Origin of the sequence: Nocardia sp. NPDC059154 (assembly GCF_042755705.1) — a bacterium.
GTDB lineage: Bacteria > Actinomycetota > Actinomycetes > Mycobacteriales > Mycobacteriaceae > Nocardia.
Map to the genome: position 1 here is coordinate 1 of NZ_JBHZCS010000012.1, position 56301 is coordinate 56301.

54 protein-coding genes are annotated in these 56301 nt (G+C 68.3%); 27 read left to right on the forward strand and 27 right to left on the reverse strand.

Annotation, left to right across the window (positions count from 1 at the left end):
- Window positions 1-199: 199 nt before the first annotated feature.
- The 3 genes from ACFXN1_RS13030 to ACFXN1_RS13040 all read left to right on the forward strand — a co-directional run bounded on the left by ACFXN1_RS13030 (window position 200) and on the right by ACFXN1_RS13040 (window position 2601).
- Entirely contained in the window at window positions 200-1423 is a 1224-nt protein-coding gene (locus ACFXN1_RS13030; RefSeq protein ID WP_379446629.1) for a hypothetical protein, read from the forward strand.
- 84 nt (window positions 1424-1507) lie between these two features.
- The gene (locus tag ACFXN1_RS13035; RefSeq protein ID WP_379463576.1) at window positions 1508-2107 is read left to right on the forward strand and encodes an acid phosphatase; all 600 of its coding nucleotides are present in this window, start codon (window positions 1508-1510) and stop codon (window positions 2105-2107) included.
- Between the two features lie 14 nt (window positions 2108-2121).
- Window positions 2122-2601 (forward strand): GNAT family N-acetyltransferase, encoded by a 480-nt coding sequence (locus tag ACFXN1_RS13040; RefSeq protein WP_379446631.1) that lies wholly within the window; start codon window positions 2122-2124, stop codon window positions 2599-2601.
- 134 nt (window positions 2602-2735) lie between these two features.
- Here ACFXN1_RS13040 and ACFXN1_RS13045 read toward each other — a convergent pair whose 3' ends face one another.
- A complete protein-coding gene (locus ACFXN1_RS13045; RefSeq protein ID WP_379446632.1) occupies window positions 2736-3173 on the reverse strand; it encodes a hypothetical protein in 438 nt (145 codons plus the stop codon).
- Between the two features lie 198 nt (window positions 3174-3371).
- Between ACFXN1_RS13045 and ACFXN1_RS13050 the strand changes: the two genes are divergently transcribed.
- Window positions 3372-4310 (forward strand): diacylglycerol/lipid kinase family protein, encoded by a 939-nt coding sequence (locus ACFXN1_RS13050; protein ID WP_379442040.1) that lies wholly within the window; start codon window positions 3372-3374, stop codon window positions 4308-4310.
- Between the two features lie 255 nt (window positions 4311-4565).
- Window positions 4566-4820, forward strand: coding sequence for a WhiB family transcriptional regulator (locus ACFXN1_RS13055; protein ID WP_011211115.1), 255 nt, complete (start codon window positions 4566-4568; stop codon window positions 4818-4820).
- A gap of 214 nt (window positions 4821-5034) precedes the next feature.
- Here ACFXN1_RS13055 and ACFXN1_RS13060 read toward each other — a convergent pair whose 3' ends face one another.
- Together ACFXN1_RS13060 and ACFXN1_RS13065 are read right to left on the reverse strand one after the other, a co-directional pair.
- On the reverse strand, window positions 5035-6549 hold the full coding sequence (locus ACFXN1_RS13060) for a sensor histidine kinase (protein WP_379379529.1): 1515 nt from the start codon (window positions 6547-6549) through the stop codon (window positions 5035-5037).
- A gap of 88 nt (window positions 6550-6637) precedes the next feature.
- Window positions 6638-6853, reverse strand: a complete 216-nt coding sequence (locus tag ACFXN1_RS13065) for a biotin/lipoyl-binding carrier protein (RefSeq protein WP_379394291.1) — start codon at window positions 6851-6853, stop codon at window positions 6638-6640.
- A gap of 92 nt (window positions 6854-6945) precedes the next feature.
- Here ACFXN1_RS13065 and ACFXN1_RS13070 point away from each other — a divergent pair, with 92 nt between their 5' ends.
- Entirely contained in the window at window positions 6946-7020 is a 75-nt protein-coding gene (locus ACFXN1_RS13070; RefSeq protein WP_153805149.1) for a 50S ribosomal protein bL37, read from the forward strand.
- Window positions 7021-7208: 188 nt separating this feature from the next.
- Here ACFXN1_RS13070 and rsrA read toward each other — a convergent pair whose 3' ends face one another.
- Window positions 7209-7484 carry a mycothiol system anti-sigma-R factor gene (gene rsrA / locus ACFXN1_RS13075; RefSeq protein ID WP_379394379.1) on the reverse strand — a complete coding sequence of 92 codons (276 nt, stop codon included), beginning with the start codon at window positions 7482-7484 and terminating at the stop codon, window positions 7209-7211.
- An 8-nt stretch (window positions 7485-7492) separates the two neighbouring features.
- Window positions 7493-8365, reverse strand: coding sequence for a sigma-70 family RNA polymerase sigma factor (locus ACFXN1_RS13080; protein WP_379379533.1), 873 nt, complete (start codon window positions 8363-8365; stop codon window positions 7493-7495).
- Window positions 8366-8514: 149 nt separating this feature from the next.
- Here ACFXN1_RS13080 and ybaK point away from each other — a divergent pair, with 149 nt between their 5' ends.
- The 4 genes from ybaK (at window position 8515) to ACFXN1_RS13100 (ending at window position 11876) form a co-directional block, all read left to right on the forward strand.
- Complete coding sequence (gene ybaK, locus ACFXN1_RS13085) at window positions 8515-9009, forward strand: Cys-tRNA(Pro) deacylase (RefSeq protein WP_379442039.1); 495 nt, start codon at window positions 8515-8517, stop codon at window positions 9007-9009.
- A 155-nt stretch (window positions 9010-9164) separates the two neighbouring features.
- Window positions 9165-9713 carry a MarR family winged helix-turn-helix transcriptional regulator gene (locus ACFXN1_RS13090; protein WP_379394289.1) on the forward strand — a complete coding sequence of 183 codons (549 nt, stop codon included), beginning with the start codon at window positions 9165-9167 and terminating at the stop codon, window positions 9711-9713.
- Between the two features lie 71 nt (window positions 9714-9784).
- Entirely contained in the window at window positions 9785-11407 is a 1623-nt protein-coding gene (locus tag ACFXN1_RS13095; protein WP_379442043.1) for an MDR family MFS transporter, read from the forward strand.
- 172 nt (window positions 11408-11579) lie between these two features.
- Window positions 11580-11876, forward strand: coding sequence for a hypothetical protein (locus ACFXN1_RS13100; protein WP_379442037.1), 297 nt, complete (start codon window positions 11580-11582; stop codon window positions 11874-11876).
- Window positions 11877-11949: 73 nt separating this feature from the next.
- On the opposite strand, the gene ACFXN1_RS13105 is transcribed toward ACFXN1_RS13100, so the two are convergent.
- Window positions 11950-12717 (reverse strand): SOS response-associated peptidase, encoded by a 768-nt coding sequence (locus ACFXN1_RS13105; RefSeq protein WP_379442036.1) that lies wholly within the window; start codon window positions 12715-12717, stop codon window positions 11950-11952.
- A 131-nt stretch (window positions 12718-12848) separates the two neighbouring features.
- On the opposite strand from ACFXN1_RS13105, the gene ACFXN1_RS13110 reads away from it, so the two are divergent.
- Window positions 12849-14357, forward strand: coding sequence for an aldehyde dehydrogenase family protein (locus ACFXN1_RS13110; protein ID WP_379442034.1), 1509 nt, complete (start codon window positions 12849-12851; stop codon window positions 14355-14357).
- Window positions 14358-14490: 133 nt separating this feature from the next.
- Here ACFXN1_RS13110 and ACFXN1_RS13115 read toward each other — a convergent pair whose 3' ends face one another.
- The gene (locus tag ACFXN1_RS13115; protein ID WP_379394281.1) at window positions 14491-14784 is read right to left on the reverse strand and encodes a hypothetical protein; all 294 of its coding nucleotides are present in this window, start codon (window positions 14782-14784) and stop codon (window positions 14491-14493) included.
- Between the two features lie 118 nt (window positions 14785-14902).
- Between ACFXN1_RS13115 and aroA the strand changes: the two genes are divergently transcribed.
- The 4 genes from aroA to ACFXN1_RS13135 all read left to right on the forward strand — a co-directional run bounded on the left by aroA (window position 14903) and on the right by ACFXN1_RS13135 (window position 18021).
- The gene (gene aroA / locus ACFXN1_RS13120; protein ID WP_379442033.1) at window positions 14903-16186 is read left to right on the forward strand and encodes a 3-phosphoshikimate 1-carboxyvinyltransferase; all 1284 of its coding nucleotides are present in this window, start codon (window positions 14903-14905) and stop codon (window positions 16184-16186) included.
- A complete protein-coding gene (gene rsgA / locus ACFXN1_RS13125) occupies window positions 16147-17190 on the forward strand; it encodes a ribosome small subunit-dependent GTPase A (protein ID WP_379394373.1) in 1044 nt (347 codons plus the stop codon). Before aroA ends, rsgA begins: the two co-directional genes overlap by 40 nt.
- Window positions 17191-17262: 72 nt before the next feature.
- A complete protein-coding gene (locus ACFXN1_RS13130; RefSeq protein ID WP_379442032.1) occupies window positions 17263-17481 on the forward strand; it encodes a hypothetical protein in 219 nt (72 codons plus the stop codon).
- Window positions 17482-17496: 15 nt separating this feature from the next.
- A complete protein-coding gene (locus ACFXN1_RS13135; RefSeq protein WP_379394275.1) occupies window positions 17497-18021 on the forward strand; it encodes a nitroreductase family deazaflavin-dependent oxidoreductase in 525 nt (174 codons plus the stop codon).
- A gap of 56 nt (window positions 18022-18077) precedes the next feature.
- On the opposite strand, the gene ACFXN1_RS13140 is transcribed toward ACFXN1_RS13135, so the two are convergent.
- A complete protein-coding gene (locus ACFXN1_RS13140; RefSeq protein WP_379442030.1) occupies window positions 18078-20819 on the reverse strand; it encodes an AAA family ATPase in 2742 nt (913 codons plus the stop codon).
- Between the two features lie 235 nt (window positions 20820-21054).
- Between ACFXN1_RS13140 and ACFXN1_RS13145 the strand changes: the two genes are divergently transcribed.
- Both ACFXN1_RS13145 and ACFXN1_RS13150 read left to right on the forward strand, forming a co-directional pair.
- The gene (locus ACFXN1_RS13145) at window positions 21055-21255 is read left to right on the forward strand and encodes a hypothetical protein (protein ID WP_379442029.1); all 201 of its coding nucleotides are present in this window, start codon (window positions 21055-21057) and stop codon (window positions 21253-21255) included.
- A 101-nt stretch (window positions 21256-21356) separates the two neighbouring features.
- On the forward strand, window positions 21357-21674 hold the full coding sequence (locus ACFXN1_RS13150) for a hypothetical protein (RefSeq protein WP_379427423.1): 318 nt from the start codon (window positions 21357-21359) through the stop codon (window positions 21672-21674).
- A gap of 31 nt (window positions 21675-21705) precedes the next feature.
- Here the strand turns inward: ACFXN1_RS13150 and ACFXN1_RS13155 are convergent, their stop codons facing one another.
- The 3 genes from ACFXN1_RS13155 to secA form a co-directional block, all read right to left on the reverse strand.
- Complete coding sequence (locus ACFXN1_RS13155) at window positions 21706-24327, reverse strand: AAA family ATPase (RefSeq protein ID WP_379442028.1); 2622 nt, start codon at window positions 24325-24327, stop codon at window positions 21706-21708.
- A gap of 426 nt (window positions 24328-24753) precedes the next feature.
- Entirely contained in the window at window positions 24754-24993 is a 240-nt protein-coding gene (locus ACFXN1_RS13160) for a hypothetical protein (protein WP_354833969.1), read from the reverse strand.
- A 182-nt stretch (window positions 24994-25175) separates the two neighbouring features.
- Window positions 25176-28010: a preprotein translocase subunit SecA gene (secA, locus tag ACFXN1_RS13165; protein ID WP_379442026.1), complete on the reverse strand. Its 2835-nt coding sequence runs from the start codon at window positions 28008-28010 to the stop codon at window positions 25176-25178.
- A 483-nt stretch (window positions 28011-28493) separates the two neighbouring features.
- Here secA and ACFXN1_RS13170 point away from each other — a divergent pair, with 483 nt between their 5' ends.
- The 7 genes from ACFXN1_RS13170 to ACFXN1_RS13200 all read left to right on the forward strand — a co-directional run bounded on the left by ACFXN1_RS13170 (window position 28494) and on the right by ACFXN1_RS13200 (window position 36184).
- Window positions 28494-29915, forward strand: coding sequence for a wax ester/triacylglycerol synthase family O-acyltransferase (locus ACFXN1_RS13170; protein WP_379442025.1), 1422 nt, complete (start codon window positions 28494-28496; stop codon window positions 29913-29915).
- Between the two features lie 52 nt (window positions 29916-29967).
- Window positions 29968-30498, forward strand: a complete 531-nt coding sequence (locus ACFXN1_RS13175) for a DUF6912 family protein (protein WP_379394371.1) — start codon at window positions 29968-29970, stop codon at window positions 30496-30498.
- A 208-nt stretch (window positions 30499-30706) separates the two neighbouring features.
- The gene (locus tag ACFXN1_RS13180; RefSeq protein ID WP_379442024.1) at window positions 30707-31870 is read left to right on the forward strand and encodes a ferredoxin reductase; all 1164 of its coding nucleotides are present in this window, start codon (window positions 30707-30709) and stop codon (window positions 31868-31870) included.
- Window positions 31871-32001: 131 nt separating this feature from the next.
- Window positions 32002-33456: a fatty acid desaturase family protein gene (locus tag ACFXN1_RS13185; protein WP_379442022.1), complete on the forward strand. Its 1455-nt coding sequence runs from the start codon at window positions 32002-32004 to the stop codon at window positions 33454-33456.
- A gap of 95 nt (window positions 33457-33551) precedes the next feature.
- Window positions 33552-34802, forward strand: a complete 1251-nt coding sequence (locus ACFXN1_RS13190) for a fatty acid desaturase family protein (protein WP_379394257.1) — start codon at window positions 33552-33554, stop codon at window positions 34800-34802.
- 143 nt (window positions 34803-34945) lie between these two features.
- A complete protein-coding gene (gene bluB / locus ACFXN1_RS13195) occupies window positions 34946-35578 on the forward strand; it encodes a 5,6-dimethylbenzimidazole synthase (protein ID WP_379442041.1) in 633 nt (210 codons plus the stop codon).
- A gap of 69 nt (window positions 35579-35647) precedes the next feature.
- The gene (locus tag ACFXN1_RS13200; protein WP_379442021.1) at window positions 35648-36184 is read left to right on the forward strand and encodes a YceI family protein; all 537 of its coding nucleotides are present in this window, start codon (window positions 35648-35650) and stop codon (window positions 36182-36184) included.
- A 5-nt stretch (window positions 36185-36189) separates the two neighbouring features.
- Here ACFXN1_RS13200 and ACFXN1_RS13205 read toward each other — a convergent pair whose 3' ends face one another.
- The 11 genes from ACFXN1_RS13205 to ACFXN1_RS13255 all read right to left on the reverse strand — a co-directional run bounded on the left by ACFXN1_RS13205 (window position 36190) and on the right by ACFXN1_RS13255 (window position 47400).
- Window positions 36190-36954: a type 1 glutamine amidotransferase domain-containing protein gene (locus tag ACFXN1_RS13205; RefSeq protein ID WP_379442020.1), complete on the reverse strand. Its 765-nt coding sequence runs from the start codon at window positions 36952-36954 to the stop codon at window positions 36190-36192.
- A 63-nt stretch (window positions 36955-37017) separates the two neighbouring features.
- On the reverse strand, window positions 37018-37335 hold the full coding sequence (locus ACFXN1_RS13210) for a YciI family protein (RefSeq protein ID WP_379442018.1): 318 nt from the start codon (window positions 37333-37335) through the stop codon (window positions 37018-37020).
- Window positions 37314-38036: a hypothetical protein gene (locus tag ACFXN1_RS13215; protein ID WP_379442017.1), complete on the reverse strand. Its 723-nt coding sequence runs from the start codon at window positions 38034-38036 to the stop codon at window positions 37314-37316. Before ACFXN1_RS13215 ends, ACFXN1_RS13210 begins: the two co-directional genes overlap by 22 nt.
- Window positions 38037-38328: 292 nt before the next feature.
- On the reverse strand, window positions 38329-38781 hold the full coding sequence (locus ACFXN1_RS13220) for a hypothetical protein (protein WP_379442015.1): 453 nt from the start codon (window positions 38779-38781) through the stop codon (window positions 38329-38331).
- Window positions 38782-39159: 378 nt separating this feature from the next.
- The gene (locus ACFXN1_RS13225) at window positions 39160-40452 is read right to left on the reverse strand and encodes an acetyl-CoA C-acyltransferase (RefSeq protein ID WP_379442014.1); all 1293 of its coding nucleotides are present in this window, start codon (window positions 40450-40452) and stop codon (window positions 39160-39162) included.
- A 112-nt stretch (window positions 40453-40564) separates the two neighbouring features.
- The gene (gene hpf / locus ACFXN1_RS13230) at window positions 40565-41281 is read right to left on the reverse strand and encodes a ribosome hibernation-promoting factor, HPF/YfiA family (RefSeq protein WP_379379580.1); all 717 of its coding nucleotides are present in this window, start codon (window positions 41279-41281) and stop codon (window positions 40565-40567) included.
- A gap of 183 nt (window positions 41282-41464) precedes the next feature.
- The gene (locus ACFXN1_RS13235) at window positions 41465-42109 is read right to left on the reverse strand and encodes a ComF family protein (RefSeq protein ID WP_379442013.1); all 645 of its coding nucleotides are present in this window, start codon (window positions 42107-42109) and stop codon (window positions 41465-41467) included.
- A 16-nt stretch (window positions 42110-42125) separates the two neighbouring features.
- Window positions 42126-43925, reverse strand: a complete 1800-nt coding sequence (gene lpqB / locus ACFXN1_RS13240; RefSeq protein ID WP_379442011.1) for an MtrAB system accessory lipoprotein LpqB — start codon at window positions 43923-43925, stop codon at window positions 42126-42128.
- A complete protein-coding gene (gene mtrB, locus ACFXN1_RS13245) occupies window positions 43922-46000 on the reverse strand; it encodes an MtrAB system histidine kinase MtrB (protein ID WP_379442010.1) in 2079 nt (692 codons plus the stop codon). The genes lpqB and mtrB overlap by 4 nt, the downstream gene beginning before the upstream one ends.
- Window positions 45997-46674, reverse strand: coding sequence for an MtrAB system response regulator MtrA (mtrA, locus tag ACFXN1_RS13250; protein ID WP_033090495.1), 678 nt, complete (start codon window positions 46672-46674; stop codon window positions 45997-45999). The genes mtrB and mtrA overlap by 4 nt, the downstream gene beginning before the upstream one ends.
- A gap of 78 nt (window positions 46675-46752) precedes the next feature.
- The gene (locus tag ACFXN1_RS13255; RefSeq protein ID WP_379394237.1) at window positions 46753-47400 is read right to left on the reverse strand and encodes a dTMP kinase; all 648 of its coding nucleotides are present in this window, start codon (window positions 47398-47400) and stop codon (window positions 46753-46755) included.
- Between the two features lie 99 nt (window positions 47401-47499).
- Here ACFXN1_RS13255 and ACFXN1_RS13260 point away from each other — a divergent pair, with 99 nt between their 5' ends.
- Window positions 47500-48588, forward strand: a complete 1089-nt coding sequence (locus ACFXN1_RS13260) for a glycerophosphodiester phosphodiesterase (protein WP_379442008.1) — start codon at window positions 47500-47502, stop codon at window positions 48586-48588.
- 81 nt (window positions 48589-48669) lie between these two features.
- On the forward strand, window positions 48670-48966 hold the full coding sequence (locus tag ACFXN1_RS13265) for a hypothetical protein (protein ID WP_379394234.1): 297 nt from the start codon (window positions 48670-48672) through the stop codon (window positions 48964-48966).
- An 83-nt stretch (window positions 48967-49049) separates the two neighbouring features.
- On the opposite strand, the gene ahcY is transcribed toward ACFXN1_RS13265, so the two are convergent.
- The 4 genes from ahcY to ACFXN1_RS13285 form a co-directional block, all read right to left on the reverse strand.
- Window positions 49050-50525: an adenosylhomocysteinase gene (gene ahcY / locus ACFXN1_RS13270; protein WP_379394232.1), complete on the reverse strand. Its 1476-nt coding sequence runs from the start codon at window positions 50523-50525 to the stop codon at window positions 49050-49052.
- Between the two features lie 33 nt (window positions 50526-50558).
- Window positions 50559-51716, reverse strand: a complete 1158-nt coding sequence (locus ACFXN1_RS13275) for an alkane 1-monooxygenase (protein ID WP_379444861.1) — start codon at window positions 51714-51716, stop codon at window positions 50559-50561.
- A 192-nt stretch (window positions 51717-51908) separates the two neighbouring features.
- Complete coding sequence (locus ACFXN1_RS13280; protein WP_354833936.1) at window positions 51909-52622, reverse strand: response regulator; 714 nt, start codon at window positions 52620-52622, stop codon at window positions 51909-51911.
- Entirely contained in the window at window positions 52619-54175 is a 1557-nt protein-coding gene (locus ACFXN1_RS13285) for an ATP-binding protein (protein ID WP_379394228.1), read from the reverse strand. Before ACFXN1_RS13285 ends, ACFXN1_RS13280 begins: the two co-directional genes overlap by 4 nt.
- 130 nt (window positions 54176-54305) lie before the next feature.
- On the opposite strand from ACFXN1_RS13285, the gene ACFXN1_RS13290 reads away from it, so the two are divergent.
- Window positions 54306-55670, forward strand: a complete 1365-nt coding sequence (locus tag ACFXN1_RS13290) for a cation:dicarboxylate symporter family transporter (RefSeq protein WP_379444859.1) — start codon at window positions 54306-54308, stop codon at window positions 55668-55670.
- Window positions 55671-55792: 122 nt separating this feature from the next.
- Here ACFXN1_RS13290 and ACFXN1_RS13295 read toward each other — a convergent pair whose 3' ends face one another.
- The gene (locus ACFXN1_RS13295) at window positions 55793-56239 is read right to left on the reverse strand and encodes a 6,7-dimethyl-8-ribityllumazine synthase (protein ID WP_379444858.1); all 447 of its coding nucleotides are present in this window, start codon (window positions 56237-56239) and stop codon (window positions 55793-55795) included.
- Window positions 56240-56301 lie beyond the last annotated feature (62 nt).

A 56301-nucleotide genomic window follows, 5' to 3' on the forward strand; every position in this document is an offset into this window, starting at 1 on the left:
GGCCCGCAAGGCCGTCAAGGCGGAGGTCGAAGCGGTCGAGTCGGGTACTGCGGCAAGCGGTTCCGACGAACCCGCGGCGGCTCCGGTGCGGCGGACGCGGCGGAAGAAGGCCGACGTGGACGCCGAGGCCGCCGTGGTGGTGACCGATACCGCGGTCGCGGCCTCGGCCTAGCCGCCCGGATCGGTTACTCTCGCTGTCGTGCTCGCACCCGAGCGGCGGACGCGCGCCGATATTCTCACCGCTGTCGCGATCGCCGCTCTGGTGGCGATCGCGGCAGCGGTCGTGGCGCTGACCAGCGATGTGCGCGGCACCCACTCGCAGTCCGCGAACCACACCCTCACCCCGCCACCGGCAGCCGACTCGGTGCCTGCGCAGGTCAAGGAGCTGTGGCAGGCACCGGACGGCGCGGCCATGCGCTCGCTGACGGTGGGCGCGGTGGCCGTCACCGCCGACGACGGCACCGTCACCGGGCGGGATGCCCGCACCGGCGACGAGGTCTGGAAGTACCAGCGGGACATGCCGTTGTGCGCGGTGGAGGTCCAGTTCGGGACGGTCATCGCCACCTACCGGGATCAGCGCGGCTGCAGTCAGACCACCTTGCTCAACGCCGAGACCGGGACCCGGGTGGCGGCGCGGTCCAGCTACATGGACCAGCGGATCACCCTGGCCCCGGACGGCACCTATGTGCTCGCGCTGGGCGACGACCGCCTGGAGATGTGGCGCTCGGATCTGGTCCGCACCCTCGAATACGGCTATGTGGACGCCCCGGTGAATCCGCACACCCAACCACGCACCGACTGCCGGCTGCTCTCGGCGGGCTCGGCGCCCAGCCGGGTCGCGGTGCTGGAACGCTGCCCCAAGGATTCCGCCGACCGGCTGTCCATCCTCAATCCCGCGCCCAAGGACGGCACGGTGCCGGAGGAGTACAGCACGCACGTGCTCAACGAGCCCGGCGGCGCGGTGGACGGTGCGCGCGTGATCGCGGTGTCCGACACCCGGACCGCGCTCTACCTCCCCGCCACCCCGACCACCCCGCCGGTGCTGACCATCTATGACGTCAGCGGCAATCTGCTTGCCACCCACCAGGTTCCGGCCTTCACGGACACCGCCATGGTGGCGCGCCTGTCCACCGGTTTCTTCGTCTTCACCGGTGACAGCCTGATCGCCCTCAACCCCACCACCCTCGACCCCCAGTGGGGCGCCCAGCACGTACTCGGCACCCCGGCGCTGATGGCCGGCCAGCTGGTGGCCCCGGTCCCGGACGGCCTGGCCGTCCTGGACCCCGGCACCGGCGCGCAGGTCTCGCGAATCCCGCTGCAGCGCAGCGACTATCACAACGAGCCCATCGGGCTGAGCGTCTCGGGCACCGTCTTCCTGGAGCGCCGGGGCACCCAGGTGTACGGCGTCGGCGCGGCCTCCTGACCCGGCCGCCCACGGGTGCCCGATTCCGACGGGTCTCTGCCGCCCGCTAGGTATTCGGGGAGGCGGTGGAGCATGATCGAATTCATGAGTGGTGGCGAATTCCGGTTGGTAGTGCTGCGACACGGGGAGACGGCCTGGTCGGCCGCGCGCCGCCACACCGGCCGCACCGATGTGCCCCTCACCGAGATCGGCGAGGCGCAGGCCCGGGCCGCCGGAAAACTGCTGTACGACATGGAATTGCGGAATCCGCTGGTGCTGTGCAGCCCCCGGCAGCGCGCGCTGCGCACCGCGGCGCTGGCCGGGCTCCCCGGCGTCGTCGTCGACGACGACCTGGTGGAGTGGGACTACGGCGAATACGAGGGCCTCACCACACCCGAGATCCAGCAGATGTCCCCCGGCTGGACCATCTGGACCGGCGAGGCCCCCGAGGGCGAGACCGCCGAGCACGTCCGCAAGCGGGCCGACCACGTGCTGGCCACCGTCATCCCCGAGCTCGCCACCCGCGATGTGGTGCTGGTCGGCCACGGCCACTTCTCCCGCGCGCTCATCGCCCGCTGGGCCGAGTTCGAGGTGATCGAAGGCCGCAGATTCTTCCTGTCCACCGCCGCGGTTACGGTGCTGGGACACGATCACCAGGCTCGAACCGTGCTCGCGCACAATCTGGTTCCGCCGCTCAACCCGTAGGAAGGGGCCGCCGAATGATTCGCCGCGCCACCCCCGCCGACATCCCGGCGCTCGTCCAGCTCGTCCACGATCTGGCCGAGTACGAGAAGGCCGCCGACGAGTGCACCCTCACCGCGGCCCAGCTCGAGATGGCCCTGTTCGGGCCGCAGCCCGCGCTGTACGCCCACGTGGCCGAGACCGATCACGGCGTGGTGGGCTGCGCCATCTGGTTCCTGAACTTCTCCACCTGGAAGGGCGTGCACGGGGTCTATCTGGAGGATCTCTACGTCAAGCCGGAGGTCCGCGGCCGCGGGCTGGGCAAGAGCCTGCTCGCGACGCTGGCCCGCGAGGCCGTCGAGCAGGGGTACGCCCGCATCGACTGGTCGGTGCTCACCTGGAACACCCCGAGTATCGACTTCTACGAATCCATCGGGGCCGAGCACCAGCACGAGTGGACCGGCTACCGCCTGCGTGGCGCGGCCCTGGCCCGCCTGGCGACGCACGCCGACGACTGAATTCGCCGCGGCATCCGAATTCGCCGCAGCATCGCTGGAAAGCGCTCGCTCACCCGAGTGGTGGGCGAGCGTCCGAAAACTCGCTCACGGGCCACTGAGCAACGATTACGGCGACTCTGTGCAAACTGCTGCGGCTATTCCTCGACGGAGCCGTAGCCCGCGGCCATCCACCGATTCGAGGCCGGAGCGAACAGCGCACCCAGCGCACCCAGCGCCAGCAATCCCAGCGGCGCCCCGAACTCGGGCCGGTCCGAGGTGAACATGTAGTACGCGACACCCAGCAGCAGCAGCTGGGTCAGCGTGGCGATGGCCCGCCCCCACCGCTTCCCGCGCATCAGCCCGATCCCCGCGGCCAGCACCGCGCCGCCCAGGACGGCCGCGTACCCGGCGGTGAGATAGCTGTTCTTGGGGCTCTGCGCCGACCCGTTCACGCCGACGATGATCAGCACGACCATCGCCACCAGGCCCAGCGCGCCCTCCAGGGCGACCAGCGCGCCCGCCACGCGCACCGTCGCGGGCACCGCGTCGCTCTCGCCCGCGGGCTTGTTCTCGCCGTTGTTCTGCTCAGCCACCCGCCCAGCCTACGACCGAGCGTCGTTGCGCAGTGCACCCGTCCGGCCGAAATCAGTTCGGAACTGGCACTTCAAGGTTCGCGGCCGTCTCGTTCTGGACTGACGGAGCGGGGGAGCGAAGCGGAGGAGCGGAGGAGGGAAGAACGAGACTTCGGGGCCGCGAACCCGCCGGAGCGAAGCGGAGGCAAAATAGGCACCGTGCGGACCTTGCTTATCGTGAACCCGAATGCCACTTCGACCACTCGGTCCACTCGCGATCTGCTCGCTCACGCACTGGAGAGCCGCACCCAGCTGACCGTTCGCCACACCGAGCACCGGGGGCACGCCGCCGAGCTGGCGCGCTGGGCCGCCGACACCCGGATGGACCTGATCGTGGTGCACGGCGGGGACGGCACGGTGAACGAGACCGTCAACGGTTTCCTCCCGCTGCCGGGTGAGCCGCAGCGGGAGTGGCTGCCGCGACTCGGCGTCATCCCGGGCGGTTCGGCGAATGTGTTCGCGCGCTCGCTGGGCATCGAACCGGATCCGGTGACCGCCACCAATCAGCTCATCGATCTGGTGGCCGATGACGCGGACCGCCGTATCGGGCTCGGCGTCGCCGACGATCGCTGGTTTCTCTTCAGCGCCGGTGTCGGGCTCGACGCGGATGTGTGCGAGGCCATCGACGCCAAGCGCGCGGATGGCAAAATCGCGACGCCCGCTCGCTATCTGCGCACTACGATCCGGCAGTTCTTTCGCGCCAAACGGCATGCCCCGCAAGTGCGTCTCGACATTCCAGGTAACGAACCGGTCACGGATGTGCATTACGCATTCGTGACGAATGCCAGTCCCTGGACTTTTCTCGACAACACGCCCGTGGTCACCAACCCGGGGACCACATTCGAATCGGGTCTCGGAGTGTTTGCCATGCGCACCATGGGCGTTCTGCCCACCCTGCTGGTCGCCCGGCAGTTGCTGGCAGCCCATGGAGATCCCAAGAGCCGCACCTTGTTTCGCGATGACGACGTGCCGGCCGTGACCGTCACCGCGACCGAACCGATCGGCTTGCAAATCGACGGCGACTTCATCGGACGCCGCAACATGGTGAATTTCACAGCCGTCCCGGATATCCTCGATGTGGTCGCGCCGAAGCCCTAGCCGGTTCGACACGCCCTAGAAACATCGCGGTTGCGCTGCGAAAACTGGCTCAACCGAGTACAAATGACACGGCGGATCCCCATGTAGGGGTCTTACAGCGTGAGCTTCCCCACGGTGCACCGGGTATCTATTGACATCTACGGTGTTCGTGAAAGCATTCACAAGCAACCGTGCGGAAACATTCGAGTCGCACAAGTGAACGGACCACAAACCCGAGGGGCAGCGCCGTGCGCGCCCTAGCAAAGGAGCAGAGGAATGGACTGGCGCCACAAGGCCATCTGTCGCGACGAGGACCCCGAGCTGTTCTTCCCGGTGGGAAACAGTGGTCCGGCGCTCGCGCAGATTGCCGATGCCAAGCTGGTCTGCGCTCGCTGCCCCGTCACCGCTGACTGCCTTTCCTGGGCCCTGAAGTCGGGCCAGGATGCCGGCGTGTGGGGTGGTATGAGCGAAGACGAGCGTCGCGCGCTGAAGCGCCGCAACGCGCGTACGCGTACCCGCACCGTCGTCTAACCAGCTAGGCGACAGGCGTTACGGCCGGCCCCAGCCTCGCGGCCGCAACGCAATTCGGCCCGGCACCAATTCAGGTGCCGGGCTTCAGTGTGTAAAGGGGCCGGCCCGACTCCGATCACGAGAGGAATTCCCGTTCAACGGGATTGACTCTTCGAACGAAAGTTCGGGCGCAGATTTTTCACTACGCCCGAACTTGTCCGCCGCGCAATATGTTTCAGCGGGCGGAGCGACGGCCGAGGGGAACTCGCAGGACCGCGTCGGTGCCGACATCGGCGCCGGGATGAAGTCCGATGGACCCGCCCAATTCCGCCGTCACGAGAGTGCGGACGATTTGCAGGCCCAACCGGTCGGAGGCTTCCAGGCTGAATCCGTCGGGCAGGCCGCGGCCGTCGTCGCTGATGATGACGTCGAGCCAGCGGGCCGAACGCTCGGAACGGATTGTGACAGTACCGTTCTCGCCGGCGTCGAAGGCGTGCTCGATGGCGTTCTGCACCAGCTCGGTCAGCACCATGACCAGCGGCGTCGCCCGTTCGGCGGAGAAGACGCCGAGCGATCCGGCACGGCGCACCTTGATGCGGGCGGTGTGCACGGTCGCCACATCGGCCATGATCGGCAGCAGGCGATCCACCACCTCGTCCAGATCGACTTCTTCGTCAACCGACATGGACAGCATTTCGTGCACCGAGGCGATCGAGGTGACCCGGCGGACCGATTCGGTCAGGGCCAGGCGGGCCTCCTCGTTCTCGGTGCGGCGGGCCTGCAGTCGCAACAGCGCGGCCACCGTCTGGAGGTTGTTCTTCACCCGGTGGTGGATCTCGCGAATCGTCGCGTCCTTGGACAGCAGCGCGCGGTCGCGCCGCTTCACCTCGGTGACATCGCGGACCAGTACCGCGGCCCCGCCGAGTTCCCCGTGCGGGCGCAGCACCAGGGTGCGCAGCAGCACGGTCGCCCCGCGCGCCTCGACTTCCATTCGGCGCCCGGCCTTTCCGGCCAGGGCCGCCTGGATGTCGCCGACGACTTCCTGCGCGTCGAACGGATCGGTGATCAGCGAGCGGGTGGTCAGCGCCAGATCCTGGCCGACCAGGTCGTTCTGCAAACCCATGCGGTGATAGGCCGACAGGGCATTGGGGCTGGCGTAGACGACGGTGCCCTCGGTGTCGAGGCGGATGAAACCGTCGCCCGCGCGGGGGCTGGAGTGCGCGCCGGTGCGGTCCTCGAGCGCCGGCCAGGTGCCGTCGGCGACCATCTGACACAGGTCGTCCGCACAGGACATGTAGGCGATCTCGAGGCTGGAGCGCATCTTGCGACGCTGGGTATCGGTGTCGCGGCCGAGCACGGCAATGATGTCGTCACCGACCCGCACCGGAATCGCCTCGCGCATGGCGTGCACGGGATGCGGGTGATAGACGCCGGTCAGGGCGGTATCGGTTTCGGTACGAGCGATGTCGGCGGTCAGCAGGGCCTCGAACACCTGCGGATTCGCCTCCTTGGTGGCGAGAGTGCCGACCAGATCCTCGAGGTGCACGGTGGGCGCGGTGGTGGGGCGGCACTGGGCGACGCACACCACCTCCGCGCCCGCACTGATCGGGCCCGTGCCCACCCAGAGCAGCAGATCCGCGAAGGACAGATCCGCCAGCAACTGCCAGTCCCCCACCACCCGCTGCAAATGGTCGACGGCCGCACCCGGTAGATCGGTGTGCTCGGCCAGTAACTCACTCAGTGTCGACATTCACCCACGCTCCTCTGTTCCCACGTCGCGTGTATGTTCCCACGCGACACGGCAAGGGCGCGTCAGGAGCAGGTCAGGGGCTCGTTGCTCAGGAGATGACGGCGATCAGGTCACCCTGCTGCAGCACCTGTCCGGGGCTGACGTGGATGGAGGCGACGGTGCCCTCGATCTCGGCGATGACGGGGATCTCCATCTTCATCGACTCCAGCAGGACCAGGGTCTGGTCGACGTTGACCTTGTCGCCGACAGCGACCTCGATGTTCAGCACAGTCGACACCATCTCGGCCTTCACTTCCTCAGCCATGTACACCTCTCGCGTTCGAGTTGACCCGTAGCCCCTGAAGGTACAGCCAACCACACATGAAAGAATGGCGGCCGACTGAAGGGAGATTACCTATGGGTAAGCGTGGACGTAAGAAGCGTGGCCGCAAGAAGAATGCCGCCAACCACGGCAAGCGGCCGAACGCCTGAGCCGTAGCGAAAAGCTCGAAAACTGCTGAGCGGCACCACTTCCCATCGGGAAGTGGTGCCGCTCAGTTCCGCCTCTCCGGGACTTCAGCGGGCAGCCGGTTGCCGTTCCGACTCTCGCACCCGTGCCGGCGGCCAAGTACCGAACCTATTTTGGGCGTACCCGGTGAGTTACCCGGGTCGCCACCAAATCAGTTCTCCGGCTCCGTAACGACACGTGTTTCAACGCTCGTGTAGCTGGTCCGGATCTCCAGCGTCAGGCGCTGGCGCAGCGAATCGGGTGCGCGGTCGCCGCCGCATTTGCGATTCAGCAGCGACTTCAGCTTCTCCTCCAGGCCGTAGGCCTCGATGCACGGCGAGCAACGGTCGATGTGCTCACGCAACCGTGCCTTCACGGTGTCGTCGCACTCGTTGTCCAGGAGCAGCCAGACATCGGCGAGCACCGCCGAGCAGTCCAGTTCTTCCATCTCGTCGCTCACTGGGTTACCTCCTCACGCGCTGCATCGCTGCCCGACCGATTGAATCCACGTTCCCGCGCCACGTCGGCGAGCAGGCCCTTGAGCTGCTTGCGGCCACGGTGCAGACGGGACATCACGGTACCGATGGGAGTTCCCATGATCTCGGCGATTTCCTTGTAGGGGAAGCCCTCCACGTCGGCGTAGTACACCGCCATCCGGAACTCCTCGGGAAGCGACTGCAGAGCGGCCTTGATGTCGTCGTCCGGCAGCGCCTCGAGGGCTTCCATCTCCGCGGAGCGCAGACCGGTGGAGGTGTGCTCGGCGGTGGAGGCCAGCTGCCAGTCGGTGATCTCGTCGGTCGGATACTGCGCGGGCTGGCGCTGCTTCTTCCGATACGAGTTGATGTAGGTATTGGTGAGGATGCGGTACAGCCATGCCCGCAGGTTGGTGCCCTCGCGGAACGAGCGGAACCCCTGGTAGGCCTTGGCAAAGGTCTCCTGCACCAGATCCTCGGCATCGGCCGGGTTGCGAGTCATGCGCAACGCCGCCCCGTAGAGCTGGTCCAGCAGCGGGAGCGCGTCACGCTCGAATCGCGCGGCCAGTTCCGCCGCGGATTCGGTACTCCTGGCACCGGATTCGCTCACCTCGTCATAGTCGACCGCTTGATCGTCGCCGGCGTCGATGCGCTCGCTGTCCGCGTCGTCATCACGCTGGCGATCGACCATGTCGTCGTCGCTCGTCACGCTAATCCCTTCGATCGCCGTAGCAATTGAATCTACCGCGAACAGGGATTCGGCCAGGAAACCGGCCGGGGGCGCGACGTCGGCGGCTCCCCTGCGGAACAGCAGCGGCCCGGTCCGCACCGGGGGCTCTTCGACCAGAACGGTCACCGACTCCTCCTTGGATGAATGGGATGCGTGCGCCCGCGAACCGTGGGCCCTGCGGTTGCTGCGAAGCGCGTATCGCGTGCAACAGGTGTGGCGCTCACCCTGTTCCCAGCACCGGAAATCCGGTTGCGTCGGCTGGTTAGGGTGAGCCCATGGCTGCAGCTCCGACCCCGGCGATCAAGGCTCTGATGCAGGCGAAGGTGGACCACCGGGTGCACTCGTATACCCATGACCCGCGCAGTGATTCGTACGGGGCGGAGGCGGTGGAGGCGCTCGCGGGCGAGCTCGGGGTTACCGCCGGGCAGATCTTCAAGACGCTGGTGATCGAGCTGGGGTCGGGCGGGCTGGCGGTGGCGGTATTGCCGGTGCCGACCACGCTGTCGCTGAAGGCGGCGGCCGCGGCGCTGGGCGGCGGCAAGGCCGCCATGGCCGACAAGGCCAAGGCGGAGCGGACTACCGGGTATGTGCTGGGCGGGATTTCGCCGCTGGGGCAGAAGAAGCGGCTGCCGACCGTCGTGGACGAGTCGGCGCTGGAGTGGGATCGGGTGCTGTGCAGCGCGGGTAAGCGCGGGCTGGAGATCGAGCTCGCCCCGGCGGATCTGGTCCGGCTCACGGGAGCGGTGACGGCCCCGGTCGCGGTGGCCTGACCTGCCCAAGAAGGGCGAATTGTCCGATTCTCCCGTGAGCGGAGACACAACCTCCGGAAAAAACTTGCCAAGGGACAACCATGTCGGAATACTTGCGCCGTACAACTAGTTGACGCATACAAGCAGTTGACCGACGCAAGGAGGTGAGACCGACCGTGACCGACGATGACCCGGCGATTACCCCCACCGACATCGACGACGGCCTTGTCGACGCCATCGCCTACGAGATCGCCCGGCTCACCAAACTGCGCGACCGCACCAATGCGCAGGTCGCATCCATGACCCAGGGCGAGATCGAACCGGCCGCGTTCAGCATCCTGTTCCAGCTGATCCACGACGGCCCGAAACGCTCGGGCGCACTGGCCGAGGCCCTCTATTCCGACGCCTCGACCATCAGCCGGCAGGTCGCGAGCCTGGTCAAGCGCGGACTCATCGAGCGCCGCGCGGATCCGGCCGACGGCCGGGTCAGCGTCCTCGACGTGACCGACACCGGCCGCACCGTGGCCGCCCAGATCCGGGCCCGCCGCAACGACTCGCTGCGCCACATGCTGGTCGGCTGGGATCCCGATGAACGGGAGACCTTCGCCGCCCTGCTGCGGCGCTTCGTCGACGGCTACGAGGAGACCCGGCAGCGCATGCTGGCCGATATCGCGGCCCACAAAGACCTTCAGTCCTATTACGCACCCGCGGAGAGCAATTCGTGACTACACAAACGGAAGTGGCGGAGCCGGAACTCAATTCGGCCGGCTTCACCCACAAGCAGATCCTGGTCATCATGAGCGGCCTGATCATGGGCATGCTGCTGGCGGCCCTGGATCAGACCATCGTCTCGACCTCCATCCGCACCATCGCCGATGAGCTGCACGGCTATTCGGCGCAGGCGTGGGTCACCACCGCCTATCTGATCACCTCGACCCTGGCGACGCCGCTCTACGGCAAGCTCTCGGACATGTACGGCCGCAAGCCGTTCTACCTGGCCGCCATCTCCATCTTCGTGGTCGGCTCACTGGCCTGTTCCATGGCGACCTCCATGTACGAGCTGGCCGCCTTCCGGGCCTTCCAGGGCCTGGGCGCGGGTGGTCTGATGTCGCTGGCGCTGACCATCATGGGCGACATCGTGTCCCCGCGGGAGCGCGCCCGCTACCAGGGCTACTTCCTGGCCGTGTTCGGCACCTCCAGCGTGGTCGGCCCGGTCGTCGGCGGCATCCTGTCGGGCACCGACCAGATCCTGGGCGTCACCGGCTGGCGCTGGGTGTTCCTGGTAAACGTGCCGGTCGGCATCATCGCGCTGGCCGTGGTGACCCGCGTGCTCAAGCTGCCCAAGCGCCCCGTCGCCAAGGTGCCGATCGACTGGATGGGCATCTCGGCGCTGATCGTCGGCCTGGTGCCGCTGCTGGTGGTCGCCGAGCAGGGCCGCGAATGGGGCTGGACCAGCAGCCATGCCATCCTCTGCTACGCACTGGGCGCGATCGGCGTGCTGTCCTTCATCGCGGTCGAGGCCAAGCAGGGCGACGCGGCGCTGATCCCGCTGCGCATGTTCAAGAACTCCACCTTCGCCCTCGGCGTGGTCATCTCGGTGGTGGTCGGTGCGGCCATGTTCGGCGGCATCACCCTGCTGCCGCAGTACCTGCAGGTCGTCCAGGGCGCGAGCCCGACCAAGGCGGGTCTGCTGATGCTGCCGCTGGTGGCGGGCATGATGACCGGCTCCATTCTGGCCGGCCAGCTGATCGCCCGGACCGGACGGTACAAGTACTTCCCGCCGGTGGGCGCGGCGCTGCTGACCTCGGGCCTGTTCCTGCTGCACCTGGTGTCGGCCGACACCGAGCTGTGGGTCGTCATGATCTTCATGGCCATCACCGGCTTCGGCCTCGGCAACCTGATGCAGCCGCTGACCCTGGCGCTGCAGAACGCACTGCCACCCAAGGACATGGGCGTGTCCACCGCGGCCGCGACCTTCTTCCGGCAGATCGGCGGCACCCTGGGTGTGGCGGTGTTCCTATCGGTGCTGTTCACCCAGCTGGCTCCGAACATCACCACCTCGCTGGAGAGTGTCCGGAGCGACCAGGCCTACACGCAGGCCGCCACGGACGCGGTGAAGGGCCCCGACTCGGTCGACAAGAAGGTCGTCCTCGGCCTGTCGAACCCGGAGACCGCGCCGACGGTCGTGGGCCAGGTGCTCAACGACAGCTCGGTGATCCAGCAGCTGAACCCGACGCTGGCGCACCCCTTCAAGGAGGGCTTCGCCAAGTCCATGGACCGGGTGTTCCTGTCGGCCACCTTCGTGGCGCTGCTCGGATTCATCCTGGTGCTGTTCTGGAAGGAGGTGCCGCTGCGCAGCGCAGGTGGCATCCAGGCCAGAAAGGAAGCCGTCGAGGCGGCGGACGCCGCCGCGGTCTGATCGGCCGCACGACAATCGAATCGGCAATGCCCCCGACGCGAAGACGCGGCGGGGGCATTGCCCTTTCACAATTCGGCCATATTTCTGTGAGTTACTTGGGAGCGCGCAGTGAGCTTGTTGTGAACCTTTTGTCCGCAAGGTCCTATACGAACCCGAGGATGTGATGCGGTTTATGTCTCACCATCGGCGAATTCGCACGGCCGTCGCCGCCGGAGCGCTGGTACTGGCACTGGGATCCGCCCCGCTGACGATCGCGCTCGCGACGGCCGCGCCGGTGCACGCCGCTCCGGTCAATCCGAGCTACCCCGACCCGGGCGCCCCGGGCGGCGGGCCGCAGCAGAAGAAGGACGAGCGCGTCGACAAGGCGGAGAAGCTCGGCGGCAACATCATCACCAGGATGATCGACTCGATGGCCGACACCCTGAAGTGCACGCTCAATATCGGGCTGCCGACCGTGAAGTGCGGTTGAGGCGAATTCCAAGCTCCCGTGCCCCGCTGCATTCCGCAGCGGGGCACGGTGTCGGAACAGGAAATGAAGACGTTCAGATCAGGCTGATCTGACCGGCCTGTTCGTCCACCTGCGCCAGCAGCTCGGGGCCGTTGTTCCTGACGCTGTTGACCAGCGACGGCACTTCGCGCACCAGAATGTCCGAAACCGCTGCGGGGTAAGGCGTTTCCAGCAGCGATTCGGGAGCGGGGTGGTCGGGGTCCAGCCATGCGTCCCAGTGCTCGCGCGGCATCGGCAGGGGCATGCGGTCGTGGACCTTGGTCAGATCACCGACCGCATCGGTGGTCAGGATCGTGCAGGACAACAGGGGCTGCGCCTCGTCGCCCTGGCTGCGGTCACGCCAGACCGACCAGAGACCCGCCATGTAGAGGCGTCCCCCGTCGGCGCGGGCCATGAAATACGGCCGCTTGACGGCCTTTCCGAGCGCATCGGCCTCGGTGACCCACTCGTACCAGCCGTCCATGGGCACCAGGCAGCGGCGCTTCTTCACGGCATCGCGGAAGGAAGCGGTGGTGGCGGCCTTGTCGGCGCGGGCATTGAACAGCGGTTTGCCCTTCACCGGCATCCCGGGTTCGGCGGCCTTGGTCCAGGGCGGGATCAGGCCCCAGCGCATGGCCCGGATGCGCAGGGTGGCCGGGTCCTCCGGATGGTCGCGGTCGTGGCGTTCGACGACCGTGAGCACCTGATTGGTCGGGGCTACGTTGTAATTCGGATCGAAGCCCTTGTCGCCTGTCTCGTCGATAGCATCGAGCTCGACGGCCAGCTTCGCGGGATTCGTCGTAGTCGCGTATCTACCGCACATGACGACCATGCTGCCATCGCGTACCGACAGTCACCAGAAGTGAATCGCCCGCGATGTGATGGCAATTGACATCACTTGGACGGTATGAGACGTTCGTCTCATCACACTCTCATCAAGGGACGCCGCCAATCATGACTGCAACCGAAACCGCCCCGCTCGATCAGGCCGACACGCTGACTTCGGTCAACCCTGCCACCGGCGAGGCCCTCGCCACCTACAAGATCGATGATGAGGCGGCGGTGCGCGCGGCCGTCGCCAAGGCCCAGACCGCCGCCGCCACCTGGGGCGCGCTGACCTACGCCGAGCGCAAGAAGCACATTCTGCGCTGGGGCAGCAAGCTGGTCGAGAAGTCCGACGAGCTCAGCGAGCTCATCCACGCCGAGAACGGCAAACCCCTCGACGACGCCTTCCTCGAGCTCATGCTGGCCCTCGAGCACATCAAGTGGGCCGCCTCCAATGCCGAGAAGGTGCTCAAGCCCAAGAAGGTCGCGCCCGGCGCGTTCATGGCCAATTTCGCCGCCCACCTGGAATACCGCCCGCTCGGCGTGGTCGGCGTGATCGGGCCGTGGAACTACCCGATCTACACCCCGAACGGCTCCATCGCCTACGCACTGGCCGCCGGCAACTGCGTGGTCTTCAAGCCGAGCGAATTCTCCACCGGCATCGGCAATTTCGTGGCCAAGGCGTTCGCCGAGGCGAATCCAGAACTGCCGGACGGCGTGTTCATCACCATCAACGGCTACGGCGCGACCGGTGCGGCGCTGGTCAAGTCCGGCGTCGACAAGCTGGCCTTCACCGGGTCCACCGCGACCGGCAAGAAGATCATGGCCTCCGCCGCCGAGACCCTCACGCCGGTGCTGCTGGAGTGCGGCGGCAAGGACGCGGTGATCGTGGCCGCGGACGCCGACGTCAAGGCCGCCGCCGACGCGGTCGCCTGGGGCGCCACCGCCAACTCCGGCCAGACCTGCGCGGGCGTGGAGCGGGTGTACGTGGACAAGGCGGTCGCCGACGAGTTCGTCGCCGAGGTCAAGCGCATCCTCACCGACATCAAGCCGGGTTCGGACGCCAAGGCCTCCTACGGGCCGATGACCATGCCCAGCCAGGTCGACATCGTGCGGCGGCACATCGACGACGCGCTGAAGAACGGCGGCAAGGCCGTGCTGGGCGGGCCCGAATCGGTCAAGGGGCCCTTCATCGAACCGGTCGTACTGGTCGACGTGGACGAGTCCTCGGATGCGGTGTGCGAGGAGACCTTCGGGCCGACCGTCACCATCCGCACCGTCAACGGCGTAGACGAGGCCGTGGAGCTGACCAACAAGAGCAAGTACGGGCTCGGGTCGGCGGTGTACTCGAAGAATCAGGGCATGGAGATCGCCCGGCGCCTCCAGGTCGGCTGCACCTCGGTGAACTCGGTGCTGTCCTACGCGGCGATCTCGGGACTGCCGTTCGGTGGCGTGCGCGACTCCGGCATCGGCCGCATCCACGGTGCGCCGGGCCTGCTGGAATTCTCGCGTCCGCACTCGATCGCGGTGCAGCGCTTCGCGATTCCCGGCATGGCGCTGCTGTCCTACACCCGTACCGACCGCACCATGAAGCTGCTGCGCAAGATCGTGCCGCTGATTCACGGGCGCGCCAAGTAGGGAGAGCCGACCCTCGGGACTCTCAGGGGTGAAACCCCGACCACCGCAGGAACAGCGCGCAGCGGTTCCCTGAAATGCCGAGCGTCACAGGCAGTTGATGCCGGTCTCCACCATGGAGACCGGCATCGCGCGTTCACTGAGCCGGTGGCAGGGGCGTGGGGGCGAAGAACTCTTCGAGCGGGGTGGGACCGGTGTAGCGCTGGCAGTTGCAGCGTGCCCAGGCCTTGATACCGACGCCAGTTTTACGGAAAGTTTCGGCGTGGCAATGACCCGCTTCGCGGTCGTGCAGGGCGAGGTCGTGGCCGCAGCCGCAGACGGCCGGGCCGGCCGCGGTGCCGGGTTTGCTGCGGCGGGAGCCGAATCGGCCCGCGAGCCAGCCGCCGCCGACGAGCGCGCCACCGATTACGAGGCTGAATGGATCGATCACAGACCCAGTATACGTACTCATATACGTATACGTCGAGGGTCGTCCATGCTCGACGGAACAACCGATCTGGTGAGTTCGGGGTAACTCATCGGGGACGCGGGAGTGCGAAGATGGCCATGTGACTTTCTGGCCCGCGCCCCACGTCCGAGTTCCCGTCCACGCGACCGTGACCCTGCCCGGCTCCAAATCCATTACCAATCGGGCGCTGATCCTCGCCGCGCTGGCGGATCGGCCGTCCACCATCACCGGCGCACTGCGCAGCCGGGACACCAACCTCATGATCGCGGCGTTGCGGGCCATGGGCACCGGCATCGAGGGCGAGGGCGAGACGCTCACCGTCACCCCGCCCGCCGAATTCACCAGCGCCATGGTCGATTGCGGGCTCGCGGGCACCGTCATGCGCTTCCTGCCGCCGGTCGCGGCGCTGGCGCGCGGCGATGTCGCCTTCGACGGCGACGAGCAGGCACGGGTGCGGCCGCTCGGCACGATCCTGGACGCGCTGCGCGCACTGGGCCTCGACATCGACGGCAACCAGCTGCCCTTCGTGGTGCACGGCATGGGCGCGCTGCGCGGCGGGCCGGTCACCATCGACGCCTCGGGCTCCTCGCAGTTCGTGTCCGGTCTGCTGCTGTCGGCGGCGCGGTTCGAGCAGGGCGTCACCGTGAACCACGACGGCGCGGCGCTGCCGTCCATGCCGCACATCGAGATGACCGTGGAGATGCTGCGGCGGGCCGACGTCCGAGTGGACGCGCCCAACGATCCGCGCAAGGCGCAGACCTGGACCGTGGCCCCCGGCCCGATCCGGGCGGTGGACTGGGAGGTCGAGCCGGACCTGTCCAACGCCACCCCGTTCCTGGCGGCGGCGGCCGTCACCGGCGGCGAGGTGAGCATTCCGCACTGGCCGCGGCTCACCACCCAGCCGGGCGACGTGATCCGGGAGATCCTGGTGCGTATGGGCGCCGAGGCGCGCTTCTTCGACAGCGTGCTCACCGTGCGCGGGCCCGAGCGCCTGGCCGGCATCGACATCGACCTGCACGACGTGGGTGAGCTGACCCCGACCGTGGCCGCCCTTGCGGCACTGGCGGATTCGCCGTCCCGGCTGCGCGGCATCGCGCACCTGCGCGGGCACGAGACCGACCGGCTGGCGGCGCTCGCCACCGAGATCAACCGGCTGGGCGGCAAGGTCACCGAGACCGAGGACGGGCTGGCCATCGTGCCCAACCCGCTCACCGGCGGGCAGTGGCGCTCCTACGCCGACCATCGGATGGCCACCGCCGGCGCGATCATCGGCCTGGTGACGCCGGGTGTGGAGATCGAGGACATCGGCACCACCGCCAAGACGCTGCCGAACTTCGTCGAACTCTGGGACAGCATGCTCGGCTCGTCGGGAGCAGACCACTGAGGCGGCGCGAGTACGACGAGTCCGATGTCCGGGTACGCCCGGGCAAGGGCTCGCGTCCGCGCACCAAGACCCGGCCGCAGCACCTGGATGCCGAAGCGGCCATGGTGGTTGCGGTGGACCGCGGACGCTGGGGGTGCGTGCTGGACGGGGATCCCGACCGGCCGCTGACGGCCATGCGGGCGCGCGAGCTCGGCCGCACGCCGATCGTGGTCGGCGATCAGGTGGACGTGGTCGGCGACCTGTCCGGCAAGCCCGACACCCTGGCCCGCATCGTGCGGGTGGTCGATCGGCGAACGGTGTTGCGCCGCACCGCCGATGACACCGATCCGTTCGAGCGCGTGGTGGTGGCCAATGCCGAGCAGCTGTTCATCGTGGTGGCGCTCGCCGATCCGCCACCGCGCACCGGATTCGTGGAGCGGGCCATGGTGGCGGCGTATGTCGGTGGGCTGCAACCGATTCTGTGCCTGACCAAGCACGATCTGGCCGCCGACTCCGAATTCGCCTCGGCCTTCGAGGATTTGGATCTGACCATCGTCTACGGCGGCATCGAGGATCCGCTGGAGCCGGTGCTGGACCTGCTGGACGACAAGCTGACCGCGTTCATCGGGCACTCCGGGGTGGGCAAGTCGACCCTGGTGAACCGGCTGGTTCCGGAGGCGGAGCGCGCCGTCGGCGAGGTGTCCGGGGTCGGCAAGGGGCGGCACACCTCGACCCAATCGGTGGCGCTGCCGCTGCCCGACGGCGGCTGGGTCGTCGACACGCCCGGCGTGCGCTCGTTCGGCCTGGCGCACATCACCCCCGACGACGTCATCCAGGCGTTCTCCGATCTGGCCGACGCCATCGAGAACTGCCCGCGCGGCTGCACCCACCTGGGCCCGCCCGCCGACCCGGAGTGCGCGCTCGACGAACTGCCCGGCAAGGAGCTCCGGGTGGCGGCCATCCGCCGCCTGCTCACCGCCCTCAATTCGAACGATCCGTGGTTCCGGGGCAGCAGCGACACCTGAAGCTAGCCCTGAGTTAGCTGGGAAATCGCCCATTCGATACCTTTTGTGCATAACCGGCACGAAGGGATGGTCATGAGCGAAGAACTTCCCGAGTTGCAGCACGCCAATGAGCGGCGGCACAGCGATGTCCGGCCCGCACCCGACGAGGCTGGTCGATCGGGGCGGGAACAGGACGATTCCGGGCCACAGGACCAGGACGAGGCCCCGCCGCCTGCGCATCCGGACGACCGGTCCCCGGCCGACGCGCACGATTGGCAGGACGACTGGGATCGAGCGCGCTGGGCGCCCTAGCAACATAATCGGGGCATGGCATTCGCTGAATGGCGGCGCCGGCCCGAGGCGCCCGCCCGCTGGAATCCGCTCCCGCGGCTGGGCCGCGGCCTGGCCCGCCGCCGGACCGTCATGCGCATCGCGCCGGCGGTGTTCGCGCTCGAACGCTTCACCCGGCGAGTAACGCACGGCCGCAAGGGAATACTCGATGTCGCGGGCCTGCCCGCGCTGCAGCTCACGGTGGCCGGCCGCCGCACCGGCCTGCCGCGCACGGTCAGCCTGCTCTATGTCCCGGACCCGTACGACGAGAAGCGCTTCCTGATCGTCTCGTCGAACTGGGGCCTGCCCGAACAGCCGTCCTGGTCGGCCAATCTGCGCGGCGCCGAACAGGCCGAACTGCTGGTCCGCGGGGAACGGTTCCCGGTCGAGGTGCGGCAGCTGACGGGCGCCGAGCGGGATCGCGCGTGGCGGCGGGCGCTGGAGTTCTGGCCGGGTTACGCCATGGAGCAGCGGCTCGCGGGCACTCGCCGTTTCCGGCTGTTCGAGCTCACCCGGACCTGATCCGAAAATTGCTGCTGGACATTAGCTGTCAGCGTTCGCGCGGCCGGAACCACGCCTCAGTGCGGGCGCGTCAGGCGCATGCCATTGTCGAAGTCGATACCCCGCAGCTCGGAACGGCTGGTGAGGCCCAGCTTCTCGAGAATCCGGGACATATGGTGCCCGACCGTGCGCGGGCTGACGAACAGTTCCGCGCCGATCTCCCGATTGGTGAGCCCCTGGGCGGCCAGCCGGGCCACCTGGGACTCCTGCGCGGTGAGCGGTGTCGAGCCGGCGCCGGGCTTGGCGCCGGTGCCGGTGAGGTCCAGCTCGGAGCGGGTGCGGGTGGCCCAGGCGGTGGCGCCGATGAGGTCGAAAGCGTCGGCGGCGGCGCGCAATTGCTCGGCGGCGTCCCGGCGGCGGCGGACCCGGCGCAGCCACTTGCCGTAGAGCAGCTGGGTACGGGCGCGGCCGAAGCCGGTATGCCGGGTGTCGCCGACCGCCAGGGCGCGGCGGTAGTAGTGCTCGGCGCGATTCTCGTCGGCCAGCAGCGCCCGGCAGGAATAGGCGGTCGTCAGCGCCCAGCGGGCTCGCGTGCGCCGCGTCCAGGCCGCGATCAGCTCCGCGTACTCGGCCGCCTCGTCGAAACGGCCCACGCGGCAGGCGGCCTCGACCGTGTCGAGGGTGGCCAGCCGGGCCAGCGTGGGATGCGCGGCCTCGTGGCCGGGCAGGTACAGCGCGCGCAGGCGGCGATAGGCCGACTCGGCATCCCCGGCGGTCAGCGAGTGGAAGCCGTGATGCCAGTACGCGCCGCCGATCAGCGCCGACACCGCGTGCGGGCGGGCCAGGGCCAGCGCGCGATCCACGCTCTCGGCCACCGTGTCCGCGTCGCCCCGCTGGGCGGCCAGCCGGGCCCGCAGGTTCCAGCACTGGGCCAGGATATTGGCCGCGCCCGCGCCGGCGGCCAGGTCGAACGCCTCGGCCAGGGTGCTCTCCCCCGCCTCCCAGTGACCGGTGGCGAACTGCACCATGGCCAGTTGCGGCAGCACGCCGAGCGCGGCCGACCGGCCGCCCGAATTGCGCAGGCCCCCGGCCACTCTGAGGTACGGCTCCAGCGCCCGCTCGGCCAGACCCCACTCGAGCAACTGCCCGGCCGGCGGCAGCAGACGTGCGGCCGCGATGGGCGAGGGCGCGGCCCCGGCCGCCTCGAGCTGACCGTCCAGCGGCAGGTCCGCCGCGCGGCCCACCGACCAGGCCGCCCGGTCGGCGAGCAGCCGCAGGCCGGCCGCGAGGTCGCCGCCGCCCTGCCATGGCGAATCCGGGCTCACGGCAGCGGTTTCCGGCATCGCGGCGGATGCGCGGATGGCCTCGGCATCACGCAGCAGCAGGATGTGCGCCTGGGCCGGGTCGCCGGTGACGAATTCCAACAGGCCGGGTAGCCCGCCGCTGGCCGCGGCGATCGCGGCGGGCGTGGTGCGGGTCTCGGCGAGGGCGAGCAGACGCCGGGCCGACTCGATATCACCGCCCTCCCAGGCGAATCGGGCCGCACCGGCCAGCCGCACCCCGGCGGTGTCCGGGTCCGGGGTGATGGCCGCGGCACGGCGCAGCACCGCGGCCGCGGCCAGCGTTCCGGCGCGGGCCCGCACCCGCTCGACACCGTCGGCGAGCGACTGCGCCAGCGTGGGATTCGGGCCGTCGAGGACGGCGGCCAGCTGCCAGGTACGCAGGTCGCCGTTCTCGGGGCCGGGCAGGGCATCGGCCAGGGCCAGGTGGACGGTGCGGCGCTCGGCCGTGGACGCGGCGTCGTAGGCCGCGCCGCAGAACAGACGGTGCCGCATTTCGACGCGCCCGTCGGTGACCGTGAGCAGCCCGGCCGCCACCGCCGACTCCCAATCCGCCGCGGTGACACCCAGTTCGGTCGCGGCCGTCGCGACCGGGCACAGCGTGCCCCGATCCTCCGCGGCCACCACGGTCAGCAGGGTGCGCACCCGCGGCTCCAGGGCGGCCAGCCGATCGGCGAAGGCGGCACGCAGCCGCGGGCCGAAAGGCGCCGGTCCGCAGCCGATTCCGGCGCCGTCCTCGGAGTCGATGGGAAATTCCTGCAGCGCCAGCGGATTGCCGTCGGCCAGCCGCAGCATGCGCGTCGCGCGCGGCTCGCCGATGCCGCCGGAGCGCAGGGCCAGCAGCCGTCGCGCGTGCGCCTCGGTCAACGGTGCGACGGGCAGCACGGGCAGCGGCTGCCACACCGTGGTGGCCGGGCATTCGCGCATCGCGGCCAGCAGCGCCACCCGGGCCGCGCCCAGGCGGCGCAGCGCGAAGGTGAGCGCCTGCCCGGTCGCGGCATCCACCCACTGGGCGTCGTCGACGATGAGCAGCAACGGCCGTTCCCGGGCGACCGTCGCCAGCAGTGTCACCAGGGCCGCGCCCACCAGGAAGCGGTCGGCCGGCCCGGCGTCCCGGCCGAGGGCCGCGGCCAGGGCCCGCGCCTGCGGGACGGGCAGCGCGGCGACCCGATCGATCAGCGAGAGCAGCAGTTCGTGCAGCGCGCCGAAATCCAGCTCCGATTCGGCGGGAAATCCACGACAGGTCACCACTCGAAAATCGGTGGCACGCAGTTCGGCATCGCGCAACAGTGCGGTTTTTCCGATTCCCGGTTCACCCCACAAGAGCAATCCCCCACCGCGACCCGCGCGTGCCTCGCTCGATACACGAGACAACTCGGCCTGTTCTCGTTCCCTCCCCTGGAGCAACCGGATATCGCGCACATTGCAAGCTACCTCGCCCCCGAGAACCGGACAAACTCGACTTCGCCGCCGTCCCATCGACTGAGATCACCTGGGAGATATGCGATTCCGAGTCCTTCATCGATGACCGATACGATGACCGATACAGCGACCGATTTTGATTCGCATACCGTCGGCTAAAATGCTGCGCGAATTCGATCCAAAATCGGGCGACTCGCCCAATTCGATATCCATTGCATTCCCAGAAGATTGCGTGCTAAACATTCGCCATCAGCTGAATTTCCGCTGATTCGATTGATTCCAAGGAGATTTCATGCGCAAGATCCGTGTTCTGGGTGTGGCCGCCGCTGCCACCGGTCTGCTGTTCGCCGGTGCGGGCCTGGCTTCCGCCGACGGCACCACCCCCGCCACGCCGACCACCGGATCGGCCGAGATCCTCACCAACGTCATCAAGTCGCTGATCACCGGTAGCGCCTCCACCCCGGGCACGACCCCGCCCGCCACCGGAAACTGATCCGACCGGCTCCCACGCCGTCCCGGATCGACGCCGAAGGGGGGTCGCCGATCCCGGCGGCCCGGGGTGCGGACACCGCCGGAAATAGTTAGCCTGCCGAGGTGGAAGACCGTGAGCGCAAGGAATTTTCGCCGCTCCTCGACGACGCCCTCGGGCCCGGCGCGCCCGTCACCCCGGAAGTCCGGATAGGGCGCAACGATCCGGAAGGCGTGCTGCCGGAATGCGTGCGCTGTGGAAAGCCCGCCGCCCTGCACCTGCGGGCGGTGTGGCTTTCCACCCGCGCCGTGCTCGCCGGAGACACCGATGTGGACAACCTGATCCAGGTACACGCCTGCGGCGGCTGTGCGGGCAGCGTGGCCGGGATGATCCTCATCAACTGGGACCCGCGTTACTGGGGCGAGTCGGTCCACCTGGAATGACGCCCGGGAGTATCACTCCGATACGAGAACTTCAGCGCGGCCGCACAATTCGCATGCCATTGTCGAAATCCACGTCGACCAGATCGGCCCGGCCGCTGAGCCCGAGCTTGCCGAACACCCGCGACAGGTGATGGCCCACCGTACGCGGGCTCAGGAACAGGTCGGTCCCGATCTCCCGATTGGTCAGGCCCTGCGCCGCCAGCCGCGCGACCCGCAGCTCCTGCGCCGTCAGCACCGAGGTCTCGCCGTGCGCGGTGACCGGTACGGCCCGGCGGCCGGTCAGCTCCAGCTCTTGCCGGGCGCGCAGCACCCACTGGGCCGCGCCCATCCCCTCGAACGCCTCGGCGGCCGTGCGCAATTGCTCGGCCGCGTCGGCGCGCCGGCGGGCCCGGCGCAGCCACTTGCCGTAGAGCAGCTGGGTGCGGACATGATTCAGATCGTGGCGGGTGCGCCGGACGGCCAGCGCACGCCGGAAGTAGTGGTCGGCCCGATCGCCGGAGCACAGCAGGGCCCGGCAGGTGTAGGCGGCCGAGAGCGCCCAATCCGCGCGGGACCGCACCGCCCAATCCCGGATCTCCCCGTAATATTCGAGCGCGTCGGCCTGCCGGCCGACCCGGGTGGCGGCCTCCACCAGCTCCACCGCGGCCAGCCGCGCGTAGGTCGGATGCCGGGCGTCGTGCCCCGGCTGGGCCAGGGTCCGCAGCCGCAGGTACGCGGTCTCCGGATCTCCGAGGCTCAGCGCGTGGAAGCCCAGATGCCAGTGCGCCGAGGCGATGAGCGCGTGCGACCGGCGCGGCCGCGCCAGCGCCAGCGCCCGGTCCGCGCTGTCCAGCACCGTATCCGAATCACCGTGCAGCGCGGCGATCTTCGCGCGCAGGGCCCAGCACTGGGCGAGCACGTTCTCCACCCCGCCCGCCGCGGCCAGCTCGAACGCCTCGGCCAGGGTCTGCTCGGCGGCCGCGAACCGGCCATTGGCGAACTGGATGATCGCCAGCTGCGGTAGTAGCGACACCGCGGCGGGCGCCGAACTGCCCCGCAGGTACGCCGCCGCCTGGGTGTACGGCTCCAGGGCCGCGCCCGCCAGCCCCCACATCAGCACCAGCGGCGCCGGCGGCAGCGGACGGACCATGGTGTGGAAGCGCGAAATACCGTCCTGCACAGTAATTTCCGCCGGATCCAGATCGAGGACGCCGTGCCCGGCCACCCAGCGCGCGCGTTCGGCGTCGATCCGCAGGAGCACGGCCGTCTCGGGATCCACCAGCTCGGCATCACGCAGCAGCAGCCGGCTCGCCCGCTCCGGTTCTCCCGCAACGAATTCCAGCAGCCCGGCCAGCCCGCGCCCGGCCACCGCGGCCCGCTCCGGCCCGAGCCGGGCGGTGGCGCGATCGAGCAGGCCGCGCGCGGAGGCGATATCGCCGCCCGCCCAGGCGGATCGACCGGCCGCGGCCAGCCGCTCCCCCGCCCGCTCCGGATCCGGCGTGATGGCGGCGGCCTGCCGCAGCATGGCCGCGGCGGTCATGTGCCCGTGATCCGAGCCGGCGGCCGCCGCGATCAAGGCCGCGGCCAGCTCCTCGTCGGGGCACTCGGCGGCCATGGCCCGGTGCCAGATACGCAGATCCGCCGTGCCCGGTCCGGTCAGCGCGTCCGCCACGGCCAGCTGCGCGGCGCGGCGCTCGGCGGCCGTGGCGGCATCGTGAACGGCCGCGCACAGCAGGGCGTGGGTGCGTTCCACCCGGCCGTCGCCGACCGTGAGCAGGCCTGCGGCCGTGGCGAATTCCCACGCGGCGGCATCGACGCCGAGAGCCGCCGCGGCGGTGGTCACGATACCCAGCACACCGCGGGTCTCGGTGGCGGCGACGGTCAGCAGCACGCGCACCCCGGCGGGCAGCGCGGCGACGCGATCACGGAAGGCCGCGCGTAGTCCGGGCCCCAGCGCCATCGGCTCGGGCGCGGTGCCCGCGAGATCACCGACGACATCCGGCAATTCGTGCAGGGCCAGCGGATTGCCACCGGCCACGGCGAGGATCCGGGCCAGCCGCAACGCGCCCAGCGGGCCGTGCCGCTCGGCGACGAGGCGGCGGGCGTCGGCCTCGGGCAGGCCGGTGACCGCCAGCGCGGGCAGTTCCCGCCAGAGCGTGTCGGCCGGATCGTCGCGCAGCGCCACCAGCAGTGTCACCGGCGCCGCGGCCAGCCGGCGGATGGCGAACACCAGCGCCTGCGCCGACTCCGGATCCACCAGCCGGGCCTGGTCCACGACCAGCAGCAGCGGGCCCTCGGTCGCGAGCGCCGACAGCAGCCGCACCAGGGCGGCGCCGACCAGGAAGGCGTCGGCCGCACCGGCGTGCAGGCCGAGCACTACGCCCAGGGCCCGGGACTGGGCGGTGGGCAGCGTCGGCAGCCGGTCGGCCACCGGCAGCAGAAGTTCGTGCAGGGCAGCGAAATTCAGTTCGGATTCGGTGCTCATGCCCTGACAGCGCAGCACCCGGAAATCGGCGGCGCGATCGACGGCGGCGCGCAGCAGCGCGGTCTTGCCGATGGCCGGATCGCCGTACAGCACCAGCGCCGATCCCCGCCCCGACCGGGCCGCCGCGAGCGCGCGATCCAACTGGCTCCGTTCGCGTTCCCGCCCGTAAAACTTCAGGTCCTGCCACACATCCCGGAATTTACTCAGCTAATAGAGCGCAACCAAGCTACCGTCGAGTAAATGGCACAAATTGTCTCGAATGACGCACATCACAAATTTGAGGGGAGTAATTCAATTAACGCGCAACCCGGTTCGCGCGATAAAAGTGCCCTTGTTTGCGATCCCAGCGAAGTGAAAAGGGTACGAATGGGATTCGGATCGGCGGCGGGCAGCAACGACCGCACCCGGAGACCGGAGACCGAATACCCCTTGCTGGGCCGCCGAAACACCTGAGCGGCAGGAAATTTCACCAAAAGCCAGCCCGGACAGTGCTGTGGTCGCTGGAATTGGACGCTCTTTCAGGATCAGCCGTGCGGTTCATTCCCGAAAATGCCAGTGCCCCCGGCGGTTTCGCCGAGGGCACGGTTTCCGCCCGAGCCGGGGACCGGCGTTCGATCAACGGAAGATGGTCATGTACCACAGGCCGTCGGCGCCCTGATCGCACCGCCACTGCCAGCCGTCCTCGCCGCGCAGCTGCACGCCGCCCGCCTGGAACTGGCCGCCATTGCCGTCGGCGGCGCAGGCGTCGACGGTGGCGTAGTTGCCGTCGACCGTCAGGGTCTCCGCGTGCGCGGTCGCGGCGCCCAGCCCGGCGATGCCCAGGGCCATGGCGGTGAGGGCAAAAGTCTTGCGCATGATCGTGATTCCTTCCTGCTCGGCCGCCCCACGGCGACCGGACTGGAACCCATTTCAGCGAACCGATCGTGACTGTTTCATGACCACGCGAAAACCGCTGGTCCAGACCGGAAAACACGACGCCCCGGGTGTGAACACCCGGGGCGCAGTGCGTTTCGATTCGCGCGGTGGCGGAGCCTGGCTCAGTGGCGGCGCTTGGAGCGCGGGGCGCGGTCGGCCTTGCCCTGGGCGCGGGCCGCCTCACGGCGCTCGCGGCGGGTGCCGCCCTGACCGTCCTCGAGGCCGTACTCGTCACGGTCGCTGCGGATGGCGGCGTGACCGCCCTCGTCCGGACCGGAGTAGGACAGGCCGCGCGGGCCGGACTCGTCGATGCCCTTGGCGCGCAGGGCCGCCGGAACGCCATTGCCGTTGGCGGCCGCGTCCTCCTCGGTGGGCAACGGGCGGTTGCCGACCGGCGACTGCAGGCCCGCGGCCACGTTCACGCCGACCGGCTGCGGCTGCTGCACCTCGACCTGGAGGTTGAACAGGAAGCCGACCGACTCCTCCTTGAGGCCCTCGAGCATGGCCGCGAACATGTCGAAGCCCTCACGCTGGTACTCGACCAGCGGGTCGCGCTGCGCCATGGCGCGCAGGCCGATGCCCTCCTTGAGGTAGTCCATCTCGTAGAGGTGCTCACGCCACTTGCGGTCCAGGACGCTCAGCAGGATCTGGCGCTCCAGATTGCGCATGCTGCCCTCGCCCGCGAGGCCGTCGATCTCCGACTCGCGGTTGTCGTAGGCGGCGTGCGCGTCCTCGAGCACCGCGTCCAGCAGCTCCTCGCGGGTCAGCTCGCCCACCTCGCCGCCGTCGCTCTCGCCGGTGAGGTCCTTGTAGTCGATGCCGATGGGGTACAGCGTCTTCAGCGCGCCCCACAGCTTCTCCAGATCCCAGTCCTCGACATAGCCCTCGGCCGTGGCGCCATTGACGTAGGCGGTGATCACGTCGGTGATCATCTCCTGCACCTGGCCCTCCATGTCCTCGCCCTCGAGGATGCGGGCGCGCTCGGCGTAGATCACCTTGCGCTGCTGGTTCATGACCTCGTCGTACTTGAGGACGTTCTTGCGGATCTCGAAGTTCTGCTGCTCGACCTGGGTCTGCGCGGACTTGATGGCACGCGAGACCATCTTGGCCTCGATCGGCACATCGTCGGGCAGGTTCAGCCGGGTCATGATCGACTCGAGCGCGGCGCCGTTGAAGCGCCGCATCAGCTCGTCACCCAGCGACAGGTAGAACCGGGACTCGCCCGGGTCGCCCTGACGGCCGGAACGACCGCGCAGCTGGTTGTCGATGCGCCGCGACTCGTGCCGCTCGGTGCCCAGCACGTAGAGGCCACCCGCGTCGCGGACCGCCTCGGCGTCCTCGTCCACCTGCTCCTTGACCCGCTCCAGGGTCGGGTGCCAGTGGGCCTCGTACTCGTCCGGGGTCTCCACCGGGTCCAGGCCCTGCCGGCGCAGCAGGATGTCGGCGATGATGTCCGGGTTGCCGCCCAGCACGATGTCGGTACCACGGCCGGCCATATTGGTGGCGACGGTGACCGCGCCCGGGCGACCCGCCTCGGCGACGATCTGCGCTTCCTGCTCGTGGAACTTGGCGTTCAGCACGTTGTGCGGGATACCGCGCTTGGTCAGCAGCTTGGACAGGTACTCCGAGCGCTCGACCGAGGTGGTGCCGACCAGGACCGGCTGACCCAGCTCGTGCTTCTCCTGGATGTCGTCGGCGACCGCGGCGAACTTGGCCTCTTCGGTCTTGTAGATCAGGTCGGACTGATCCTGGCGGACCATCGGCTTGTTGGTGGGGATCGGCACCACACCCAGGCCGTAGGTCTGGTGCAGCTCGGCCGCCTCGGTCTCGGCGGTACCGGTCATGCCCGAGAGCTTGTCGTAGAGACGGAAGTAGTTCTGCAGCGTGATGGTGGCCAGCGTCTGGTTCTCCGGCTGGATCTCCACGCCCTCCTTGGCCTCGATGGCCTGGTGCATGCCCTCGTTGTAGCGGCGGCCCACCAGGATTCGGCCGGTGAACTCGTCGACGATGATGACCTCGCCGCTGCGGACGATGTAGTCCTTGTCCTTGGCGTAGAGCTCCTTCGCCTTGATGGCGTTGTTCAGGTAGCTCACCAGCGGCGAGTTGGCCGCCTCGTACAGGTTGTCGATGCCCAGCTGGTCCTCGACGAATTCGACGCCCGCCTCGTGCACACCGATGGTGCGCTTCTTGATGTCGACCTCGTAGTGCAGGTCCTTCTTCAGCAGCGGCGCGATGCGCGCGAACTCCGCGTACCACTTCGAGGAGGCGTCGGCCGGGCCCGAGATGATGAGCGGGGTGCGGGCCTCGTCGATGAGGATGGAGTCGACCTCGTCGACGATGGCGAAGTTGTGCCCGCGCTGGACCAGATCGTCCAGCGAGTGGGTCATGTTGTCGCGCAGGTAGTCGAAGCCGAACTCGTTGTTGGTGCCGTAGGTGATGTCCGCGGCGTACGCCTCGCGGCGCTCGGCCGGGCTCATGCCACCCAGGATCACGCCGACCTCGAGACCGAGGAAGCGGTGCACGCGGCCCATCCACTCGGCGTCGCGCTTGGCCAGGTAGTCGTTGACGGTGACGACGTGCACGCCCTCGCGGGAGATGGCGTTGAGGTAGGCGGGCAGCACACAGGTCAGGGTCTTGCCCTCACCGGTCTTCATCTCCGCCACATTGCCGATGTGCAGGGCGCCGCCGCCCATGATCTGCACCTTGTAGTGCTTCTGGTTCAGCACTCGCCAGGACGCTTCCCGCGCGGTCGCGAAGGCTTCCAGCAGCAGCTCGTCGAGGCTCTCGCCGTCGGCGTAGCGCTGCTGGAACTCCGCGGTCTTGGCCTGCAGCTCGGCGTCGGTGAGGGCCGTGTACTCCTCGTCGAGGGCGATGACCTCGTCCGCCAGACTTGCCAGCCGCTTGACCGTGCGACCTTCACCAATCCGTAGCAACCTTGAAAAACTCAGCGCAGGCACGGGTCTTGTAGTCCTCTGGTCGGTGTTGTCGGTAGCCCCCACCATGGCGGGAAGCCTGCGCGCGGGCGCGCAATCACTAGCCATGGTAATCCGGTGCCCATCGTAGGTGCTGAACTGCGCGGGCGAGGGCGTGCGTGCTGAGGGAAAGCTGTGAAACCGGGCCGCCCGCACGGTTGCCCGGGAGCCGATCGGGGGCGCCAGCGACCGTTCAGCGAATGATCTTGCGTCCGAGGCTGATTCGTTACCCCTGACGTAGGATGTAGGGGGTCCGGCGTGCGGAGGCCTGCGCCCGCGCACCCGGAGCAGGGGACACCGCTGACGGTGTGTGATCTCGGGCAGTGCCGCCCATCCATTCCCCCAGGTGATCGGATTGCGATAGCTTGCCTTCGAAGAATGCCACGGCAACATTTGATGGAAGAACCGCCGGCGCCTAGGCAGGGGGACACTGCGGGCGCAGGCAGGGACTAGGGAGTAGCGGGCAGCGTGATCACCAGACTGACGCCGCAGGACGCGTCGTTCTACCGGCTGGAATCCAGCAGCAACCCCATGCACATCGGTTCCCTGGCCATCCTGCGCAATCCCGCGCCGGCCGGAAACTCGGGGCACGGGCCGCTGGACTATGACCGGCTGGCAACCCTGGTCGAGTCGCGGCTGCCGCTGGTACCGCTGTACCGCCGCAAGGTGCGGGAGATCCCGTTCACGCTGGGCCGCCCGGTGTGGGTGGACGACAGCCACTTCGACATCACCTATCACATCCGCCGCTCCGCCCTGCCCGAGCCGGGCACCGACGAGCAGCTGCTGGACCTGGTGGCGCGGCTGGCGTCACGCCCCCTCGACCCCTCCCGGCCGCTGTGGGAGATGTACCTGGTCGAGGGCCTGTCCGAGGGTCGCTGCGCCATCTTCACCAAGACCCATTCGGCCCTGGTCGACGGGGACAGCGCGCTCGAGATCGGGCATGTGATCCTGGACACCTCGACCGCGCCCCGCGAGGTCGCCGACGACGCCTGGATCGCCCATCGCGAGCCCGCCGACCTCGAACTGCTGCTCGGCGCGGTGCTGCACCTGGCCACCCAGCCGCGCGAGGGCCTGGAGGTGGCCCGCCACCACGTGGCCGAGGCCTTCGCCATGGTCGACGCCACCGGCAAGGCGGTGCAGAAGCTGGTGTCCATGGTCCGGGCCGCGGCCATCGGCGCGCCCGACAGTCCCCTGAACACCCGCACCTCGCGCAATCGCCGGTTCGAGGTGGTGCGCACCGAGCTCGAGGACTACCGGAAGATCCGCAAGCGGTTCGACTGCTCCATCAACGACGTGATCCTCGCGGTGGTGACGGGCGCGCTGCGCAACTGGCTGCTCTCGCGCGGGCAGGTGCTGACCGAGGCCGACGCGCTGCGGGCGGTCGTACCCATGTCGGTGTACGCCGACGGACCGAACGGTGAGCTCAAACCCGCGGGCGAGGTCACCTCGATGCTGGTGGATCTGCCGGTGGGCGAACCGAATCCGGTGATCCGCATGGAGCACATCAAGCACGCGACCGAGCCCCATTCCCGGCATCAGCTCGGGGTCCGCGCCCGCACGCTGATGCACATGGCCGGATTCGCTCCGGCGAGCCTGCATGCCATGAGCGTGCGGTCGGCGAGTACTTTTGCAGAACACACGTTCAATCTGGTGATCACCAACGCGCCGGGTCCGCAGCAGCCCATGTACATCGGCGGTGCGCGGATGCTGGAGATGTACCCGGTGTCGCCGCTGCTGCGCTTTCAGGCTCTGAGCATCGGGCTCACGTCCTACGACGGACGGGTGTTCTACGGACTCACCGCCGATCGCGACGCCATGGCGGACATCGCGGTGCTGACCGCTTCGGTGCACGAGTCGATGGAGGAGATGCTCGGTGCCTGCGTCCAGTGAGTCGTCCCGCGTCTCGAAGAAACTACGGGTCTACGTCCCGGCCACGGTGCCGATGCTGCGGGAACTGGTCGCCGACCGCGAGATTCGCGCGCTCAACGACACCGCCTTCGCGGTGACGCCGGCGCTGCGCGAGGCCTATGCCTCCGGCGACGACGAGGAGCTGGCCGAGGTCGCCATGGCCGAGGCCGCACGCGCCTCGCTGCGGCTGCTCGCCGAGGAACAGGCCGCCGCGGAGGTGCGCGGCGATCGTGCGGGCGACGAATCCGGCGACGAATCCGATCCCGCCCCGGCCGGACCGGTCTTCCGCCGCGCGGTCATCGCCGCCGATGTGGACGGCGCGACCCTGCGCCCGGATCTGGACGACGCCGTGGTGCGGCTGTCCGGCCCGATCGCCTACGACCGCATCGCGTCCATCCACGTGGACCTGGCCGAGGCCGAGTCCGAGGTCGCCAAGGCCGTCGAGGTCATCGACGCCGCCGACATGGGCGACGCCGACGCCGAATTCGTGCTCGGCGACGCCGAGGACCACCAGCTGGCCTGGTACGCCGGTCAGGAACTCCCGTTCCTCCTCGACCTGCTGTAACCGGAAGGGTTCGCAGCCGTCTCGATGCTGGACTGCGGCTTGATAGACCTCCGCCTCGGAGCGGGGGAGCGAAGCGGAGGGGCAATCCAACACCGCCCCCGTAACCTACGATGCCGTAACCTGGCTGTGATGGTTGCTCATCACATGGGCGACAGGCGTACGACGACGCGCTGACCAGCGCGCACGACGACAGGAAGCGTTCCGGGATATGGCATCGAAGAGTGGTGGGTTCTCCGTGCGAGGACTGCGGGACTGGCTGGAAGCCCCCGTGGCCGAAGGCGGCACCGGCGGACGGACTCCCCTCGACGCGCTGCGCGGCGCCGCGGCGCGCATCACCACTCCCCTGCTGCCCGACGACTACCTGCACCTGGTGAACCCGCTGTGGTCGGCGCGCGAGCTGCGCGGCCGCATCGTGGAGGTGCGCATGGAGACCGCGGATTCGGCCACCCTGGTGATCAAGCCGGGCTGGGGTTTCGACTTCAAATTCGAGCCGGGCCAGTACATCGGCATCGGCGTGCTGGTGGACGGCCGCTGGCACTGGCGCTCGTATTCGCTGACCTGCCCGCCGGATTGGACCGGCGACAGCGGGCACAGGGGCAGGCGGCTCATCTCCATCGCGGTGAAGGCGATGCCGGAGGGCTTCCTGTCCAGCCACATCGTCTCCGGGGTGCCGACCGGGACCGTCGTGCGGCTGGCCGCGCCGCAGGGCGGGTTCGTGCTGCCGGATCCGGCGCCGTCCAAGGTGCTGTTCCTGACCGCGGGCTCGGGCATCACGCCCGTCATGGCCATGCTGCGCACCATGGATCGCCGCAATGCGGTCCCGGATGTCATGCACATCCACTCGGCCCGCACCCCCGACGACGCGATGTTCGGTGACGAGCTGCGCGACATGCACGACCGGCACCCGGGTTTCACCGCGCACCTGCACCTCACCGGCGAGCAGGGCAAGTTCGCGCTCGCCGATCTGGACGAGGTGGTGGCGGACTGGCGCGAGCGCGAGGTCTGGGCCTGCGGACCGCTGCCTATGCTGGACGAGATCGAGAAGCATTGGGCCGCCGCCGGTCTGGAGTCCAAGCTGCACGTGGAGCGCTTCGAGATCGAGCGCAACGCCACCGCTGAGGGCGGCACCGTCACCTTCGCCAAGGCCGGCCGCTCCGCCGAGGTGGACGGCGCGACCACGCTGCTGCAGGCCGGTGAGGGCGCGGGCGTGCAGATGCCGTTCGGCTGCCGCATGGGCATCTGCCAGACCTGCGTGGTCACGGTCACCGAGGGCCATGTGCGCGATCTGCGCAATGGCAAGGAGCACCGCGCCGGGGACAAGATCCAGACCTGCATCTCGGCCGCCGCGGGTGACTGCACCCTCGAAGTATGACGCGCACACCGTGTGAGACGGCCCCGCCCGAGAACGGCTACCCTCGATAGCAATCGAGCCTGAACACGGTCCCATCGGGACCGACCACCCGCGCAGCGGTGCGAGGCAGATCAACCACGGAAGGACTGCCGGTGGCCATCACCGACATCAAGGCATTCGCTCATCTGACGGCGGCCGATATCGAGACCCTGGGTCAGGAGCTCGACACCGTTCGGCGCGATATCGAGCACTCGCTCGGTGAACGCGATGCCCGCTACATCCGGCGCACCATTGCGGCGCAACGGATTCTGGAGGCCGCCGGCCGCGCCACGCTCTTCGCGTCGAAGAAGCGCTGGGCGTGGCTGACCGGCACCGCCCTGCTGTCGGTCGCCAAGATCATCGAGAACATGGAGCTCGGGCACAACATCAGCCACGGGCAATGGGATTGGATGAACGACCCGGAGATCCACTCCACCTCCTGGGAGTGGGATATGACGGGCACCTCGGCGCAGTGGAAAGCCGCGCACAACTATTCGCACCACATGTACACCAACATCCTCGACATGGATGACGATCTGGGCTTCGGCATCCTGCGCATGACGCGCGACGAGGAATGGAAGCCGATCAATCTGGCGCAGCCGGTCGCGAATCTGTTTCTGGCCGCGCTGTTCGAGTGGGGCATCGCGCTGCACGATCTGGCGGCCACCAAGGAGCAGATGGGTGTGCCCCCGAGCCGGCTGTTTCCCCCGCGCCACATCATCAACGAACCGAACAAGGCGTTCTGGCGCAAGGCCGGCAAACAGGCCGCCAAGGATTTCGTGATCTATCCGGCGCTCACCGGTCGTGCCTGGAAATCGACACTGAAGGCGAATGCCACCGCGAACCTGATTCGCAATCTGTGGGCGTACGCGGTCATCTTCTGCGGCCATTTCCCGGACGGCGCCGAGAAGTTCACCGTGGACCAGTTCGAGAACGAGACGCAGGGCGAATGGTACCTGCGCCAGATGCTGGGCAGCGCCAATTTCGATGCCGGCCCGGTGATGGCGTTCATGAGCGGCAATCTCAGCTACCAGATCGAGCACCACCTGTTCCCGGATATTCCGAGCAATCGGTATCCCGAGGTCTCGGTGAAGGTGCAGGAGCTGTGCGACAAGTACGACCTGCCGTACACCACCGGCTCGCTGGGCAAGCAATACCTGTTGGCATTCCGCACGATTCACAAGCTGGCGCTGCCGGACCAGTGGCTCAAGCGGACCTCCGACGACGCGCCGGAGACCTCCTCGGAGCGCAAGTTCGCGGGCATCTCGCTGCCGTCCATGCCGACGTGGAACGGCAGTGAATGGCTGGCCGAGCACAGCGCTAGCGAGTGGCTGGCCGAGCACCAGCCGCGCTGGGGCCTGGACCCCGAGACCGGCGAGCGGCGCGGGCTGCGGTCGGCCATGCAGGAGGCCAAGGTGGCGCTCAAGGAGAAGGCCGCGCACGAGAAGCAGGTGTTGCGCGAGGCCAAGGCCGCACTGCAGGAAAAGGCCCGGACGGAAAAGGCCGCGTTGGCCGATAAAGCACAACGCGGAGGCTGGTTCTCGCGTAAACTCCGACGGAATCGCTAGCAGAGTCGAGTCACGAAAACAATGCGGTATTCGACACGTTGGAGATTCGATCTTCGCCAACCTACGGGACCGTAACCTACGGTAGTGTAACCGCCATGGCGATCTCGGATGTCAAGGAATACGCGCACCTCACCCCGGAGGACGTCGAAGCGATCGGGGCGGAGCTAGACGCCATCCGCCGTGAGGTCGAATCGTCCCTGGGCGAGAAGGATGCCCGTTACATCCGCAATGTGATCCGTCTCCAGCGCGGCCTCGAAATCAGTGGCCGCGCAGTGCTTTTCGCGAGTCTCTTCCCGCCTGCGTGGCTGGCCGGCGTGGCCCTGCTGGGTACCGCCAAGATCATCGAGAACATGGAGATCGGCCACAATGTGATGCACGGGCAGTGGGACTGGATGAACGATCCGGAAATCCACTCCACCAAATGGGAATGGGACAACGCGGGCCCGTCCGAACACTGGAAGATCACCCACAACTTCCTGCACCACAAGTACACCAATGTGCTGGGCATGGATGACGACATCGGCTACGGCCTGCTGCGCGTCACCCGCGATCAGCGCTGGTCGCCGTTCTATCTCGGACAGCCGGTCTACAACCTGCTGCTGCAGATGTTCTTCGAATACGGTGTCGCCATCCAGCATTTGGAGCTGGGCAAGGTCGCCAAGAAGAAGTGGGCCCCGGGTTCGCCCGAGCGCATCCAGTTCGAGGAGGACCGCAAGACCGTTCTGAAGAAGATCGGCAAGCAGGCCGCCAAGGACTACCTGATCTTCCCGCTGCTCACCGGCCCGGCCTTCCTGGGCACGCTGACCGCCAATCTGGCCGCGAACATCGTCCGCAATGTGTGGACCAATGCGGTCATCTTCTGCGGCCACTTCCCCGACGGCGCCGAGAAGTTCACCAGGTTCGACTGCGACAACGAGACGCAGGGCGAGTGGTACCTGCGCCAGATGCTGGGTTCGGCCAATATCTCCGGTGGCCCGGTCATGCACTTCATGACCGGCAACCTCTCGCACCAGATCGAGCACCACCTCTACCCGGACATTCCGTCCAACCACCTGTCGACCATCGCGGTGCGGGTGCGGGCGCTGTGCGAGAAGTACGACCTGCCCTACACCACCGGTTCGCTGCCCGTGCAGTACGCCAAGTCGTGGCGCACCATCATGAAGCTGTCGCTGCCCAACAAGTACCTGCGCCGCTCCACCGACGACGCTCCGGAAACCAAGTCGGAGAAGATCTTCGGCGGCGAGTCCAGCATCGACCCGATGACCGGACGCCGCCGCGGCCTGCGCACCGCGCTGCGGGAGGGCCGCCGCAAGCTGTCCCGGCGCGAACCGGCCCTGGTCGGCTGAGTCATCCGGTATCCCGAAACGCCCCCCGCCGAGTTTCCGGCGGGGGGCGTTTTCGCGGGAATGGGCCGATGAGCCCCGTCGACCTCCGGCCTGGTTCACTGGACGCCGTGTGTTCCGAAGGTCCTGTCAGCGCCACCGAATGTCTGAGCGTCTACGACGCCATCAAACTGCGTCGGGATGTCCGCGCCGAATTCACCGGCGAGGTGGTCGACGACACCACGCTGCTCCGGATTCTCGAGGCGGCTCATCGCGCGCCCAGCGTCGGCAATTCGATGCCGTGGGATTTCGTGGTGCTGCGAGATCCGGCCACGCTGACGAAGTTCGCCGATCATGTGGCCGAGAAGCGGCAGCAGTTCCACGACTCGCTGCCGTCCGATCGCGCCGAGACCTTCAATCCGATCAAGATCGAAGGAATTGTGGAGAGCGGCACCGGCATCGTGGTGACCCACAATCAGGCGCGCGGCGGCACCCACGTGCTGGGTCGCGCGACCGTGCCGGAGACCGGTATCTACTCCACCATCCTGGCCATCCAGAACCTGTGGCTGGCCGCCACCGCCGAGGGCGTGGGCGTGGGCTGGGTGAGCTTCTACGACGAGCCGTTCCTCACCGACCTGCTCTCGCTGCCGCCGGGCGTGAAACCGGTCGCCTGGCTCTGTGTCGGCCCGGTTCACGAGTTCCAGCAGGTCCCGGACCTCGAGCGCTTCGGCTGGCGCAATCGACGGCCCCTCGAATCGGCCGTGCACTGGGAACGATTCACGCCACGCACGGACGATTAGCCACGGACCGGCAGTCCCTGGACCAAGCCGGTCTGGTTACGCTCCCGCGACCGGACGACAGTCGAGGCCATGACGACTTCGACCGGTATCGCCCTCACCCCCGGCCTCTGGACCCTGGACGCCGCGAACTCCACCATCGGCTTCTCGCTGCGCAGCTTCGGACTGCTGCGCGTGCGCGGTGAATTCCGGCGCTTCGACACCGGATTCGTGGTGGACGACGCCGGGACGGCGGCCGTCGAGGCCACCATCCATCTGGATTCCTTCCACACCGGCAATGCCAAACGCGACGACCACGTCCGCCACGCCGACTTCCTGGATGTGGAGCGCCGGCCGAGCATGACCTTCCGGACGCCCGGCCCGATCCGGATCGGCGAATCCTTCGACGTGAACGGCGAAGTCACCTTCGGCGAGCTGACGCGGCCGCTGCCCCTGACCGTGTCCTGGAACGGACAGCGGCCGCATCCGGTGACCGGCCGCCCGTCCATCGGCTTCACCGCCACCGGCAGCCTGGACCGCGGCGACTTCGGTGTCGGCCCGTCCTTCGGCGGCATGATCGGCCGCATCCTCACCGTCGACCTCGGCATCCAGTTGAACGCACCGGCCTGATCCGTTCAGATTCCCAGCGACTCGATCACCATCTGAGCGACTTTCGCGCCGGAGTACTGCTGTTGACCGGTGATGAGGTTGCCGTCGCGGACGGCGAAGGCGCGGAACAGGCCACCGCTGACGAAGTTGGCGCCCAGCGCGATGGCCTCGTCCTGGATTCGGAACGGCATCACGGTATGACCCAGGGCTTGATCAGAGAAGTCCTCCTCGACATTGGCGAAGCCGGTCATGGTCTTGCCCGTGATGAACGGCGTGCCGTCGTCGGCGACAACGTCCAGCAGCGCGCAGGTACCGTGACACAGCACCGCAGTGGGCTTCTCGGCGGCGTGGAATGCCCCGATCGTGGTGGCCAGATCCTTACGGCCCCGGAAGGTGAACATCGGCGACTGACCGCCACAGACCACGATGGCGTCGAAGTCGTCGTGGTCCAGATCAGCCAATACGGCGGTATCGTCCAGCAGAGCAGCCAATTCGGGGGTGTTGACGAAGCCCATGGTGATCAGATCGTCTGCCGACCACTTGCTCTCGTCGCGCGGGTCGGACATGGCGTCCATCTCGACTCGCCCGCCGTCAGGGCTGGCTATGGTGATCTCATAACGGGCTCTGGTGAATTCGTAATAGGGATGTGTGAGTTCGGCGGCCCAGAAGCCCACCGGAATGTTCAGCGTCGTCGAGGTCGCCGGGTTGGCGACCACCATCAGCACTCGTGGACGCTGGGCGCGGGTCACATCGATGATCTCGTGATGCTCGGTCGGCTGCGCGATGGCCATTGTCGGTCCTCGGATGGTAGGGAAGGACTTCTGACTGCGCACGCCATCCTTCTGGCGCGACGATCAGGTGACGGGTTCGCTCTCGGTGCGGGGGTTGAGGTAGCCGAGCTGGATCGGCCGCAGATCGCCGCGCATGAAGCCTGCGCTGGTGACAGGCTCATCGGCGATGATGCGCCGCGCGGCGGCCTCGTCATCGGCGGTGAAGATCCCGACGCCGGTATTGACACTGCCCAGGGTAGGCCCGGCCACCAGCAGCACACCGGCGGTGTCCAGGCGCGCCAGCCATTCCCCGTGCGCCGCGAATGCCGATCGTTCGTCTGCGGTCATGGTGGCGATGAAATTGTCGCGGGGCGGATGCATCAAAAAGATCCACTCGGCCATTTGCCGAGTATACGTTCGCGGTGACAGTTGCCAGGTCGTTGCTTGCGCCGCAGATCCGACAACCCCAGACCCGCCCCGGCCAGCAGCACGAGCGTGTCCAACGGCAGCCGTAGCTGCCAGAACGTGTCCGCGAATCCATCCGGGTCGGCGGTCGCCGCACCGCGCAGCCCCGCGAGCCCGATCCAGGCCAGAGCCGAAGCGGCGAACCAGAATTGGCTGCGGGTGACCGGGCGCGCCAGCGCCACCGTGATCAGCGGAGCGACATTCACCGCGATCAGCAGGACCGACAGCACGATCCCGTAGACCGTTGCGGGACCGCTCAATTGACCGGTGTATCCGCGGCGCGCGCCCGCGTGCTCGGCGATCGCGTGGACGACGACGAGCGCGAGACCCCCGGCGACCGCGATGACCAGCGCCGCCCGGTGGAGCCACTCGTTGTCCCACACCCGCGCGACGTGCGCGCACAGCAGGCAGACCGCCACCAGCAGCACCACATCCGAGACGAGGCCCGCCAGACCACGGGTGACGAAAACGGAATCGACGCCGTCACGCCACTGCGGTTCGATGAAGATCGCGCCGACCGCCAGCAGCGACAGCACCACGGTGATGGGGCGGGTCCGCGGCGCGTCACACCACAGGGCGATCCGGGCCAGCGCTACGGCGGCCGTGATCGCGAGGGCGATCGCGAAGACACTCTCCATCCGCTCCTCCAGCGGCCGCGCGCGATTCGTCCAGCAATCCACGCCCGCGCCGTTCGCATCGTGTTGTCTTCGATTGGTATTCGTATCGCTGCTCGGCGCAGGGGCCGGCCGCCGGGCCGCCTTCGGCACGGCGGCGCGCGGTACATCCCGCGGGTCGGAAATCAGGCCGCGATCAAACCGTCGATCGGACTCACACCATAGGTGCGGCTGACGGCGATGACCCGTTTCCGCGATCGGCGAGTCGCTGCTCGGATGACGGGATACCCGCGCACCGCCACGGTCCGTCCGTGTGTCAGCGCAGCGCCTCGGCCGGGCGATGGCCGATGACCGCGACATCCTCGAGGGTCACCACCGGATCCCCGGAGTCGCGCTTGCCGGTGATCGTGATGGTCCCGGTGAACACGTCGCCCTGCACCACAGTGCGGCCCGTCGGTGCGGCGAGCTCCACCCGGGCGCCGTCGATGGTGTAGTAGTCGGTCGGCCCGCCGCTCACGAACGCCAGAGTCCACACCGCCACATCCGAATACACCAGCCCGTACACGGGATGCCGCTCCCCCGCGTGCTGTTCGGCATTGCGCAGCCGCAGATACAGGTCGTGGTCCGCCACCGGTTGCCCGCCCTCGGACCCGGTCACCGGAAGTGGCAGCGCCCCAGCGCTTCCCGTGCCGACCGCAGCGCTGCCCACGCCACAGCCGCCCGCCGCGACCACGAGTGCCGCGGCGCTGATCATCGTCCTCGCGACCATGACCTACCTCCGCTCATCTCGGTCACCCCGGGAATACCCAATCGACATCACCTCACCACCAACCATTTCCGCGCAGCACGCAAAAGACCCCGGCCCGCATCCGCGAGCCGGGGTCTCACCTGCACGAAGTCGTGTTCGCGCCGATCCTCACTGCGGCGGCGCATTCGGGTAATCGCCGATGGCACCGCCCACACCGCGCCGACCAGCGCACCGCCCCGGAAATCTCCACCCGCGGTTCAGGGAGTCGATCGGGATGCCGGTCAAGCGGTCGCGGGGCGCGTCCCTGCCGATGCTGATCGAGCCGGTTCGGAACCTCCTGACCGGCGGAAACAGGCTGGGCGACGGCCACCGAAAACCGTTGGCACAGAAGCGTGTCGGCTAGACCCGCTCCAGTACCGCCGAGGCCCCGATGCCGCCGGCGGCGCAGATGCCGAGCAGGGCGGTGGACTTGCCGGTCAGGGCGAGTTCGTTGGCCATGGTGGTGACCATGCGCGCGCCGGTCGCGCCGAAGGGGTGGCCGAGGGAGACCGAGCCGCCGTGCACATTGAGCTTGGCCGGATCGATCTCGCCCACCGCGGCGTCGCGGTCGAGGCGGGTCTTGGCCCATTCGTGGCTGGCCAGCGCCGAGACCACGGACAGGGTCTGGGCGGCGAAGGCCTCGTGGATATCGACGAAATCGATGTCCGCGAGCGACATTCCGGCCCGGTCGAGGGCTCGTGGCATGGAGACGGCCGGGCCGATCAGCACCTGGTCGCGCGGGTCGACGCTGACGAAGCTCCAGGAGCGGAAGGCGGCGAGGGGCTCGTAGCCGAGCGCGCGCGCCTTCTCCTCGCTCATCAGCAGCACCGCCGAGGCGCCGTCGGTGAGCGGGCTGGAATTGCCGGCGGTGACGGTGCCGTTCTCGGCGAAAACCGGTGCCAGCTTGGAGAGTTTGGCCAGGCTGGTGTCCGGCCGCACCAGTCCGTCTCGCGACACCGCGGTCCCGTCGGGCGTGTGGACCGGCACCACCTCGCGGTCGAAGCGGCCGGAGGCGATGGCCGCGGCGGCCCGGTGATGCGAGGTGGCGGCGAAGTGGTCTTGTGCGCCGCGCGAAATGCCGTGGATGCGCGCCATTTTCTCGGCCGACTCGCCCATGACCTCACCGGTGGTGCGCTCGGCGATCTGGGGCCGGCGCGGCATCAGGTCGAAGAACGGGGCCAATTGGGTTGCGGCGGTGAGGTAGTCCTTGGCCTTGGGCTTGCCCAGCGCCAGCGGCGCGGCGGCGTGCACCAGCTTCTGCGGCAGCTTGATCTCGGCATTGCTGGTGGAGTCGCTGCCGCCGGCGACCATGATGTCGTACTCGCCGCGTTCGATGGCGGCCGCCGCCGACACCACCGCCTGCAGCCCGGACGCACAGGCGCGCGTCACGGTGTAGCCCTCGCAGCCCGCGTCCAGTTCCAGATCGAGCGCGATCTCCCGCGCGATGTTCGGCGCGCCGCTGGGCAGGATCACCCCGCCCCACACGATGGCCTGGACGTCCTGCTTGGCCAGCCCGGTCCGTTCCAGCAGCCCGCGCACAGCGCTATCGGCGAGGTCGATGGAGTCCATCCGCGTGAATTCGCTGAATGCCCGCACGAACGGGGTCCGAGCCCCGGCGACGATGACAGCACGGCGAGCGCCCTTGGTAGCCATGGCACAGTTTTAACTGATACACGCCGTAACAGCAAGAGGCCCCCGGACACAACAGGCGACCGGGGTCCTGTTCGTGACCCCGGTCGAAAGGTGAATGTTCCCCAGCCGCTGGTTACGCGAGCCTGATGAGCCCGTAGTCGAAGGCGTGGCGGCGGTAGACGACCGACGGTCGGTCGGTCTCCTTGTCCTGGAACAGGAAGAAATCGTGGCCTACCAGCTCCATCTGGTAGAGGGCGTCGTCAACCGTCATGGGGATCGCGGAGTGCTGCTTGGTGCGCACCACATGGCCGGGGCCGGCGGCTTCGTCCATCTCGTCGGCCGCGTGATCGTGCGCGATGGATCCATTGGCGGAGAACAGGGATTCGTCGATGAGATCGGCGGTCGCCTCCGACACCGAGATCGGTGTCTTGTCCCCGTGGTGGACGCGACGACGGTCCTTGAGCCGGCGCAGCCGGCTCTCCAGCTTCTCGACCGCGAACTCGAGGGCCGCGTAGAAGCTGTCCGCGCGCGCTTCGGCGCGGACGACCGGGCCTTTGCCGCGGGCGGTGATCTCTATCCGCTGGCAGTTCTTGCGTTGACGACGGTTGCGTTCGTGGGTGAGTTCCACGTCGAAGAGGTAGATGGTGGGGTCGAACCGCTCGAGCCGAGAGAGCTTGTCCGCCACGTGAATTCGGAAATGGTCGGGCACTCCGCCCTCACCGAGGGTCCTGCCCTTGACCACGACATCCGCGATGGTGGCCCGAGTGGATGAATCGTCTGAGATGACCTCGTCATCGAGCAGCACCGTGGTGTCTGCGTTCTTCGCTGAGAGTCGTGAAGTAGTCGTCACGCGTACCTCCCGGATCTGGCCGCACAAGCCGCTCGTGCGGCGGGATTGAAACGTGTGCCGATCGATGAACTCGCTCGGCACATATGTCCGAGGCGCCACCTCCAAACTTGCGGTTCGGGTGTCTGATCGCCAACCTAGTGCGCCAGCGACCCGTCCGCCAGTGTTCACGCAAATTTCGGAGAATCAAGCCGCGCAAGTAACCAGCACGGCACGAACCGCCACTCTCGCAGCAGCCAGCGCACGCACCGATTCCCGCACCGTGACACCCGTGGTCAACACGTCATCGATCACCACCACCTCGGCATTTGCCGGAAACAGGGCACTCGGCGGGCGGGTGGTGGCTACTATGATCCGCCCGTGCAGATTGTGCTGGCGATCGCGGTGTCCCAGGCCCACCGAGTCGCGCACACCTGGCCGCATGCGCAACAGACGGACCAGTCGGCAACCGGGTAGCGAACTGGCCGCGACGTTCGCGGCACGCGCCACCGGATCTCCCCCGCGCCGCCGGGCGGCGGACCCGCGACTGGGCGCCGGCACCAGCACCAGCGGGCGGGCGGTGTCCCGCAAATGATCCAGCCCCCTGGCCAATCCGGCGCCGAGCGGCCGCGCGAGGTCCCGACGGCACTGCTCCTTGATCGCCAGCACGGCCCGCCGCGGCGGGCCCGCGTAGCCGGCCAGCGCCCAGCACGGCACCCCGGGATCGGCGCGCGGACGGATCCGGATGGGCGGACCCGACAGCGCGGCGGCGCAGTCCGCGCACCACCCCGTCCCGGCCCGCCCGCACCCACCGCAAGCGCGCGGCAGGATCAGATCCAGCAGTTCCCCCATGCCCCTCAGTGTGCGCCTAGCCGGGCAGCACCGGAACCGCGTTGGCCCCCAGACCCGGAACTTCGCGCCAGTAGTCCTCGCGCCCTTCGGGATTGCGGGTCAGCTCCAGCACCGCGCGGGAGTCGGCCACGTACTCCTGGTCCGGCGAGGCGCTCAGCACGCGGACCGGCGGGGTGAGGTTCTGGGAGGTCTGGGCGCGGAACTCGGAGCCGTCCACCAGTACCCCGGCCACCGGGTCCACATTGCCGTCGCGGCCCACCACGACCTTCTCGTCGCTGAGCCAGTCGATGGACACCGCGGGCGTGCTCAGCCCGATGGCCAGCGGCAGCGGCGAGGACAGCGAGAACTTCCCGTTCGGCTGCGGCACCACCACCGCTACATACACCTTGCCGTTGGCGATGAGGGCCGCCCGCGCCCCGGACGGCGAGATGCGCAGCTCGGTGATGGGCGCGCGCGGCGAGGTCGAATTGGCCGCCGCCGCGGTCAGTTCCGCGATGTCGACGTCCTGCACCGAGACATTGCCGGTGGTGCGGTCGTGCACTGCCCGGATCACCCGGTCGCCGTCCACCACCGACCAGGCCGAGCTGCCGTCGGCGGGCCAGGTGGGCCGGGTGAAGGTGCCGCCGGTGGCGACCGGGAAGCCCTGACCGTCATAGGTTCCGATGATCAGCGTGCGCTCGGGCTCGGGGTCCGGGCGGCCGGACTTGGCGACGGCGGCGACCAGCTGCCCGTCCGGCGACAGTCCCACCGACTGCAGGGTGTGGGTGGCGCCGAAGAAGCCCGGGGCAGCGGTGATTCCGTTGTCGGTGATCGCCACCAGCGACCCGTCGCGCACGGCGTGCATGCCGGCCCGGTTGCGGGCGATGGTGTCGGGGCTGCGGGCATCCACGTCGCCGCGCTGCCAGCCGCCGGCGTACTTGTCGTCGAGCGGCTTGCCGTCGGCGTTGAGCAGGTAGGGGCCGAGCACGTCGGCGCCGGAGAGGGTGAGCACGATCTGGGCGGCCATCACGTCGCGGGTGGGCGGATCGAGGGTGGTGGCGCCGGAGAAGTCGACGCTCAGCCCGCCGCCGCCGATGCCGACATTGTCGACATCGCCATTGGCCCTGGTGATCGGCCCGCGCAGCGTGACCGGCGCGCCCATGGGGTTGCGCACGGCGGGCGCGAGCGCGGACTGGGGTCCCTGCGCGAGCAGGCCGAGCAGCCGCTGCGCCAGCTGGTCCTTGCGGGCGGAGATCCAGCGCAGGTCGGGCACCATGGCCTGCCCGGCCAGGTTCGGGAAGAACAGCGAATAGCGATGGTAGGACTTGGCGAAGGCGGCCTGTTCGACGATCACGCCGGGCGGCAGATCCTTGATCCGCCACTCGCCGTCGATCTTCTCCATGTCGACCTTGGTCTCCAGGGTGCCGTCACCGGGCCGGTAGGAGCCGTCCGACGCCAGCTCGCCGATCTTGCGCGCCCGGATCACGTAGGTGGCGGAGTCGCCGTTGCGGGACTCCCGCAGCGTATTGGGCTGCGAGTCCACGATGCTGGTGGACGCCGCGTCGTCCCACTGCGCATTCGCCGCGGGCGAGAGGAACTGCCGGGCCGCCTGATGCCGGTCGGACGGATCGGCCGTGGCGGCCATGAAGTCCAGCAGCAGCTGCTCGGGTTCCCGCCCGGCGACGGGCGGCAGCGGCGAGGCGCTGGTGGGCTGGTGGTCCAGGCTGCCCAGCGCCTGCGGTGCCGAGGAGTCCGGCAGGCTCGCGCACGCGCTGACACTGAGCAGGCAGCCGAGCACCACCAGGGCCCGGCGCAGGCCCGCGGACGGCCTCCTCATGATTGGCCGTCCCCCTGGGCGGCCGACACCGAGCCGCCGGAGTTGTCACGGCCGGAACCGGTTCCGCCGGAACCGGCGGAATCATTGTCGGCGGCATGGTTTTCCCCGTTGGCGGTGGCCTCGGCGGTGCCGTTGTCGGCCCCACCGACAGTGCCGTTTGCGTGCCCAGCAGCGGTGCCGTTTTCGGACCCAGCGGCAGTGCCGTTTTCGGTCCCGGCGGTGGTTCCGTCACCAGTCCCGGTGGTGGAGGGGAATTCCGGGGCGATGGCCTCGAATCCCGGTTCCTCGTCCCCGATTTCCCCGGTCGGCGTTTCGGGGCCGGGTTCGGCCCCGACGTCGTCCGGGCCCGTGGTGCCCGGTTCCACTGCGCCGGGCCCGGATTCGAGCACCGTCGCGACGGAGGTGATGGCCGCCGGGCCGGCGTCCGAGCCCGCGATGTCCAGGGCCAGCTGCTCGGGTGAGACCGCGCCGCGAATCTTGGGCGGCTCCAACGAGAGTGGGCTGGTGCCGAGCTTGCGGCCGCGGACCAGTGGCAGGGTGAGCCGGAAGCTCGCGCCCACACCGATCTCGCCCCACGCCTCGAGCTTGCCCTCGTGCAGGTTGGCGTCCTCGACGCTGATGGACAGACCGAGGCCGGTGCCGCCGGAGCGGCGCATGCGTGAGGGGTCCGAGCGCCAGAAGCGGTTGAACACCAGCTTCTCCTCGCCCGGCCGCAGGCCCACGCCCTGGTCGCGCACCACGATGGCGACGGCATTGGCGTCCGCGTCGCCGCGCATGCGCATGAGCACGGGCTTGCCCTCGCTGTGGTCGATGGCATTGGCGAGCAGGTTGCGCAGCACGCGTTCGACGCGGCGCGGATCCACCTCGGCCACCAGCGGTTCCTCGGGCATGTCCACCACCAGTTCGACGCCGGACTCCTTGGCCAGGTGCCGCACCGTGGAGACCGCGGCCCGCGCGCACATGCGCACGTCCAGCGATTCCACCTGCAGCTCGGCCACGCCCGCGTCGTGGCGGCTGATCTCGAGCAGGTCGTTGAGCAGTCCCTCGAAGCGGTCGAGTTCGTTGACGAGCAGTTCGGCCGAGCGCGCCAGCGCCGGGTCCAGGTCGTCGCTGGATCCGTGGATGAGGTCGGCCGCCATGCGCACCGTGGTCAACGGCGTGCGCAGTTCGTGGCTGACGTCGGAGGTGAAGCGGCGCTGCAGATTTCCGAACTCCTCGAGTTGGGTGATCTGGTTGGACAGGCTCTCGGCCATCTCGTTGAACGACATGGCGAGCCGCGCCATGTCGTCCTCACCGCGCACCAGCATGCGCTCCTTGAGCCGTCCGTCGGCGAACCGACTCGCGATCCGCGCCGCGGATCTGATGGGCAGCACCACCTGTCGCGTCACCAGCGCCGTGATGGCGGCCAGCAGCACCAGCAGCACGATGCCACCGATGAGCATGGTCCCGCGCATGAGCGACAGACTTCGTTGCTCATTGGTGAGCGGGAAGATCAGATAGATCTCCAGCGAGTCGATATCGGCCGAGGGGCTGCCGATGATCAGCGCCGAGCCCTTGTACCCGTCCGGGCTGGAGACCGTGGCGAACTGATAGGAGACCTGCCGCTGCTTGACGAATTGGCGTAGCTCGGCGGGGATCTCCTGGATGGCGCCCGAGGTGATCTCCTGCCCGCTGCCGCCCGTCATGGCCAGGGCCGCCTCGTAACTGCCTGCGGCGCCGCCGGTCTGGGTCCCGCCGGCGCTGCTGAACAGCGCGCGGCGGGCATCGTCCAGGCGACTCTGCTGAGTACCCGAATCGTGCACACCGGTCAGTTGATTCTGAACGGTGTTGCGGGCGCGGCCCATTTCCTCGACAGCCGCGTTGATCTTCGCGTCCAACAACCGGTCGGTGATCTGACTCGTGAGCACGACGCCCAGAATCGTGATGACGATCAGCGACAGGGTGAGCGTGGACACGACAACACGCAACTGCAGCGAACGCCGCCAGACGTGGCCCAGTTGCTCGCCCAGATTGCGGAACCAGGCCACCGCTACCGCCAGCCACCGCTGAACGCGGTTTCTGGAGCCAGCGATCACGGCGGTCCGGCCTTGTAGCCCACACCTCGGACGGTCAGCACGATCTCGGGGTTCTCCGGATCCTTCTCCACCTTGGCGCGCAACCGCTGGACGTGCACGTTGACCAGGCGGGTGTCGGCGGCGTGCCGATAGCCCCAGACCTGTTCCAGCAGCACCTCACGGGTGAACACCTGGCGCGGCTTGCGGGCCAGCGCCACCAGCAGATCGAACTCCAGTGGAGTCAGCGAGATCTGCGCCCCGCCGCGAGTCACCTTGTGCGCGGGCACATCGATGACGATGTCGGCGATGGACAGCAGTTCCTGCGGCTCCTCCTCGGTGCGGCGCAGGCGGGCCCGCACCCGGGCCACGAGTTCTTTCGGCTTGAACGGCTTGACGATGTAGTCGTCCGCGCCACTTTCCAAACCCAGGACGACGTCGACCGTGTCGGTCTTCGCCGTCAGCATCACGATGGGCACTCCCGAATCGGCTCGCAGCACCCGGCACACGTCGATGCCGTTCATGCCGGGCAGCATGAGATCCAGCAACACGAGATCCGGACGCAGCTCCCGGACCGCGGTCAGCGCCTGCGTGCCGTCTCCGACGACGTGGGGGTCGAAACCCTCACCCCGCAAGACGATCGTGAGCATCTCCGCGAGAGCCATATCGTCGTCGACGACCAGAATCTTCGGCTTCATAACGTCTAGTTTGTCACCTCTCCGGCTCTGATTCGGCCGCCACGCCAACACTCGTGACCTGTCGGCGCACATCCAACCCTATCCAGCAATAATTTCCGCGAGGCGCGCGGCCAGTGTTGCCGGATCGTCACCGGTCCGATGCACCCACCACGGTCCGTGCCAGTTGATTTCGGCCAGCTCACGGTAGACAGTACCGGTGCGACGCTGCAGTCCCCCGTCTTTCTCGTAAGCGTCCAAAGCCCGTGCGGCATCGGCTTCGCCGCGCAGGCGCGCGCGTTCCTCGGCCACATCGACCGGAACATCCAGCAGAATCTGGACATCCGGGGCGGGCAATCCGAAGCGCTCGAACTCCAATTCCTCGATCCAGGCCACAATTTCGCCGTGCGCGTCCTGTTCCAGGCGGGCCGCGGAGTACGCGGCATTGGAGGCGACATAGCGGTCCAGTAGCACGATGTCGTTGTCCGCCAGCAGTTTCGAGAGCTCGTCGCGCGCGTCGGCGCGGTCGAGCGCGAACAGCAGCGCCATGGCATTCACAGACCGAGCGGTATCTCCATGACCGCCGCGCAGCGCCTCGGCGGCGAGGTCGGCATGCACGGAGACGCCGTAGCGCGGGAAGGCCAGGGTGGCGACGCGCAGCCCGCGGGCGCGCAGGACGGTGACAACGGCGTCGGTGAGCGTGCGTTTGCCCGCGCCGTCGAGCCCTTCCACCGGAACCAGTGCACCCATGCCGCGAGAGTACCGAATCGGCGGCGGTCCGCCCCGGCGGGATCCCGTTTGTTCGAAAGGCCCAGATTTTTGTAGCCATTTGATTGCTATAGTCCGGCAATGACTGCTGGACACGTGAGGTCAACGCAGCTCAATAGAGCTTTTGCGATCCTCGCGGTAGCGATTGCTGCTATCGGGCCGACGGCCTGCGGCAGCAACTCCGGCGGCACGAACCCGGTCGCCGTGGCCGATCCACTCCGCCCCTTCGATCTGCAGGCCCACCGCGGCGGCCGCGGCATGACCATCGAGGAGTCGCTGCCCGGCTTCGCCAAGGCCATCGAACTGGGCGTCACCACCCTGGAACTCGACATCGTGCTCACCGCCGACAAGACGCCGCTCATCTGGCACGACCCGGTCATCCAGGCCGAGAAGTGCGCCGACACCGCCCCGGCCTTCCCCGGCGATCCGCGGTTCCCCTACGTCGGCAAGCTGGTCCACGACCTGACCCACGACCAGGTCCACACCCTCGACTGCGGCAGGAAGCTCGCGGGATTCCCAGCAGCACAGGAGCTTCCGGGCAACAGAATCGCGACGCTGCCGGAACTGTTCGATCTGGTGAAGAGCCACCCGGGCGCGTTCGGCACCGTGCGCTACAACGTGGAGACCAAAATCGAGGCCGCCCACCCCGAACAGTCCGCCACCCCCAGGGAATTCGTCGACGTCATCCTGGGCGCCGTCGAACAGGCCGGGGCCATCGGCAAGGTCGAGATCCAGAGCTTCGACTGGAGCAGTCTGCCGCTGGTGAAGGCCCAGAACGCGAACATCCCCACGGTCGCGCTGTACGACGAGACCACCTTCGCACCGAACAGCCCGTGGCTGGGCCCGATTCGATACGAGGAACACGCCGGGGATCCGCTGGACGCGATCAAGGCCCTGGGCGCGGACATCTCCTCCCCTGCCTACGTCGACCCCTGGAACATCGACGCGAAGGTCGGCGACAAGTACTTCAAGCTCACCACGACCGCCGAGTACGTCCGCGAAGCGCACGGCTTCGGCATCCGAGTGATCCCCTGGACCGTGAACGACAAGGCCACCATCGGACTGGCGCTCGACCAGGGCGTGGACGGCCTGATCACCGACTATCCGAACCGCGCGCGCGACGTCATGCAGGAGAAGGGCTACCCCCTCCCGAGGTCCTTCCGCAAATAAGCCACGCAAATCCGAAACGCGCGCCCTTCAACTCTTGTAGGGTCCCGGGGCAACACTCCCCCTGCAAGGAGCGCAACCCTGATGAAGTCCCATCTCGCACACCACGGTCCGCGTGCCGCCCTGGCCGCCGTAGCGATCACCGCCGCCGCTCTTTCCGCGGCCGGTACCGCCACCGCCGCCCCCGTCACCCTCGAACCCGCCACCGCCGACCAGGCCGCCCCCGTGGCCGACTCCGGCTCGGCGTCCTCCCTGTCGAGCAACTCCGGCTCCAGCAATGTCGCCGGCACCGGCTCCAGCGCCAATGAACTCCTCAGCGCCGCCATCTGCACCATCCAGGGCGGCAAGTGGGTCCCCCTGATCGACATCTGCCTCAAGTAGCGGACGCACGGCGCCAACGAGATTCGGCCGGTCACCCTCTCGGGTGACCGGCCGAATCTTCATGCGCTACAGGCGGTTTCCGCTCAGTAGCGGTAGTGGTCCGGCTTGTACGGGCCCTCCACGTCCACGCCGATGTATTCGGCCTGGTCCTTGGTGAGCTTGGTCAGCGTGCCACCCAGCGCCTCCACGTGGATGCGGGCGACCTTCTCGTCGAGGTGCTTGGGCAGGCGGTAGACCTCGTTGTCGTACTCGTCGGGCTTGGTCCACAGCTCGATCTGCGCGATGACCTGGTTGGAGAAGCTGTTCGACATCACGAACGACGGGTGCCCGGTCGCGTTGCCCAGGTTCAGCAGGCGGCCCTCGGAGAGCACGATGATCGACTTGCCGGACTCCTTGAACGTCCACAGGTCGACCTGGGGCTTGATGTTGAGCCGGTCCGCGCCCGAACGCTCCAGGGCGGCCATGTCGATCTCGTTGTCGAAGTGGCCGATATTGCCCAGGATGGCCTGGTCCTTCATCGCCTTCATGTGGTCGAGCAGGATGATGTCCTTGTTGCCCGTGGAGGTGATGACGATGTCGGCCTCACCGATGGCCTGTTCCACGGTGACGACGTCGAAGCCGTCCATCAGCGCCTGCAGCGCGTTGATCGGGTCGATCTCGGTGACCTGCACGCGCGCGCCCTGCCCGGCCATCGACTCCGCGCAGCCCTTGCCGACATCGCCGTAGCCGCAGATCAGGACCTTCTTGCCGCCGATCAGCACGTCGGTGCCGCGGTTGATGCCGTCGATGAGGGAGTGGCGGGTGCCGTACTTGTTGTCGAACTTCGACTTGGTGACCGAGTCGTTGACATTGATCGCCGGGAACACCAGCTCACCCGCGGCCGCGAACTGGTACAGCCGCAGCACACCGGTGGTGGTCTCCTCGGTGACACCCTGCACGCTCTCGGCGATCTTGCCCCACTTGCCCTTGTCGGTCTCGAGGGTGGCGCGCAGCAGGTTCAGGAACACCTTGTATTCGGCGGAGTGGGTGTCGTCCTCGGGCGGGACCACGCCGGCCTTCTCGAACTGCGCGCCGCGCAGCACGAGCATGGTGGCGTCACCACCGTCGTCGAGGATCATGTTGGCTGGCTCGCCGGGCCAGGTCAGCATCTGATCGGCGGCCCACCAGTACTCCTCCAGGGTCTCGCCCTTCCAGGCGAAGACGGGAGTGCCCTTGGGCTCGTCGACGGTGCCGTGCGGGCCGACCACGACCGCGGCGGCCGCGTGGTCCTGGGTGGAGAAGATGTTGCAGGAGGCCCAGCGGACCTCGGCGCCGAGGGCGACCAGGGTCTCGATCAGCACCGCGGTCTGCACAGTCATGTGCAGCGAGCCGGAGATGCGGGCGCCCTGCAGCGGCTGCACGTCGTGGTACTCACGACGCAGCGCCATCAGGCCCGGCATCTCGTGCTCGGCCAGGCGAATCTCTTTGCGGCCGAACTCGGCCAGTGACAGGTCCGCCACCTTGTAGTCGATCCCATTGCGGACGTCAGGCGTCATCTTGCTGGACACTGCGGTCGTCATCTGCCTCTCCTGGTCGGCTGCTTCCCCCAAACCCTACGCGGCGGCTTGGTACTCGTACTCGGCGAGGATGCGCTCCCGCTTACGGGGTTGGATATTGGCCCGGCTCACGTCGCCCGCGTAGTGGGCGAGCAGGCGCGGATCCATGATGTGGCGCCACAGCGGCGGGACCAATGCCAGCAGGATCATGGTGGCGTACCCCGCTGGAAGCTGCGGCGCCTCCTCGGAGGTGCGCAGTGTCTGGTACCGCCGCCCCGGATTGGCATGGTGGTCGCTGTGCCGCTGCAGGTGGAACATGAAGATATTGGTGACCAGCCGGTCGCTGTTCCAGCTGTCGCTCGGCGAGCAGCGGGCCCAGTTGCCATTGGGCCGCTTGCGTCGCAGCAGGCCGTAATGCTCGACGTAGTTGACGGTTTCGAGCAGGCCCGCGCCGATCACCGCCTGCAGCAGCAGATACGGCAGCACCCGCCAGCCGTAGACCGCGAGCAACCCGCCGAACAGCACGACGGTCATAGCCCAGGCCTGCAGGATGTGGTTGTGGATACTGAACCAGCGGTGTCCTTTACGGCGCAGGCGCTCACCTTCGAGGTGGATTGCCGACCGGAAGCCACCGATCACGCTGCGGGGCAGGAACTCCCACAGCGACTCACCCATGCGGGCACTGGCCGGATCGTCGGGCGTCGCGACCCGGGCGTGGTGGCCCTTGTTGTGCTCGACGAAGAAGTGCCCGTAGGCCGACTGCGCCAGCGCCATTTTCGACAGCCAGCGCTCCAATCGCTCGACCCGGTGGCCGAGCTCGTGGGCGGCGTTGATGCCGATGCCGCTGACGAACCCGAGAGTGGCCGCCAGCCCGAGCTTGTCGACGACGGACAGAGCGTCGCCGGCCCACATGTAGGCGGCGATGATCAGGCCGACCACCTGGATCGGCAGGAACATATAGGTGCACCACCGGTAGTACCGGTCATTGGAGAGTAATTCGTAATCCTCGTCGCGCGGATTGGTGCCGTCTTCCCCGACGACCCAGTCCAGGAAGGGAATCGCGATCAGAATGATGATCGGTCCGATCCACCAGAACACCTCCAGCTTGGTGTGCAACACCAGCTGCGAGGGCAGTAACGCGCACCCGGGCGCGATCAACCCCAGCACCCACAGGTGTCGTTTCGGATCCGGCGAACCCAACCGTTTGCCGACCATTTGCACGTTTGCCCCGCTAATCAATACCTCGAAGAACTTCGCAGCTACATATCTTGAAACCTAGTCTCTGTTACAGCACCCGGCCGGACCGAAAGGTGGCCACCGTTACATCATGAGCAGTCGGTTCCGCCGCAACCGACCGCGTGGTTCCCGACACCGGGCCTCGAGCGCAAACCAGGAGCGAAACCGGGCTCAGCGAAACCACACATATCGAACCTGCGGGCGCCCGGTCCGACCGTAGTCGGTGCGCCGTTCCACCACGCCGTCTTCGGCCATCCGCTCCAGATACCGCCACGCCGTCACCCGGGACACCCCCACCGCGCGCCCCGCCTCGCCCGCGGAGAGCCCGTCCGGCGCGGCCCGCACTGCGCGCGACACCTCGTCCATCGTCTGCGGCGCAATGCCTTTCGGCGAGGTGGGTCGCTGATCCGGAGTGCGCAGCACACCGAAGGCGCGATCGATGTCCTGCTGCGACACCGCCGTCTCCCCGGCCGGCAGCGCCGCCCGGTATTCGACGTAGCGGTCCAGCTTCTCGCGGAAGGCGGCAAAGGTGAAGGGCTTCAGCAGATACAGCACCACGCCGTGCGAGACGGCCGAGCGCACCATGGCCAGATCCCGCGCCGAGGTGACGGCGATGACGTCGGGCCGCGGCCGCAGTCCCGCCAGCGCCGCGGCGACGGCGAGCCCGCTCATATCCGGCAACCCGATATCCATCAACACCAGATCAATGGGGACGCCCGAAGATTGTGACCTTTTCGCGATCGAGATGGCGTCGCGACCGGTGTGCGCCACCGCGACCACCGTGAAACCCGGCACCCGCTCCACGTAAGAGCGATGTGCCGCAGCGATTTTCGGCTCGTCCTCGACAATCAGCACGCGGATCGCCGATGCCGGCGCGGCGTTCATAGCGGAAACCTCACGATCACTGCGGATTCCGGTTCCCGCCGGGCCCGCAACTCGCCGGCGTGCCTGGCGACCAACCGGCGTACCAGCGCCAGACCCAGCCCGTGGTGGTCGGTCTTGGTGGAATAGCCGCGTTCGGTGGCACGGGTGAACAACTCCTCCGACATGCCCGGGCCGCTGTCGGCCACCCTGACGTACAGCTCCGGCTCGTCCCGCCGCACCGTCACCTCCACCCACGCGTCCTCGTCGTGCCCGACCGCGTCCAGGGCGTTGTCGATGAGATTGCCCAGCAGTGTGACCATCTCGTGCGGCGTCAGCGGGTCGGTGGTGTCGAGCAGCGTGTCGCCGGTGACGGTCAGCTCCACCCCGTTCTCGGCGGCCTGCTCCACCTTGCCCAGCAGCAGCGCCACCACCGCGGGTTCGGCCACCGCGCCGGTGAGCCGGTCGATGAGGGCCTGGGACAGTTCGAGTTCCGCGGTCGCGAAGTTCACCGCTTCTCGCGGGCGGCCCAGCTCCACCATGGTGACCACGGTGTGCAGCCGGTTGGCGGCTTCGTGCGCCTGGGCGCGCAGCGATTCGGCGAAGCCGCGCACCGAATCCAATTCGCCCAGCACATCCCGCAATTCGGTGTGGTCGCGCAGGGTGAGTACCGTGCCGATGCGGCGGCCGGCGTGCTCGACCACGTCCTGGTTGACGACCAGCACCCGGTCCGGGGTCACGTGCATCTCGTCACGGACCACGCCGGTTCCCAAGCGCTGCAGCGACACCGGCAGATCCGCGCGCGTGATCGGCCCGTCCGGCAGATCGAGCAGCAGCCGCGCCTGATCGTTGACCACCTCGGCGCGCTCATCGGATCTGTCGAACACCAGCAGCCCCTCGTGGATGGAGTGCAGCACCGCGTCGTGATGCTCGTACATGGCCCGCAGTTCGGCGGGCCCGAGGCCGTGCGTCTGCCGTAACAGCCTGCGCCGCAGCAACAGCGAACTCATCATGGCCAGCGCCAGGCCGCCCGCCGCGGCGGCCAGGATGAGCGGCAGCTGGGCGCGCACCTGTTCGCCGATGTGGGTGCGGGTGACGCCCGCCGACACCAGCGCGACGATGCGGCCGTCGGCATCGCGCACCGGGGTGACCGCGCGAATCGACGGGCCCAGCGTGCCGGTGAAGGTCTCGGTGAAGGTCTCCCCGGCCAGGGCGCGATCGATGTTGCCGCTGAAGGGTTTCCCGATCCGGTCGGTCTCGGTGTGGGTGTAGCGGGTCCGATCCGGGGCCATCACCACGATGAAGTCCATACCCGTCGCCTTGCGGATGGCCTCGGTCACCGGCTGCAGTGCGGCGGTCGGATTCGGGCTCTGCACCCCGGCCAGCGTCGAGGGCGACTGCGCCACCGCGATCGAGGTATCGATGACCTCCGCACGGGTGGCGTCGTCCTGCACCCGGCGGGTCTGCAGGAACGCCAGCATCGACGCGGCGCTGATCACCACCGCCAGCACCAGCACCTGCACCACGAACACCTGCCCGGCCAGCGTACGGCGGGCCCGGGTTCTTCGACGTCTCACGATTCCTCCGGGTACTTCATGAACATAATTTACGAAACAGTGACCCGCGTCACTCGACGGATCATGATTCTCTCCGAACACCCGCGTGGAGCAAACGTCATGCGGGCACTGACCCGGAGGCACCAGCGAGATGAGCGACACGACAACCCGGCAGCGCCGAGACCGTACCCACTGGCTCTATCTGGCCGTCATCGTGGCCGTCATCTCGGGCGTCCTGGTCGGCTGGCTGGCCCCGGGCGTCGGCAAGAGCGTCGGCGAGCTCGGCACGATCTTCGTGAACCTCATCAAGATGATGATCGCCCCGGTCATCTTCTGCACGATCGTGCTCGGCATCGGCTCGGTGCGGGCGGCCGCCAAGGTCGGCAAAGTCGGCGGCCTGGCCATCGGCTACTTCCTGATCATGTCCACGGTGGCGCTGGCCATCGGCCTGCTCGTCGGCAATCTGCTGCACCCGGGCTCGGGGCTGAACGTGGCCGCCCACGCGAAGGAGATCACCAAGTACGCCACAGACGCCAAGGCGGCCGGCGGCACCTGGCAGTTCCTCGAGGACATCGTGCCGACCACCCTGCTGTCGTCGCTCACCTCGGGCAAGGTGCTGCAGGCGCTGTTCGTGGCGCTGCTGGTGGGCTTCGGCATCCAGGCCATGGGCACCGCGGGCGAGCCGCTCCTGCGCGGGGTCGCGTCGGTGCAGAAGCTGGTGTTCCGGATTCTCACCATGATCCTGTGGCTGGCCCCGATCGGCGCGTTCGGCGCCATGGCGAATGTGGTGGCGCGCACCGGACTCGACGCGGTCAAGCAGCTGGCGCTGCTGATGGCGGCCTTCTATCTCACCTGCGTCGTGTTCATCTTCGGCGTGCTGGGCCTGCTGCTGCGGCTGGTGGCCGGGAACTCCATCTTCAAGCTGGTGCGCTACCTGGCGCGGGAGTACCTGCTGATCTTCGCCACCTCGTCCTCGGAGTCGGCGCTGCCGCGGCTCATCGCCAAGATGGAGCACGTCGGCGTGGACCGCACCACCGTGGGTGTGGTTGTCCCGACCGGGTATTCGTTCAACCTGGACGGCACCGCCATCTACCTGACCATGGCCACCCTGTTCGTGGCCGACGCCATGGGCAAGCCGCTGTCCTGGCACGAGCAGATCGGCCTGCTGCTGTTCATGATCGTGGCCTCCAAGGGCGCGGCGGGTGTCACCGGCGCGGGCCTGGCCACGCTGGCCGGCGGCCTGCAGAGCCATCGCCCGGAACTACTGGACGGCGTCGGCCTGATCGTCGGCATCGACCGGTTCATGTCGGAAGCCCGTGCGCTGACCAACTTCTCGGGCAATGCGGTCGCCACGCTGCTGATCGGGACCTGGACCAAGACCATCGACCCGGCCCGCGTCCGCGCGGTGCTGGATCGCGAGATCCCCTTCGACGAGCAGGCCATGGTGGAGGACCACCCGGCCCCCGCCGCCCCGGAAGCACCGGGCCCGCAAGAGAAAGACCTGGTTCCGGCCTGAACCCAACCCCCAGGCCGAACCCGGACCGTCGGCGTGTTCTCCCCCCGTACGCGCCGGCGGAACCCGCACCCTGCCCGCACGACCAGCCGCCTCCGGCTCGTGCGGGCAGGGTTTCCCTTTGTCTAGGCGCCGACCGTATCGAGGGCCAGGGTGGCGGCGATGGCATTGGCCAGCTCCGCGCCCTTCACCTCGAAATGCCGCGCGAAATAGGCCAGGTGCTCGCCGTGCTCGTGGAAGTGGTGCGGGGTCAGCACGGCCGAGAACACCGGCACATCGGTCTCGAGCTGCACCCGCATGAGCGCGTCGACGACGGTCGAGGCCACGAAGTCGTGCCGGTAGATGCCGCCGTCCACGACGAGCGCGCAGCCCGCGACCGCGGCGTAGGTACCGCGGGTGGCCAAACGCTTGGCCTGCAACGGGATTTCGAACGCACCGGGCACCTCGATCACGTCGACCTCGGTGTAGCCGCGCTCGAGCAGCCCGGCCCGGCAGGATGCGACGGCCTTGTCGACGATGTCGCTGTGCCAGCGCGCGGCGACGAGGGCGATGCGAGTGGAAGTGGGTGACATGGGGATTCCTCCTGTTCGCGATGTCACCCAGGGCAAGACGCGAACAGGCCCGTCCAGCGGTA

What these genes read in the sequence shown, in the direction of transcription:
- ACFXN1_RS13035 (WP_379463576.1), top strand. Translation starts at nt 1,508, where the DNA reads ATGAGTGGTGGCGAATTCCGGTTGGTAGTGCTGCGACACGGGGAGACG.
- ACFXN1_RS13040 (WP_379446631.1), top strand. Translation starts at nt 2,122, where the DNA reads ATGATTCGCCGCGCCACCCCCGCCGACATCCCGGCGCTCGTCCAGCTC.
- ACFXN1_RS13055 (WP_011211115.1), top strand. Translation starts at nt 4,566, where the DNA reads ATGGACTGGCGCCACAAGGCCATCTGTCGCGACGAGGACCCCGAGCTG.
- ACFXN1_RS13060 (WP_379379529.1), bottom strand. Translation starts at nt 6,549, where the DNA reads ATGTCGACACTGAGTGAGTTACTGGCCGAGCACACCGATCTACCGGGT.
- ACFXN1_RS13065 (WP_379394291.1), bottom strand. Translation starts at nt 6,853, where the DNA reads ATGGCTGAGGAAGTGAAGGCCGAGATGGTGTCGACTGTGCTGAACATC.
- rsrA (WP_379394379.1), bottom strand. Translation starts at nt 7,484, where the DNA reads ATGGAAGAACTGGACTGCTCGGCGGTGCTCGCCGATGTCTGGCTGCTC.
- ybaK (WP_379442039.1), top strand. Translation starts at nt 8,515, where the DNA reads ATGGCTGCAGCTCCGACCCCGGCGATCAAGGCTCTGATGCAGGCGAAG.
- ACFXN1_RS13095 (WP_379442043.1), top strand. Translation starts at nt 9,785, where the DNA reads ATGAGCGGCCTGATCATGGGCATGCTGCTGGCGGCCCTGGATCAGACC.
- ACFXN1_RS13100 (WP_379442037.1), top strand. Translation starts at nt 11,580, where the DNA reads ATGTCTCACCATCGGCGAATTCGCACGGCCGTCGCCGCCGGAGCGCTG.
- ACFXN1_RS13105 (WP_379442036.1), bottom strand. Translation starts at nt 12,717, where the DNA reads ATGTGCGGTAGATACGCGACTACGACGAATCCCGCGAAGCTGGCCGTC.
- ACFXN1_RS13110 (WP_379442034.1), top strand. Translation starts at nt 12,849, where the DNA reads ATGACTGCAACCGAAACCGCCCCGCTCGATCAGGCCGACACGCTGACT.
- ACFXN1_RS13130 (WP_379442032.1), top strand. Translation starts at nt 17,263, where the DNA reads ATGAGCGAAGAACTTCCCGAGTTGCAGCACGCCAATGAGCGGCGGCAC.
- ACFXN1_RS13135 (WP_379394275.1), top strand. Translation starts at nt 17,497, where the DNA reads ATGGCATTCGCTGAATGGCGGCGCCGGCCCGAGGCGCCCGCCCGCTGG.
- ACFXN1_RS13140 (WP_379442030.1), bottom strand. Translation starts at nt 20,819, where the DNA reads ATGGGACGGCGGCGAAGTCGAGTTTGTCCGGTTCTCGGGGGCGAGGTA.
- ACFXN1_RS13145 (WP_379442029.1), top strand. Translation starts at nt 21,055, where the DNA reads ATGCGCAAGATCCGTGTTCTGGGTGTGGCCGCCGCTGCCACCGGTCTG.
- ACFXN1_RS13160 (WP_354833969.1), bottom strand. Translation starts at nt 24,993, where the DNA reads ATGCGCAAGACTTTTGCCCTCACCGCCATGGCCCTGGGCATCGCCGGG.
- ACFXN1_RS13175 (WP_379394371.1), top strand. Translation starts at nt 29,968, where the DNA reads ATGCTGCGGGAACTGGTCGCCGACCGCGAGATTCGCGCGCTCAACGAC.
- ACFXN1_RS13180 (WP_379442024.1), top strand. Translation starts at nt 30,707, where the DNA reads ATGGCATCGAAGAGTGGTGGGTTCTCCGTGCGAGGACTGCGGGACTGG.
- ACFXN1_RS13190 (WP_379394257.1), top strand. Translation starts at nt 33,552, where the DNA reads ATGGCGATCTCGGATGTCAAGGAATACGCGCACCTCACCCCGGAGGAC.
- ACFXN1_RS13200 (WP_379442021.1), top strand. Translation starts at nt 35,648, where the DNA reads ATGACGACTTCGACCGGTATCGCCCTCACCCCCGGCCTCTGGACCCTG.
- ACFXN1_RS13205 (WP_379442020.1), bottom strand. Translation starts at nt 36,954, where the DNA reads ATGGCCATCGCGCAGCCGACCGAGCATCACGAGATCATCGATGTGACC.
- ACFXN1_RS13210 (WP_379442018.1), bottom strand. Translation starts at nt 37,335, where the DNA reads ATGGCCGAGTGGATCTTTTTGATGCATCCGCCCCGCGACAATTTCATC.
- ACFXN1_RS13215 (WP_379442017.1), bottom strand. Translation starts at nt 38,036, where the DNA reads ATGGAGAGTGTCTTCGCGATCGCCCTCGCGATCACGGCCGCCGTAGCG.
- ACFXN1_RS13220 (WP_379442015.1), bottom strand. Translation starts at nt 38,781, where the DNA reads ATGGTCGCGAGGACGATGATCAGCGCCGCGGCACTCGTGGTCGCGGCG.
- ACFXN1_RS13225 (WP_379442014.1), bottom strand. Translation starts at nt 40,452, where the DNA reads ATGGCTACCAAGGGCGCTCGCCGTGCTGTCATCGTCGCCGGGGCTCGG.
- ACFXN1_RS13235 (WP_379442013.1), bottom strand. Translation starts at nt 42,109, where the DNA reads ATGGGGGAACTGCTGGATCTGATCCTGCCGCGCGCTTGCGGTGGGTGC.
- lpqB (WP_379442011.1), bottom strand. Translation starts at nt 43,925, where the DNA reads ATGAGGAGGCCGTCCGCGGGCCTGCGCCGGGCCCTGGTGGTGCTCGGC.
- mtrA (WP_033090495.1), bottom strand. Translation starts at nt 46,674, where the DNA reads ATGAAGCCGAAGATTCTGGTCGTCGACGACGATATGGCTCTCGCGGAG.
- ACFXN1_RS13255 (WP_379394237.1), bottom strand. Translation starts at nt 47,400, where the DNA reads ATGGGTGCACTGGTTCCGGTGGAAGGGCTCGACGGCGCGGGCAAACGC.
- ACFXN1_RS13260 (WP_379442008.1), top strand. Translation starts at nt 47,500, where the DNA reads ATGACTGCTGGACACGTGAGGTCAACGCAGCTCAATAGAGCTTTTGCG.
- ACFXN1_RS13265 (WP_379394234.1), top strand. Translation starts at nt 48,670, where the DNA reads ATGAAGTCCCATCTCGCACACCACGGTCCGCGTGCCGCCCTGGCCGCC.
- ahcY (WP_379394232.1), bottom strand. Translation starts at nt 50,525, where the DNA reads ATGACGACCGCAGTGTCCAGCAAGATGACGCCTGACGTCCGCAATGGG.
- ACFXN1_RS13275 (WP_379444861.1), bottom strand. Translation starts at nt 51,716, where the DNA reads ATGGTCGGCAAACGGTTGGGTTCGCCGGATCCGAAACGACACCTGTGG.
- ACFXN1_RS13280 (WP_354833936.1), bottom strand. Translation starts at nt 52,622, where the DNA reads ATGAACGCCGCGCCGGCATCGGCGATCCGCGTGCTGATTGTCGAGGAC.
- ACFXN1_RS13290 (WP_379444859.1), top strand. Translation starts at nt 54,306, where the DNA reads ATGAGCGACACGACAACCCGGCAGCGCCGAGACCGTACCCACTGGCTC.
- ACFXN1_RS13295 (WP_379444858.1), bottom strand. Translation starts at nt 56,239, where the DNA reads ATGTCACCCACTTCCACTCGCATCGCCCTCGTCGCCGCGCGCTGGCAC.